The 57,449-nt window shown below is 62.2% G+C and carries 51 protein-coding genes (1 of these 51 running past the window's edge); 26 read left to right on the top strand and 25 right to left on the bottom strand.

Going from position 1 to position 57,449, the window contains the following annotated elements; genetic code table 11:
* The 5 genes in view from lpxD to lpxB are tightly spaced (at most 13 nt apart) and all read left to right on the top strand, a layout consistent with a single transcriptional unit that may run on beyond the window.
* Positions 1–33 carry the end of a UDP-3-O-(3-hydroxymyristoyl)glucosamine N-acyltransferase gene (gene lpxD / locus LB519_RS06915; RefSeq protein WP_224619208.1) on the top strand. Its footprint begins 1,026 nt before the window's first position, so 33 of the gene's 1,059 nt are visible here — the last part of the coding sequence; the start codon falls outside the window, past its left edge; the stop codon is at positions 31–33.
* Positions 26–493, top strand: coding sequence for a 3-hydroxyacyl-ACP dehydratase FabZ (gene fabZ / locus LB519_RS06910; RefSeq protein WP_013531753.1), 468 nt, complete (start codon positions 26–28; stop codon positions 491–493). The genes lpxD and fabZ overlap by 8 nt, the downstream gene beginning before the upstream one ends.
* 13 nt (positions 494–506) lie before the next feature.
* Entirely contained in the window at positions 507–1,340 is an 834-nt protein-coding gene (gene lpxA / locus LB519_RS06905) for an acyl-ACP--UDP-N-acetylglucosamine O-acyltransferase (RefSeq protein WP_224619206.1), read from the top strand.
* A complete protein-coding gene (locus tag LB519_RS06900; RefSeq protein ID WP_224619205.1) occupies positions 1,312–2,229 on the top strand; it encodes an LpxI family protein in 918 nt (305 codons plus the stop codon). Before lpxA ends, LB519_RS06900 begins: the two co-directional genes overlap by 29 nt.
* Positions 2,222–3,400, top strand: a complete 1,179-nt coding sequence (gene lpxB, locus LB519_RS06895) for a lipid-A-disaccharide synthase (RefSeq protein WP_224619202.1) — start codon at positions 2,222–2,224, stop codon at positions 3,398–3,400. Before LB519_RS06900 ends, lpxB begins: the two co-directional genes overlap by 8 nt.
* Before the next feature lie 62 nt (positions 3,401–3,462).
* Here lpxB and gltA read toward each other — a convergent pair whose 3' ends face one another.
* Together gltA and gltX are read right to left on the bottom strand one after the other, a co-directional pair.
* Positions 3,463–4,788: a citrate synthase gene (gltA, locus tag LB519_RS06890; RefSeq protein WP_013531749.1), complete on the bottom strand. Its 1,326-nt coding sequence runs from the start codon at positions 4,786–4,788 to the stop codon at positions 3,463–3,465.
* Positions 4,789–4,972: 184 nt separating this feature from the next.
* Positions 4,973–6,397 (bottom strand): glutamate--tRNA ligase, encoded by a 1,425-nt coding sequence (gltX, locus tag LB519_RS06885; protein WP_224619200.1) that lies wholly within the window; start codon positions 6,395–6,397, stop codon positions 4,973–4,975.
* Between the two features lie 102 nt (positions 6,398–6,499).
* Here gltX and LB519_RS06880 point away from each other — a divergent pair, with 102 nt between their 5' ends.
* Positions 6,500–8,962 (top strand): ComEC/Rec2 family competence protein, encoded by a 2,463-nt coding sequence (locus LB519_RS06880; protein WP_224619198.1) that lies wholly within the window; start codon positions 6,500–6,502, stop codon positions 8,960–8,962.
* On the opposite strand, the gene lexA is transcribed toward LB519_RS06880, so the two are convergent.
* The 4 genes from lexA to LB519_RS06860 all read right to left on the bottom strand — a co-directional run bounded on the left by lexA (position 8,956) and on the right by LB519_RS06860 (position 13,890).
* The gene (gene lexA / locus LB519_RS06875; RefSeq protein WP_013531746.1) at positions 8,956–9,696 is read right to left on the bottom strand and encodes a transcriptional repressor LexA; all 741 of its coding nucleotides are present in this window, start codon (positions 9,694–9,696) and stop codon (positions 8,956–8,958) included. The two genes, LB519_RS06880 and lexA, sit on opposite strands and share 7 nt — an antisense overlap.
* A 410-nt stretch (positions 9,697–10,106) precedes the next feature.
* Positions 10,107–11,354, bottom strand: a complete 1,248-nt coding sequence (gene kynU / locus LB519_RS06870) for a kynureninase (protein ID WP_127385142.1) — start codon at positions 11,352–11,354, stop codon at positions 10,107–10,109.
* Between the two features lie 77 nt (positions 11,355–11,431).
* Positions 11,432–12,268, bottom strand: coding sequence for a tryptophan 2,3-dioxygenase (gene kynA / locus LB519_RS06865; RefSeq protein WP_013531744.1), 837 nt, complete (start codon positions 12,266–12,268; stop codon positions 11,432–11,434).
* Positions 12,265–13,890 carry an AMP-binding protein gene (locus tag LB519_RS06860; RefSeq protein ID WP_224619197.1) on the bottom strand — a complete coding sequence of 542 codons (1,626 nt, stop codon included), beginning with the start codon at positions 13,888–13,890 and terminating at the stop codon, positions 12,265–12,267. The genes kynA and LB519_RS06860 overlap by 4 nt, the downstream gene beginning before the upstream one ends.
* A 314-nt stretch (positions 13,891–14,204) precedes the next feature.
* Between LB519_RS06860 and LB519_RS06855 the strand changes: the two genes are divergently transcribed.
* Complete coding sequence (locus LB519_RS06855) at positions 14,205–15,035, top strand: alpha/beta hydrolase (protein ID WP_224619195.1); 831 nt, start codon at positions 14,205–14,207, stop codon at positions 15,033–15,035.
* Between the two features lie 48 nt (positions 15,036–15,083).
* Here LB519_RS06855 and glp read toward each other — a convergent pair whose 3' ends face one another.
* The 5 genes from glp to LB519_RS06830 are packed head-to-tail and all read right to left on the bottom strand — an operon-like array spanning position 15,084 to position 20,489.
* A complete protein-coding gene (glp, locus tag LB519_RS06850) occupies positions 15,084–16,289 on the bottom strand; it encodes a gephyrin-like molybdotransferase Glp (protein WP_224619193.1) in 1,206 nt (401 codons plus the stop codon).
* Positions 16,289–16,771, bottom strand: a complete 483-nt coding sequence (gene moaC / locus LB519_RS06845; protein ID WP_024503337.1) for a cyclic pyranopterin monophosphate synthase MoaC — start codon at positions 16,769–16,771, stop codon at positions 16,289–16,291. The genes glp and moaC overlap by 1 nt, the downstream gene beginning before the upstream one ends.
* Before the next feature lie 2 nt (positions 16,772–16,773).
* A complete protein-coding gene (gene trpC, locus LB519_RS06840) occupies positions 16,774–17,586 on the bottom strand; it encodes an indole-3-glycerol phosphate synthase TrpC (RefSeq protein WP_027161566.1) in 813 nt (270 codons plus the stop codon).
* A gap of 3 nt (positions 17,587–17,589) precedes the next feature.
* Positions 17,590–18,600 carry an anthranilate phosphoribosyltransferase gene (trpD, locus tag LB519_RS06835; protein ID WP_024503335.1) on the bottom strand — a complete coding sequence of 337 codons (1,011 nt, stop codon included), beginning with the start codon at positions 18,598–18,600 and terminating at the stop codon, positions 17,590–17,592.
* On the bottom strand, positions 18,597–20,489 hold the full coding sequence (locus LB519_RS06830; RefSeq protein WP_063167979.1) for a SurA N-terminal domain-containing protein: 1,893 nt from the start codon (positions 20,487–20,489) through the stop codon (positions 18,597–18,599). Before LB519_RS06830 ends, trpD begins: the two co-directional genes overlap by 4 nt.
* 145 nt (positions 20,490–20,634) lie before the next feature.
* Between LB519_RS06830 and tpiA the strand changes: the two genes are divergently transcribed.
* The 5 genes from tpiA (at position 20,635) to LB519_RS06805 (ending at position 25,703) form a co-directional block, all read left to right on the top strand.
* Complete coding sequence (gene tpiA / locus LB519_RS06825; protein WP_224619191.1) at positions 20,635–21,402, top strand: triose-phosphate isomerase; 768 nt, start codon at positions 20,635–20,637, stop codon at positions 21,400–21,402.
* A gap of 170 nt (positions 21,403–21,572) precedes the next feature.
* On the top strand, positions 21,573–22,043 hold the full coding sequence (secG, locus tag LB519_RS06820; protein WP_013531735.1) for a preprotein translocase subunit SecG: 471 nt from the start codon (positions 21,573–21,575) through the stop codon (positions 22,041–22,043).
* A gap of 209 nt (positions 22,044–22,252) precedes the next feature.
* A complete protein-coding gene (locus LB519_RS06815; RefSeq protein ID WP_063172119.1) occupies positions 22,253–23,380 on the top strand; it encodes a L,D-transpeptidase in 1,128 nt (375 codons plus the stop codon).
* Between the two features lie 137 nt (positions 23,381–23,517).
* Entirely contained in the window at positions 23,518–25,155 is a 1,638-nt protein-coding gene (locus LB519_RS06810; RefSeq protein ID WP_013531733.1) for a CTP synthase, read from the top strand.
* A gap of 11 nt (positions 25,156–25,166) precedes the next feature.
* Positions 25,167–25,703 carry a DUF1697 domain-containing protein gene (locus tag LB519_RS06805; RefSeq protein WP_013531732.1) on the top strand — a complete coding sequence of 179 codons (537 nt, stop codon included), beginning with the start codon at positions 25,167–25,169 and terminating at the stop codon, positions 25,701–25,703.
* A gap of 38 nt (positions 25,704–25,741) precedes the next feature.
* Here the strand turns inward: LB519_RS06805 and LB519_RS06800 are convergent, their stop codons facing one another.
* Positions 25,742–27,199: an NCS1 family nucleobase:cation symporter-1 gene (locus LB519_RS06800; protein ID WP_024503329.1), complete on the bottom strand. Its 1,458-nt coding sequence runs from the start codon at positions 27,197–27,199 to the stop codon at positions 25,742–25,744.
* Between the two features lie 240 nt (positions 27,200–27,439).
* Positions 27,440–28,342: a LysR substrate-binding domain-containing protein gene (locus tag LB519_RS06795; RefSeq protein WP_024503328.1), complete on the bottom strand. Its 903-nt coding sequence runs from the start codon at positions 28,340–28,342 to the stop codon at positions 27,440–27,442.
* Between the two features lie 247 nt (positions 28,343–28,589).
* Here LB519_RS06795 and LB519_RS06790 point away from each other — a divergent pair, with 247 nt between their 5' ends.
* Genes LB519_RS06790 through LB519_RS06755 form a run of 8 tightly spaced genes read left to right on the top strand, consistent with a single transcriptional unit; the run spans position 28,590 to position 37,163 of the window.
* On the top strand, positions 28,590–30,104 hold the full coding sequence (locus LB519_RS06790) for a leucyl aminopeptidase (RefSeq protein WP_063167980.1): 1,515 nt from the start codon (positions 28,590–28,592) through the stop codon (positions 30,102–30,104).
* A 52-nt stretch (positions 30,105–30,156) separates the two neighbouring features.
* Positions 30,157–31,062 carry a proline iminopeptidase-family hydrolase gene (locus LB519_RS06785; RefSeq protein ID WP_027161573.1) on the top strand — a complete coding sequence of 302 codons (906 nt, stop codon included), beginning with the start codon at positions 30,157–30,159 and terminating at the stop codon, positions 31,060–31,062.
* Positions 31,063–31,080: 18 nt separating this feature from the next.
* A complete protein-coding gene (locus LB519_RS06780; protein WP_024503325.1) occupies positions 31,081–32,742 on the top strand; it encodes an ABC transporter substrate-binding protein in 1,662 nt (553 codons plus the stop codon).
* Between the two features lie 39 nt (positions 32,743–32,781).
* Entirely contained in the window at positions 32,782–33,798 is a 1,017-nt protein-coding gene (locus LB519_RS06775) for an ABC transporter permease (protein ID WP_013531726.1), read from the top strand.
* Positions 33,798–34,769: an ABC transporter permease gene (locus LB519_RS06770; protein WP_013531725.1), complete on the top strand. Its 972-nt coding sequence runs from the start codon at positions 33,798–33,800 to the stop codon at positions 34,767–34,769. The genes LB519_RS06775 and LB519_RS06770 overlap by 1 nt, the downstream gene beginning before the upstream one ends.
* The gene (locus tag LB519_RS06765) at positions 34,766–35,725 is read left to right on the top strand and encodes an ABC transporter ATP-binding protein (protein WP_224619189.1); all 960 of its coding nucleotides are present in this window, start codon (positions 34,766–34,768) and stop codon (positions 35,723–35,725) included. Before LB519_RS06770 ends, LB519_RS06765 begins: the two co-directional genes overlap by 4 nt.
* Before the next feature lie 8 nt (positions 35,726–35,733).
* A complete protein-coding gene (locus tag LB519_RS06760) occupies positions 35,734–36,720 on the top strand; it encodes an ABC transporter ATP-binding protein (RefSeq protein WP_224619187.1) in 987 nt (328 codons plus the stop codon).
* A complete protein-coding gene (locus LB519_RS06755) occupies positions 36,624–37,163 on the top strand; it encodes a DUF982 domain-containing protein (RefSeq protein WP_224619186.1) in 540 nt (179 codons plus the stop codon). Before LB519_RS06760 ends, LB519_RS06755 begins: the two co-directional genes overlap by 97 nt.
* Positions 37,164–37,275: 112 nt before the next feature.
* Here the strand turns inward: LB519_RS06755 and LB519_RS06750 are convergent, their stop codons facing one another.
* Genes LB519_RS06750 through LB519_RS06740 form a run of 3 tightly spaced genes read right to left on the bottom strand, consistent with a single transcriptional unit; the run spans position 37,276 to position 39,873 of the window.
* Complete coding sequence (locus LB519_RS06750) at positions 37,276–38,082, bottom strand: DUF1194 domain-containing protein (RefSeq protein WP_224619184.1); 807 nt, start codon at positions 38,080–38,082, stop codon at positions 37,276–37,278.
* A gap of 42 nt (positions 38,083–38,124) precedes the next feature.
* A complete protein-coding gene (locus LB519_RS06745) occupies positions 38,125–38,826 on the bottom strand; it encodes a hypothetical protein (protein ID WP_224619183.1) in 702 nt (233 codons plus the stop codon).
* A 48-nt stretch (positions 38,827–38,874) separates the two neighbouring features.
* Positions 38,875–39,873: a DMT family transporter gene (locus LB519_RS06740; protein ID WP_224619182.1), complete on the bottom strand. Its 999-nt coding sequence runs from the start codon at positions 39,871–39,873 to the stop codon at positions 38,875–38,877.
* A gap of 151 nt (positions 39,874–40,024) precedes the next feature.
* Between LB519_RS06740 and LB519_RS06735 the strand changes: the two genes are divergently transcribed.
* The gene (locus LB519_RS06735) at positions 40,025–42,007 is read left to right on the top strand and encodes a BTAD domain-containing putative transcriptional regulator (protein ID WP_224619181.1); all 1,983 of its coding nucleotides are present in this window, start codon (positions 40,025–40,027) and stop codon (positions 42,005–42,007) included.
* A 736-nt stretch (positions 42,008–42,743) separates the two neighbouring features.
* On the opposite strand, the gene LB519_RS06730 is transcribed toward LB519_RS06735, so the two are convergent.
* Entirely contained in the window at positions 42,744–43,679 is a 936-nt protein-coding gene (locus tag LB519_RS06730) for a LysR family transcriptional regulator (protein ID WP_224619180.1), read from the bottom strand.
* A gap of 177 nt (positions 43,680–43,856) precedes the next feature.
* On the opposite strand from LB519_RS06730, the gene LB519_RS06725 reads away from it, so the two are divergent.
* Complete coding sequence (locus tag LB519_RS06725; protein ID WP_224619179.1) at positions 43,857–45,053, top strand: MFS transporter; 1,197 nt, start codon at positions 43,857–43,859, stop codon at positions 45,051–45,053.
* 203 nt (positions 45,054–45,256) lie between these two features.
* Here the strand turns inward: LB519_RS06725 and LB519_RS06720 are convergent, their stop codons facing one another.
* The 3 genes from LB519_RS06720 to LB519_RS06710 form a co-directional block, all read right to left on the bottom strand.
* On the bottom strand, positions 45,257–45,466 hold the full coding sequence (locus tag LB519_RS06720) for a hypothetical protein (RefSeq protein ID WP_224619178.1): 210 nt from the start codon (positions 45,464–45,466) through the stop codon (positions 45,257–45,259).
* Between the two features lie 1,049 nt (positions 45,467–46,515).
* Positions 46,516–47,688 (bottom strand): MFS transporter, encoded by a 1,173-nt coding sequence (locus LB519_RS06715; protein WP_224619177.1) that lies wholly within the window; start codon positions 47,686–47,688, stop codon positions 46,516–46,518.
* A gap of 262 nt (positions 47,689–47,950) precedes the next feature.
* Entirely contained in the window at positions 47,951–48,682 is a 732-nt protein-coding gene (locus LB519_RS06710; RefSeq protein WP_411909234.1) for a Crp/Fnr family transcriptional regulator, read from the bottom strand.
* Here LB519_RS06710 and LB519_RS06705 point away from each other — a divergent pair.
* The gene (locus LB519_RS06705) at positions 48,617–49,033 is read left to right on the top strand and encodes a hypothetical protein (RefSeq protein WP_224619171.1); all 417 of its coding nucleotides are present in this window, start codon (positions 48,617–48,619) and stop codon (positions 49,031–49,033) included. The genes LB519_RS06710 and LB519_RS06705 overlap by 66 nt on opposite strands.
* A 78-nt stretch (positions 49,034–49,111) precedes the next feature.
* Here LB519_RS06705 and cyoD read toward each other — a convergent pair whose 3' ends face one another.
* The 5 genes from cyoD to LB519_RS06680 form a co-directional block, all read right to left on the bottom strand.
* Positions 49,112–49,522 (bottom strand): cytochrome o ubiquinol oxidase subunit IV, encoded by a 411-nt coding sequence (gene cyoD, locus LB519_RS06700; RefSeq protein ID WP_013895480.1) that lies wholly within the window; start codon positions 49,520–49,522, stop codon positions 49,112–49,114.
* The gene (locus LB519_RS06695; RefSeq protein WP_224619169.1) at positions 49,519–50,205 is read right to left on the bottom strand and encodes a cytochrome (ubi)quinol oxidase subunit III; all 687 of its coding nucleotides are present in this window, start codon (positions 50,203–50,205) and stop codon (positions 49,519–49,521) included. Before LB519_RS06695 ends, cyoD begins: the two co-directional genes overlap by 4 nt.
* Complete coding sequence (gene cyoB, locus LB519_RS06690; protein ID WP_224619649.1) at positions 50,202–52,205, bottom strand: cytochrome o ubiquinol oxidase subunit I; 2,004 nt, start codon at positions 52,203–52,205, stop codon at positions 50,202–50,204. The genes LB519_RS06695 and cyoB overlap by 4 nt, the downstream gene beginning before the upstream one ends.
* A gap of 2 nt (positions 52,206–52,207) precedes the next feature.
* Positions 52,208–53,227, bottom strand: a complete 1,020-nt coding sequence (gene cyoA, locus LB519_RS06685) for a ubiquinol oxidase subunit II (protein ID WP_224619167.1) — start codon at positions 53,225–53,227, stop codon at positions 52,208–52,210.
* Between the two features lie 206 nt (positions 53,228–53,433).
* Entirely contained in the window at positions 53,434–54,177 is a 744-nt protein-coding gene (locus LB519_RS06680) for a Crp/Fnr family transcriptional regulator (RefSeq protein ID WP_224619165.1), read from the bottom strand.
* 165 nt (positions 54,178–54,342) lie between these two features.
* Between LB519_RS06680 and LB519_RS06675 the strand changes: the two genes are divergently transcribed.
* The 3 genes from LB519_RS06675 to LB519_RS06665 are packed head-to-tail and all read left to right on the top strand — an operon-like array spanning position 54,343 to position 57,408.
* A complete protein-coding gene (locus LB519_RS06675) occupies positions 54,343–54,753 on the top strand; it encodes a circadian clock KaiB family protein (protein ID WP_224619163.1) in 411 nt (136 codons plus the stop codon).
* Positions 54,740–56,227: a circadian clock protein KaiC gene (gene kaiC / locus LB519_RS06670; protein ID WP_224619161.1), complete on the top strand. Its 1,488-nt coding sequence runs from the start codon at positions 54,740–54,742 to the stop codon at positions 56,225–56,227. The genes LB519_RS06675 and kaiC overlap by 14 nt, the downstream gene beginning before the upstream one ends.
* Before the next feature lie 11 nt (positions 56,228–56,238).
* The gene (locus LB519_RS06665) at positions 56,239–57,408 is read left to right on the top strand and encodes a two-component system sensor histidine kinase NtrB (protein WP_224619159.1); all 1,170 of its coding nucleotides are present in this window, start codon (positions 56,239–56,241) and stop codon (positions 57,406–57,408) included.
* Positions 57,409–57,449: the final 41 nt, after the last annotated feature.

The following is a 57,449-nucleotide window of genomic DNA, read 5'->3' as shown; positions in this document are numbered from 1 at the left end:
ACCCGCAAACAGGGCGAGGGAGGCAATGGCTGACATGATCGCGTCGACGACGCTGGAAGCGGTCGACATCATGGGGCTGATGAAGCTCCTGCCGCACCGCTATCCGTTCCTGATGATCGATCGTATCGTCGACATCGATGGTGACGAATCCGCCATCGGCATCAAGAACGTGACCATAAACGAGCCGCATTTTCAGGGCCATTTCCCTGAGCAGCCGGTCATGCCGGGTGTGCTTATCGTTGAGGCGATGGCGCAGACGGCCGGCGCCATCTGTATCCGCAGCCTGGGTACCGAAAAGCCGTCGCTGGTCTATTTCCTGACCATCGACAACGCCAAATTCCGCAAACCGGTCGTTCCCGGCGACCAGTTGAAGATCTATGTCAAGAAAATCAAGAAACGCGGCAACCTGCTCAAATTCGCTTGTGAAGCCATGGTCGACGGCGCCAAGGCGGCCGAGGCCGAGATTTCAGCCATGATGGTCACCAGCGACTGACGATCGAGTGCTTATGAAAATCAAGACATCCATCCATGCTTCCTCCATTGTCGAGGAAGGCGCCAAAATCGGCCAAGGTGTGCGCATCGGGCCGTTCTGCCATGTCGGCGCCGATGTGGTGATCGGCGACGACGTCGAACTGGTCAGTCATGTCTCGGTGATGGGCGCGACGTCGATCGGCGCCTCGACCAAGGTCTACCCGATGGCGACATTGGGCGCGCCGCCGCAGAACACAAAGCACAAGGGCGGCCGAACCACCCTGGTCATCGGCAGGAACTGCACGATCCGCGAAGGCGTGACCATGCATCTCGGTACCGATTCCAGCCGCGGTGAGACGACGGTTGGCGACAATGGCAATTTCCTTGCCTACGCCCATATCGCCCATGATTGCGTCGTCGGCAACAATGCGACGTTCGCCAATGGCGCAACGCTGGGCGGCCACTGCGAGGTCGGCAACAATGTCTATATCGGCGGCCTGACCGCAGTGCATCAGTTTGTCCGCATCGGCGACAACGCCTTTCTGGGCGGCTGCTCCGCGGTCGTCGGCGATGTCATCCCCTTCGCCATAGCGGTCGGCAACCGCGCCAGTTTGCGCGGTCTCAACATCATCGGGCTCAAGCGCTCCGGCCTGCCGAGGTCCGAAATCCTTGTGCTGCGCAAGGCTTACAGGATGATCTTCGATCGTTCCCGCACCGTTGGCGAGAACATCGAGTTCGCCAAGGCGGAGTTCGCGTCGTCGCCGACCGCCATGAAGATCATCGATTTCATCACCAGTCGCGGCAAGCGGCACTATGCTGTGCCGTCGCTCAAGGGCGGCGATGGCGACGATGTCGATGACGAAGACTGAGACAGCGGCAGCGCGTCTTGATCTTCCGCCGGGCTCCAGGGTCGGCATCATTGCCGGCGGCGGCAGTCTGCCGGTCGAAGTCGCGGCCGGTTCGGCTGAACAAGGCTATCCGCCCTTCGTCATCCTGATGGAAGGCGAGGTCGACCGCATCGCGGAGCTCTCCCGATACGATCATGAAAGCCTCGCTCTGGAAGGTATAGGTTCGCTGGTCCCATTGCTACGGCGGCACCGGATCACCCATCTGGTGCTTGCAGGCGAGATCAAGCGCCGACCGCGATTGCTTGCGCTGCGCCCCAGTCTCAGCCTGCTCGCGGTAATTCCGCTGGTCGTCATGGCGCTCGCGCGTGGCGACGATGGCCTGCTGAAGGTCTTGGCGAGGGGCCTCGAAGCCCGTGGAATAAAGGTTGTGGGAGCGCATGAAATCGTGCCGAGCCTTGTCGCCGCCGAAGGCGTCCTGACCAACGCCGCGCCACAAAAGTCGGACTGGCGTGACATCGAGGCAGGCCTTGACGCAGCAAAGGCCATCGGGGCGCTGGACATCGGCCAGGCCGCGATCGCCATCGGTGGCCGGACCATTGCGCTGGAAGGCATCGAAGGAACAGCCGGATTGCTTGAGCGGGCAAAGCTTTTACGCGGCCACGGCCGTATTGCGGGCAAGACCCGCGGCGTCCTGGTCAAGTGCGCCAAGCCTGGCCAGGAACTGCGAGCGGATCTTCCGTCCATCGGCCTGCAGACGGTCGAAGCAGCGCATGCAGCCGAGCTTGCCGGGATTGCCGTCGAGGCGGGACGTTCGCTGGTTCTCGAAGGTCCTGAAACCATCGCGCGCGCCAACGCACTCGGCCTGTTCGTCATTGGCCTGCCTGCCACGACGGAGCGGCACAATGGCTGACAGGGCATTGAAGATCGCGATTGTTGCCGGCGAGGAGTCCGGCGACCTGCTTGGCGCCGATATAGTGCGCTCGCTCAGGCAGGCTGCGGGACGCGAGGTGCAACTCGTCGGCCTCGGAGGCCGTCATCTGCAGACGCTGGGACTGGTCTCGCCATTCGATGCCGGCGAGATCGCCCTTATGGGATTCAGTGCCGTCCTGCGCGACCTTCCGCGCCTGATGCGGCGGATCAGCCAACTGGCCAAGACCGTTGCCGACGAAAAGCCGGATTGCCTCGTCACCATTGACAGTCCGGACTTTTCGTTGCGCGTCGCCAAAAAGGTGCGTGCGGCCAACCCGTCGATTCCGATCATCCACTATGTCTGCCCGAGCGTGTGGGCGTGGCGGCCGGGCAGGGCGGTCGCGATGAAGCCCTATGTCGACCACATCCTCTGCATCCTGCCTTTCGAGGTTAAGGAGTTGGAGCGGCTCGGCGGGCCATCGGGCACCTATGTCGGGCATCGCCTGACGCACGATGCGGGCTTGCTCGCTGCAGCCAAGGCGCAGGAGTTGCCGCGCGACCTTTCTCCTGATCGGGTCAAAACCTTGCTCGTCCTGCCCGGTTCGCGGCGTAGCGAGGTACGGCGGCTGCTCGACCCGTTCGGCGAGACGGTGTCGATCCTGCGCGCGCGCGGCCACCGCTTGCGGCTGCTGCTGCCGACCGTCCCGCATGTCGCCGACCTCGTCAAATCTTCCGTCAACCGCTGGGATGAAAAGCCTGAGATCATCGTCGATCCCCAGCGCAAATGGCAGGCTTTCGGCAGGGCCGATGCGGCGCTGATCGCGTCCGGGACGGTATCGCTGGAACTGGCGCTGGCCGGCGTGCCGATGATTTCCTGCTACAGGCTCGACCCGGTCGCGCGCATCTTGGCGCCGTACCTCGTTTCCGTCTGGTCGGCGCTGCTGCCCAATCTGATATCGGATCGAGCGCTTATTCCCGAATTCTACGACGGCTATATCAAGCCGAATAACCTTGCCCGGCAATTGGAAGCACTGTTCGCCGACAGCGGCATGCGTGCCTGGCAGAAGGATGGATTTGCAGAGATCAGGCGGCGCATGGCTACCGGTAGACCGTCCGGCGAGATCGCCGCGCAGGTGGTGATGCGGTACGTCAAGAGAGTGAGTAGTCAGTAGTCAGTAGAAATGGTCGACTTCACTACTCACTACTCACTACTCACTACTCACTATTTCCTAATTCACCGCTTGGCGATCGGCACGTAATCCCGCTCCGGTGCACCGGTATAGAGCTGGCGCGGGCGGCCGATCTTCTGGCGCGGATCCTCGATCATCTCTTTCCACTGGGCGATCCAGCCGACGGTGCGAGCGACCGCGAACAGCACGGTGAACATGGTGGTGGGGAAGCCCAGCGCCTTCAGCGTGATGCCGGAATAGAAGTCGACATTCGGGTAGAGCTTCTTCTCGATGAAATAGGAATCGGTCAGCGCGATCTTTTCCAGCTCCATGGCGATGTCGAGCAGCGGATCGTCCTTGATGCCGAGCTCGCCCAGAACCTCATGTGCCGTCTTCTGCATGATCTTGGCGCGCGGATCGTAGTTCTTGTAGACGCGGTGGCCGAAGCCCATCAAGCGGAACGGGTCGTCCTTGTCCTTGGCGCGGGCGATGAATTCGGGGATGTGATCGACATGGCCGATCTCGCCAAGCATGTTGAGCGCCGCTTCATTGGCGCCGCCATGCGCGGGTCCCCACAGGCAGGCTATGCCGGCGGCGATGCACGCAAACGGGTTGGCGCCCGACGAGCCGGCGAGGCGAACGGTCGAGGTCGAGGCATTTTGCTCGTGGTCGGCGTGCAGGATGAAGATGCGTTCCATGGCGCGCGCCAGCACCGGATTGATCTTGTATTCCTCGCAAGGCACGGCAAAGCACATATGCAGGAAGTTGGCGGCAAAGTTCAGCTCGTTCTTCGGGTAAATGAAGGGCTGGCCGATGTGGTATTTGTAGGCCATCGCCGCGATCGTCGGCATCTTGGCGATCAGCCGCATGGAGGCAACCATGCGCTGGTAGGGGTCGGAAATGTCGGTGGAGTCGTGATAGAAGGCCGACAGCGCGCCGACCACGCCGCACATCACCGCCATCGGATGCGCGTCGCGGCGGAAGCCGGTGAAAAAGCGCGACATCTGCTCATGCACCATGGTGTGGCGCGTCACGCGGTAATCGAAATCGTCCTTCTGCGCCTTGGTCGGCAATTCACCGTAGAGCAGGAGATAGCAGACCTCGAGGAAGTCGCCATGTTCGGCCAACTGGTCGATCGGATAGCCGCGGTGCAACAGGATGCCGGCGTCGCCGTCGATGAAGGTGATTTCGGACTCGCAGCTTGCCGTCGAGGTGAAGCCGGGATCGTAGGTGAAAGCGCCGGTGGTTGAGTAGAGCGAGGCGATGTCGATCACATCAGGCCCGACCGAACCGCTTCGCACCTTGAATTCATGGGTCTTGCCGGCGAATTCAAGCGTTGCGGTGGCCTCTTGGGTCTTGCCCAAATCCAGTTTTTTCGCAGCTTCGGTCATTGCAAACTCCTTCTTGTTTCCTCATGCCGGCAAAGGCAAATTTCGCAGAGCGACACGTCGAAAATCACCGCAATGCGCGTATTCGCCACCGCATTTCAGGAGGTGCGTGCCAGATTGGGCCAAGGCCTAATGTTGCACTGCGAAACCCGCCTTTCAATGCCAATCTTCTTGGGCCAGTTTGCTCCTAATCGATTTGATCTGAGATGCGCGCCAGGCTTTCCTCGCGGCCGAGCACGGCGAGCACATCGAACACGCCCGGCGAGGTGCTTTTGCCGGTCAAAGCGGCGCGCAAAGGCTGGGCCACCGCGCCGAGCTTGTGGCTGCCGGCCGCCGCCACCTCGCGGATCGCCGCCTCCGCCGAGGCGGCTGTCCAGTCATCCGCAAGCCCGTTCAAAGCTTCGTGAGCACTGCGCAGGATCTTGCGGGCGTCATCGGTGAGCAGAAGCGCCGCCTTGTCGTCGATCGGCAGCGGTCGCGTGGCAAACAGGAAGGCCGCGCCGTCGACGAGCTCCACCAGCGTCTTGGCGCGCTCCTTCAGGCCCGGAAGCGCTGCCAGCAACTGCGCCTTGGTGCTGTCGTTCAGGCGTGCGGCGATCGCCGGGCCACCTTCGAGGTAGGGCAGGGTGGCGATGAAGATGTCGAACAGTTCGGCATCGCTCATGCGGCGCATATGCGCGCCGTTGATTGCCTCCAGCTTGGCGAAGTCGAAGCGCGCCGCGCCCTTGTTGACGTCGCCGATGTCGAACCAGGAAATCATGTCCTTTATCGACATGATCTCGTCGTCGCCATGGCTCCAGCCGAGACGCGCCAGGTAGTTGAGCAGCGCCTCCGGCAGGTAGCCCATGGCGCGATAAGCCTCGACGCCAAGCGCGCCGTGCCGCTTCGATAGCTTGGCGCCATCGGCGCCGTGGATCAGCGGGATATGCGACATGGACGGCACGTTCCAGCCCATGGCGTTGTAGATCACGGACTGGCGAGCGGCGTTGGTCAGATGATCATCGCCGCGAATGATATGGGTGACGCCCATATCATGATCATCGACGACGACGGCATGCATGTAAGTGGGATTGCCGTCAGAACGCAGGATGATGAAATCGTCGAGATCCTTGTTGGGAAAGCGCACGTCGCCCTGGACCCGGTCATGGACGACGGTCTCGCCTTCGGTCGGCGCCTTGATGCGGATGGCGCCCTTGGCGCCTGCGGGTGCCTCTGAGGGGTCGCGGTCGCGCCAGCGGCCATCGTAGCGGGGTGGCAGCCCTTTGGCTCTGGCGGCCTCGCGCATGGCCTCCAGTTCGGCTGGCGTGGCGTAGCAATAATAGGCCTTGCCGATGCGCACGAGCTCCTCGGCCACCTCGCGGTGGCGCGGCGCACGCTCGAACTGCGACACCGGCTCGCCGTCCCAGCTCAGGCCAAGCCAGGAAAGCCCGTCGAGGATGGCAGCCGTCGCGGCTTCATTGGAGCGTTCGCGATCGGTGTCCTCGATGCGCAGCAGCATCGTGCCGCCGGTATGCTTTGCATACAGCCAGTTGAACAGCGCCGTGCGCGCGCCGCCTATGTGCAAATAGCCGGTGGGCGAGGGGGCAAAACGGGTGACGACCTTGTCGGACATGGAACTCTCGGAAACCATCTGAAGCGGGGTGCGGTCGCGCGGACTTTCGCGCTTTGCGCGTTCATGTAGCATAGGGTGTCGAGGGCGCAAGGGGCAGACCCGATGGCTGGACGAGGCTGGGGCTCGGATCAGGGCGAGGACGCTGCCATTGGCGTCAGCGAACGGTCCCTGTTTGCGCCTCTGCCAGCCTCATTGCCGCCGCCGTCGCCCCTCGTGCCGGATTCCGGCAAGCTGCCCTTGCAAACGGGTGTCGCCGCCTCTGTTCCGGTTGCCGGAACCGGCAGGATCGTGCGCGTGCGCCGGCAGATCGGCCTGATATCACTGCCTCGCCTGCGCCACAGCGTGAACACGGCGGCGAGCCTGGAACTCGACCGGGGCGTGGCCTTCCTGCTGGTGCCGGTCTGCCTTGCGATCGGAGCGATCGGCTATTTTTCGCTGACGGCTGAACCCGACTTTGCGAGACCTGTCGCGGTTGTCATCCTGACGGGGATCTGTGCGCTGGTCTCGCGCTCATGGCCAAAGACCCATCTGTGTTTCATGGCGGCACTTTTGTGCGCCCTAGGACTGCTTGCTGCCAAGGTCGAGACGTGGCGTGCGGGCACACAAATGTTGGGCTCGGAAATCTCGACGCAGGTGACCGGCCGCGTCGTCTCGCTCGACCGGATGGAAACTGGCCGTATCCGGCTGACCATCGACGTGACATCGACCGCAAGACCGAAACTGCGCTATGCGCCGGAACGGGTACGGCTTTCGGCACGCAAGATCCCGGCTGACGTGACCGCAGGCTCGCTCATCACTGGATATGCCAAGCTTTTGCCGCCGACCGGGCCGGTGCGACCGGACAGCTATGATTTCTCCTTCGACAGCTATTTTGCCGGCATTGGTGGCAGCGGATTCTTTCTCGGCAATCCAAAGCTTGTCGTCAGCGATGATGGCGACATGCCGCTGTCGGCCCGAATTTCCTCCAGCGTGGAAAATGCCCGTGAAGGCATCGCCGACCATATCAGGGCGAGCGTCGGCGGCGCCGAAGGCGAGATCGCCGCGGCGCTGATCGTCGGCGTGCGCGCCGGCATTCCCGACGACATCAATGAGGCGATGCGACGTACCGGCATCTACCACATCATCTCCATTTCGGGGCTGCATATGGCTCTGGTCGCCGGCACCATCATGGGGTTGCTGCGCGGCGCCTTCGCCTTGTTTCCCGATCTTTCCGCGCGTCGCCCGGTCAAGAAGTATGCCGCTGCCGCCGCACTGTTCTCGATCGCAGCCTACCTCGTCATCTCAGGTATCGTCGTCGCCGCCGAGCGCAGCTTCATCATGCTGGCAGTGATGCTGATTGCAGTTCTGTTCGATCGAGCAGCACTCACCATGCGCAATCTGGCGATCTCGGCGATCGCCGTCATCGTGGTGTCGCCGCATGAGGTGGTCGGCCCGAGTTTTCAGATGTCGTTCGCCGCGACTGCGGCTCTGGTCGGCGCTTATGCCGGCTGGGCGGATCACCGCGCGGGAAAAGCAAGACCGCCGCCGCCGAAGCGATCCTTGCCCGGGTTCCTGACACGAAAATTCCTGCTGGCGGCAATTGGTCTGGCCATGACCTCGATCATCGCCGGCAGCGCCACGACGCTGTTTGCCATCTGGCATTTTCAGCGTGTGTCGCCGCTCAGCCTGTTCGCCAATCTCGCGGTTATGCCGATCGTCACCGTCGTCATGTTCCTGGCCGTCGCCAGCGCGCTGCTGATGCCTTTCGGATTGGATTGGCCAGCTCTCTACCTGATGGGCAAGGGCCTGACGATGATGATCGCCATATCGGGCTGGATCTCCGAGCGTTCGCCTGTCGATGGGGTCGGGTTGATTTCGCAGCAGTCGGTCCTGCTGGTGGCCATTGCCCTGGTCATCGCGACGATGGCGACGACATGGCTGCGGCTCGCGGCTCTGCCATTCGCGTTGGCAGGCTTGCTGACCGTCTCGGATACGCGCACGCCCGATGTGCTGATCTCGGAAGACGCCCGGCTGGTGGCGTTGCCGATCGGTGGCGGTGAGCTTGCCGTCAGCCGGCAACGGCCGAACGAATTCACCGTCGACAACTGGAAACGCGCGCTGACATCGGAAACCATCGTCGTTCCGGAAGTGTTCGACAACAGCGATGGGCAATTCGACGTCGCGGATGCCGTTGAGCTACCGCCGGGATCGCCGTTCTATTGCTCCTCAGGCGTTTGCGTGGCCAGGCACATGTCCGGTGCGATCATTGCCTATGTCGAGGACCGCAAGGACACCTGGAAAGCCTGCGGCTTCGCCGAGCTGATCGTCGTCAACGACGCCACCGCCTATGACGCCTGTCACAACCCGCTGGTTCTCGTCATCACCAAGCGGCAACTGGCTCGCAAAGGCAGTGCCGCGGTCTTCTTCGATCGCCAATCGGCGACCACGCCGGCGACGATCAGCTTCGCGGTGGACAGCCCATATCGGCCCTGGCACACGCAACGCAGATACTCTCGCGAGGCGAGGGGGCTGGCACCCTTCAAGAAACCCGAGAAGCCAGTGGTCAACCCACAGCCGTCTCAGTAGCGACGGATCAGGCCGACGAGCTTGCCTTGCACCTTGACCCTGTCCGGCCCGAAAATCCGTGTCTCATAGGCTGGATTGGCGGCTTCGAGGGCAATCGAGGCGCCCTTGCGGCGGAACCGCTTCAGCGTCGCTTCCTCTTCATCGACCAGCGCCACGATGATCTCGCCGGGGCTGGCCGTGTCGGCGTTACGGATGATAACGGTGTCGCCGTCGAAGATGCCGGCCTCGATCATCGAATCGCCCTTGACCTCCAGTGCATAGTGCGCGCCGCCCATGATCATGTCCGGCGGCACCGAAATCGAATGCGTCTGATGTTGGATGGCATCGATCGGCACGCCGGCGGCGATGCGACCCATGACCGGGATCGAAACGGCAGAGACCGCATCGTCGTCATTGCCGGGCGAAGGCATCCGCGAAGGCGCCGGCTTGATCTGCCGGCCAAGAGCACCACCCTGACCAAGACTGCCCTGGATGACGCTTGGCGAAAACTTCTTTGCCGCATTGAGGCCTGGCGCGATGGAGTCCGGCAGCCGCAGCACTTCCAGCGCGCGGGCCCGATTGGGCAGCCGGCGGATAAAGCCGCGCTCCTCAAGGGCCGTGATCAGCCGATGAATCCCGGATTTGGAGGCAAGGTCGAGCGCCTCCTTCATCTCGTCGAAGGATGGCGGAATGCCGCTCTCCTTCAGGCGTTCATGGATGAACATCAGCAGTTCATGTTGCTTGCGTGTCAGCATGGCGGCCCCCAGGTTCCCTGAAACCAGAATCGAAAAACAAACCCAGAACAAACACTATCTGTTCCAGTTGTGTTCTGCAACCGTTTAAAGTTTAATGAATTTGTTAAGGCTGCTGAAATTATTTGGCGCTTGCCAGCGGGTTACGATCGACGGGCGCCACCTTCGGCAATGCGCCTGCTCACATTGAAATTGTTATGGTTAATGACCTGTGGCTTATCCCCTACCAAAGCTTGGCATTATCTGTCGATCGACCTCGACAAGGAGCGATTGCAACCTTCGGGACGTTCGTTGGCCGTGAACGAAACGGAGCCAAAACGCCAACGTCAGTTGGGCATTTTGGCTGGAAATTCAGCTCTCCGTCATTTGCCAGGCAGTGAGGGCAGCGACGGCGGATCGCCGGGATCGGTGCGTCAGGTAACGGCTTCCTTGACGGCGAAACGCTGGTCCTTCCATGCACCCGTGCGCAGAATGTCTTCCAGAACCTCAACCGCCAGCCACACATCCTTGTAGCTGACATAGAGCGGCGTGAAGCCGAAACGGATGGTCGACGGTGCGCGGAAGTCACCGATCACCCCGCGCTCGATCAGCGCCCGCATGATTTGATAGCCATGGTCGTGAAGGAACGACACCTGGCTGCCGCGCCTGGTCGCGTCGCGGGTAGTCTCCAGCGCGAGACCGTAGGCGCCGCACTTGGCTTCGACGAGCTGGATGAACAGTTCTGTCTGCGCGACGCTCTTCTTTCGCAATGCCGCCATGTCGACGTCGCTCCAGATGGCAAGCGCGCCTTTGAGCGCCCGCATCGACAGGACCGGTTGCGTACCGCACAGAAAACGGCGGATGCCGGCGCCGGCAACATAACCCCGTTCGAAGGCAAAGGGCCGCGCATGGCCCCACCAGCCGCTGAGCGGCTGGCTGATATCGCCGTGGTGGCGCTGTGCGGCATAGATGAAGGCCGGCGCGCCCGGACCGCCGTTGAGGTACTTGTACGTGCAGCCGACAGCGAAATCGGCATTTGCCTGATCGAGCTCGACGGGCAGGGCGCCGGCGGTGTGGCAGAGATCCCAGACGATCAGCGCTCCGGCCGCATGAGCCCTGCGCGTCAGCGCCGCCATGTCGCGCAGTTCACCCGATTTGTAATTGACGTGGTTGACCAGCACCACCGCGACGTTTTCGTCGATTAGCTCTTCGATGGTCGGCGCGTCGACGCCCGCGAGGCGCAGCAGGACGCCATCCCGGGTCGAGGCCACGCCTTCGGCGATGTACAGGTCGGTGGGAAAACTGTCACCTTCGGCGACGATGGCTGACCGGCCGGGCCGCATCTCCATCGCTGCGTGCAGCACCTTGTAGATGTTGGTCGATGTCGTGTCGCAGACGACGGTCTGGCCGGCCGCGGCTCCTATCAGGCGTCCGAGCTGGTCACCGAGTTCGATCGGCATCTCGAACCATCCGGCCGTGTTCCAGGCTCGGATAAGATCTCGGGCCCATTCCTGCGTCGCCGCCTGCTGCAGCTCGCCGAAAACGGCATGAGATGCTGCCCCCAGTGAATTGCCGTCGAGATAGATCACCCCCTCCGGCAGAATGAAACGGTCGCGCATGGCCCGCAGCGGATCCGTGGCATCCATCGCTTCGACTGCGGCGAGATCAGGAATTCCACTCATGGTCAGTCCCCGGTTGTTCGCGAAGGGTTCCCGCCACAGAGCGTCCCTTCAGTGAGCCTGTTCTCATTTCGATGATGTCAGAGCCGGGTGCGGACCGTCCACAGCTCCGGAAACAGCACGACCTCGAGCATTTTCTTCAGATACGAAGCACCCGACGTGCCGCCGGTGCCGCGCTTCAGACCGATGATGCGCTCCACCGTGGTGACGTGGTTGAAGCGCCAGCGGCGGAAATAATCCTCGAAGTCGACCAGCTTCTCGGCCAGTTCGTAGAACATCCAGTAGCGCTGCGGATCGCGGTAGATAGTCTGCCAGGCGACCAGGACCTCTTCATTCTCGGTTCGCGTCTCACGCCAGTCCGTGCGCCTGGCATCGGCACCGATGTCGAATCCGTTGCGCGCCAAAAGCAGCAGCGCTTCGTCGTAGAGCGATGGCTCGGCCAGAATGGCTTCCAGCTTTCCGCTGAGGTCAGGCCGATGCTTGTGAGGGCCGAGCATGGCCAGGTTGCGGTTGCCGGCCATGAACTCGATGGCGCGATACTGCCAGGACTGAAAACCCGAGGACTGGCCGAGCGCGTCGCGAAACTCGGTATATTCGCTGGGCGTCATCGTCCGCAGCACATCCCAGGCATTGTTCAGCTGCTCGAAGATGCGCGCGACTCGCGACAGCATCTTGAAGCTCGGCTCGAGCCGGTCGGCGCGGATCGAGCGGATCGCGGCGCCAATCTCGTGCAAAGCGAGCTTCATCCACAGTTCCGAGGTCTGGTGCTGGATGATGAACAGCATCTCGTCATGCGCCGACGACAGCGGCGTCTGCGCCTCCAGCACTTTCTCCAGGTGCAGATAGTCGCTGTACGACATGCGCTCGTTGAACGACATCTGTGCGCCTTCGGACGCCGGATCGTAGGGCTCGCTCAATTGACTTTCTCCGTGCGCAGCCGGAAGCGCTGGATCTTGCCGGTCTGGGTCTTGGGCAAAGCAGCAATGAATTTCACCGATCGCGGGTATTTGTAGGGCGCGATCGTCGCCTTGACATGGTCCTGCAGGCGCTTGGTCGTCAATGCGTCAGGCGCCACGCCCTGCACCAGCACGACATGCGCCTCGACGATCTGGCCGCGCTCGGCGTCCTCGGCGCCGATCACCGCGCATTCGGCGACGTCGGGATGTGACAGAAGTGCGGCCTCGACCTCGGGGCCGGCAATGTTGTAGCCGGCGCTGACGATCATATCGTCGGAGCGCGCGGCGAAATGGAAGAAGCCGTCCTCGTCCTGCGTGAAGGTGTCGCCGGTGATGTTCCAGCCGTCGCGCACGTAGTCCTTCTGCCTGATATCGGCCATGTAGCGGCAGCCGGTCGGGCCGCGCACCGCCAGCCTGCCGGTCGCGCCGCGCGGTACTTCGCGCATCTCGTCGTCGACGATGCGCGCCTCGTAGCCGCCGACCGGCTTGCCGGTCGACGCGGGCTTCATGTCGCCAAAGCGGTTGGAGATGAAGATGTGCAGCATTTCGGTGGCGCCGATGCCGTCGAGGATCGGCTTGCCGGTCTTTTGCGTCCACTCTTCGAAAACCGGAGCGGGCAAGGTTTCGCCGGCTGAAACGGCAACCCGCAGCGAAGACAAATCGGCACCTTCATCCATGGCCTTCAGCATGGCGCGGTAGGCAGTCGGTGCGGTGAAGGAGATCGTGGCTTTGTAGGTCTCGATGATGTGGATCATGTTGGGTGGCGTCGCCTGCTCCAGCAGCGTCGCCGCCGCACCGACGCGCAGGGGAAAGATAGCGAGCCCGCCAAGGCCGAAGGTGAAGGCCAGCGGCGGCGAGCCGACGAAGATGTCGTCCGGCGTCACCTCCAGGATTTCGCGGGCATAGGCGTCGGCGATGATCAGGAGGTCGCGGTGGAAATGCATCGTCGCCTTCGGCACGCCTGTCGTGCCCGAGGTGAAGCCGAGCAGCGCGACATCGTCGCAGCCGGTGTTGACGGCGGTGAATGTCACCGGCTTGTCGAGAGCGGCACGATCGAGCTCGGCATCATGGTTGGCGGTGCCGTCGAAGCCTATGACCTGTTTGAGGAAGGTGCTGTCCTTGGCGCAGGCGGTCATCTCGTCCATCAGCCTGGTGTCGCAGAGCGCGACGGTGATTTCCGCCTTGTCGACGATCTTGGCCAGTTCGCCGGCGCGCAGCATAGGCATGGTGTTGACGACCACGGCGCCGACCTTGGTGGCAGCCAGCCAGCAGGCGACCATGGCGGGGTTGTTGGCCGAGCGGATCAGCACCCGGTTGCCGGGCTCGACGCCATAATTCTCGACCAGCGCGTGGGCGAGCCTGTTCGTCCAGTCGGACAGTTCCTTGTAGGTGCGGCGGCGGCCATTGCCGATCAGGGCTGTGCGGTCGCCGAGGCCCTTCTCGACCAGCCGGTCGGTCAGTTCGACACCGGCGTTGAGGCGTTCGGGATAGTCGAAGCCGTCGAGCAGTATATCGGGCCATTGCTCCGGCGGCGGCAGGTGATCGCGCGTGAACGTGTCGATATGCGCTGAAGGCCCAAGCATGTCGCCGCTCTCCCGTCTGCTGCCTGGCCAGTGCGCAATGCGCCTTGGCTGGATGTGGTGGATCCTAAGGTCCTGCTCTGAGGAGGCTTCATGCTGCCCATCACGCCTGCTCGGAGATGCGCGCCCGAAAGGGTGAACATCTGCAGGTGAGGGCAGCACAGCAGACCTCCCATTGTCGGCTGTTCGTGCGGGCAGGATCGCACCAGTCGAAATTTGTTTCAAGCCTAAAATGTTTTTGCCCTGGAGCATTGACGCATGGCGTGGCGCTGGCCATTGCTAGCGCAACAGCGATGCCGTTTTGGGGGAGGGCGCAGATGTTCGAACGTCACATCGTCGATTGGGATGATGCCTATGCCAACGGCGCGAACATTGCCGGCAGCGACCGTTGGCCAGCCGCCTGGGCCGAGCCAGCGGCAGCATTCCGCGATGCGCTCTCGGCAGAGAGCCGGGCACGGCTCGACATCGCCTACGGCGACGGGTCGCGCAATCGGCTCGATCTTTTCCTTCCCAAGGCCGCGCCCAAAGGACTGGTGGTGATTATCCATGGCGGTTACTGGCTGGAGACCGACAAGAGCTTGTGGTCGCATCTCGCCAAGGGCGCGGTCGACAGCGGCTTCGCCGTTGCGATGCCCTCCTACACGCTGTGCCCGGACATACGCATCGCAGGCATCGTCCGGGAAGTCGGGGCGGCGATTGGCAAGGCAGCGGCAATGGTTGACGGACCGCTGATGCTGACCGGACATTCGGCCGGCGGCCATCTCGCCACCCGGATGGTGACGACAACCACGCCTCTGGCGCCGGATGTGGCGCGGCGCATACGCCATGTCGTTTCGATTTCAGGTCTACACGATTTGCGTCCGCTCATGCGCACCGGCATGAACAAGGACCTGGCAATCGACGAAGAGGAGGCGCTGGCTGAAAGCCCAGCCCTGCTGCGCCCGATGGATGGCGCCCGCGTCACCTGCTGGGCCGGCGGCGGTGAGCGCGCCGAGTTCCTGCGCCAGAATGCGTTGCTTGCCAACATCTGGACCGGCCTTGGCGCCACCACCAGCACCGTGGTCGAGCCCGACCGGCATCACTACGACATTGTCGACGGCCTTACCGATCCGGCGCATCCGCTGACACAGAGCTTGATCTCGAGCTAGAGCCGAGATCACTTTCTCGTCTGTTATGAACGGCTTGCCTGGAATTCCTCAGCGCAGCATCAAAACGCTGCAAGCCTCGCCCGCGGCTGCTGCAGGGGCAAACGGCGCCCGCACGATCAGCCCGTTGGCGTCGGCCAGCATTCTCAGCATCGAGGAATCCTGAATGCCGAACGGCGTCGCCACCAGCGCGCCGTCATCTTCCCTGACCACGGCTCGGACATAGTCCTGGCGCAAATCATTGGCCGGCATTGCGGCACCCAGTCGCGCTGGGCGAATGTCCTGGCGATGGTTGCGGCCGCCGAGCCGCGCCAGCAGCGGCTTCAGGAACAGTTGCGAGCAGACCAGGCTTGCCACCGGGTTGCCGGGCAGGCCGATGCACCTGATATCGCCGAGGCGGCCGAACATCAGCGGCTTGCCGGGGCGCATGGCGATCTTCCAGAAGCCGAGCGTCATGCCTTCGCCGGTCAGCACATCGTGGATCAGGTCGTGATCGCCGACCGAGGCGCCACCAAGCGTCACGATGACATCCGCACCGGCCGCGACCGCTTTTTGCACCAGTTCCGCGATGGCCTCCTTGCGATCGGCGGCAATGCCGAGATCGAGCGCGCGGGCGCCGACCGAGTGTGCGGTGGCAGCGACGCCATAGGCATTGGACGAGATGATCTGGTCCGGGCCGAGATTACTGCCCGGCGGCAGCAATTCGTCGCCGGTGGCGATGATGGCGACCAGCGGTCGTCTTACCACCTTGACCTGGGGATGGTTGGCCGATGCTGCCAGCGACAGTGCCGCCGGGTCGAGCAAACGGCCTCTTTCGAGCAGCATGTCGCCTGTTGAAAAATCGAGCCCGATGCGACGGATATTGCGCCATTGCGCCGTCGGCTCGGTCACTTCGATTTCGCCGCCGCCGAGGTCGCGGACATTCTCCTGGATGACGATGGTGTCGGCGCCTTCGGGCAGCGGCGCGCCGGTGAAGATGCGCACCGCTTGTGCCTTGCCGATCCTACCGGCAAAACCACGTCCGGCCGGCGCCATGCCGATCACCGACAGCCTGGATGGGACCGACGTGACGTCGGCGGCGCGCGCCGCATAGCCGTCCATGGCGGAAGCATCGAAAGGTGGCTGGGTACGGAGTGCCACGACCGGTTCCGCCAGAACACGATCCACCGCCTCGAACAGAGGAACGCTTTCGCCGGCTAGAGGTGCCGCACCATCGAGCAGGCGTTCAAGCGCCTCCGCGATAGGAACCAGCGCCATCAGGAACTCGCCTTGTAGTCACCCGACTTGCCACCGGTCTTTTCGACCAGGCGGATGCCGGTGATGACCATGGCGCGGTCTACTGCTTTGGCCATGTCGTAGATGGTCAGGCAGGCTACCGAAGCGGCCGTCAGCGCTTCCATCTCGACGCCCGTCTTGCCGGTGACGCGGGCCAGTGCGGTGACCTTCAGGCCAGGTAAAGCGTGGTCCGGCTCGATGTCGACGGAAACCTTGGTCAGCAGCAGCGGATGGCAGAGCGGGATCAGCTCATGCGTCTTCTTCGCCGCCATGATGCCGGCAATGCGCGCGGTGCCGAGCACGTCACCCTTCTTGGCGTTGCCGGCGAGGATCATCTTCAGCGTCTCGGGCTGCATCGCGACAAAGCCTTCGGCGATCGCCGTGCGCGTTGTTTCTTCCTTGTCGCCGACATCGACCATGTTGGCCTCGCCCTGCGCGCCGAGATGGGTCAGGCCTGATACCATCGTCAGATAGCCTCGGCCAAAGCCTTGCCTGTCAGAAGCAGGCGCGTCGCGGTGGTGACGTCCTGTTGCCGCATCAGGCTCTCGCCGACAAGAAAAGTGCCGATGTCGCTCTTTTGCAGCCTGAGGCAGTCGTCATGGGTGAAAATACCGCTCTCGCTGACCAGCAGGCGGCCGCCCGGCACCATGGGTGCCAGCCGCTCCGACGTTTTAAGGCTGGTTTCAAATGTTCTCAGATTGCGGTTGTTGATGCCGATCAGCCGCGACGACAGTTTTAGCGCGCGCAGCGTCTCGGCCTCATCATGCACCTCGATCAGCGCATCCATGCCGAGTTCGAATGCCGTTGCCTCAAGCTCGCTCGCCAGGGCGTCGTCGACGCTGGCCATGATGATCAGGATGGCATCCGCGCCCCAGGCGCGGGCTTCGTAGACCTGATAGGGATCGAACAGGAAATCCTTGCGCAGCGCCGGCAGCGCGACGGCGGCTCGCGCCCGGGTGAGAAATTCAGGCGCACCCTGGAAGGACGGTGCGTCGGTCAGCACCGAAAGACAGGCAGCGCCACCCTTGGCATAGGCCTGCGCCAGCGCCGGCGGATCGAAATCGGCGCGGATCAGCCCCTTGGACGGGCTTGCCTTCTTGATCTCGGCGATCAGCGCAAAGGCGCCGGATTTGCGCTTCGCTTCGAGTGCGGCAAGAAAGCCGCGCGGTGCGTCCGCGTCCTTGGCTCGCGCCTTGATTTCGGCCAGCGGCACACGTGCCTTTGCCGCCGCGATCTCGTCGCGCTTGTAGGCCTCGATCTTGCGAAGGATGTCAGACACGTTTTACCCGTTCGAAATCTCGACCAGCCTGTCGAGCACTTGCAGGGCCCGGCCGCTGTCGATGGCTTGCGCGGCGAGCGCGATGCCGTCGGCAAGCGTCGTCGCCTTGCCCGCCACCACCAGGCCGGCGCCGGCATTCATCAGCACGGTGTCGCGATAGGCGCCGGCAGCGCCGCCCAGCATATCGCGCAAGGCTTTGGCATTGTAGTCCGCATCGCCGCCACGCAGTTCGTCCCTGCTGTGGCGCGGCAACCCGACCGCTTCAGGCGTCAGGGTGAAGCTGCGGATCTCGCCGCCGATCAGTTCGGCGACCTGCGTCTCGCCGGTGGTGGTGATCTCGTCATAGCCGTCGCCATGAGCAACCCAGGCATGCTCCGCACCCAGTGCCTTCAGCGTCTCGGCAACCGGCAGGATCCATTCCGGCAGGAACACACCGACCAGCTGCCGCTTGACGCCAGCTGGATTGGAGAGCGGCCCGAGCAGGTTGAAGATGGTGCGGGTGCCGAGTTCGACGCGGGTCGGACCGACATGTTTCATCGCTGGATGGTGCGCGGGCGCGAACATGAAACCAATGCCAGCCTCGTGGATGCAGCGGCCGATGAATTCGGGCGAGATGTCGATCTTGACGCCGAGCGCAACCAGCACGTCGGCGGCTCCTGTCAGCGAGGACAGGCCACGATTGCCGTGCTTGGCAACCGGCACACCACTGCCGGCGATGACAAAGGCCGATCCCGTGGAAATATTGACGCTGTGGGAATTGTCCCCGCCGGTGCCGACGATATCGATGGCGCCGTCCGGCGCGTCGACTTGCAGCATCTTGGCCCGCATGGTGGCGACGGCGCCGGAAATCTCGCTCACCGTCTCGCCTCGCACGCGCAGCGCCATCAGGAAACCGCCGATCTGGCCGGGGGTCGCATCACCCGACATGATGATGTCGAAGGCCTCGCGCGCTTCCTCGAAGGAAAGCGCGCTACCGGTCGCGATCTTGGCGATATGGGTTTTCAGCGCGCTCATCTTGTCGAGGCTTGGGCGACGGCGGCCTGGTCGACGCGAACGTCGTACTGCGTCTGCAACTGCGCCACCAATTGGTCGAGCAGGTCGTCCGACATGCCGGAGGTGAAGGATTTCTGTGCGTCATCCGGCACCGAGCTGGCATCGGCCCCGGCGGGCTCGAACACTTCGGCGACCTTGTACAGGATCTCTCCGTCGCCGGTAGGCGAGGGGATCAGGCCGGTACCGCCTTCGCCGACTCCGAACATCGCTGCGGCACCTTCCTTGCCGAAATCGACGTCGTCAGCCTCGCGCTTCACACCGCGCTTGGTCTGCTTTTCCAGCTTCAGTTCGCTGGCAATGACATCGAGCGTTGCGCCGGCCTTGAGCCGCTTTTCCAGCTCGTCAGCCTTGGCGGCGAGCCGCTTGCTTGTTTCCGCCGCCGTCCAGTCGGCCACGACTTTCTGACGAACCTCATCCAGCGTGCGGTCGCGAGCCGGCGTGATGGACGCCACCTCATAGAAGACGAAGCCGTTGTCGGCTGTGGTCAAGGCATCGTTTTCCGTGTTGGGTTCGGCGTCGAAGACCGCTTTGATCAGCTCCGGCGATTGCGGCAGGTCCTTGACGATGCTTGCATCTGGCCGCAGTCCACTGCGATCGATGGCGTCGATGGTGACGACCTTCAGCTTCAGCTTGGCCGCAGCGTCGGCCAGCGAACTGCCGGCGGCGCGGGTGTCATCGTAATTGTCGCGCACGTCCAGAAGGATGCGGCTTGCCTCGCCCAGCGCCAGATCCTTGCGGATCTGGTCGGACACCTCGGCCAGCGGCTTCACCACCTCGGGCTTGATCTCGGTGACACGCAGCAGCACCGGACCGAAGGCGCCCTGCACGACCTGGCTGACTTCATTGGCGTTAAGCGCGAAGGCGGCGTCGGCGACCGCCTTGTCGGCGATCTTGTCCTTGGCAAGCGTGCCGAGCAACGTGTCGGCTGGGGTCTTGCCTTCCGCCGTGACCAGCTTGTCGAAAGTGGCGCCTGCCTTGAGCGAATCGAACGCGGCCTTGGCCGCATCCGGCGTCTTGAACACGAGCTGCTCGATGGTACGCAATTCCGGCGTGGTGTAACGCGCCTTGTTCTTGTTGTAATCGTCGCTGACCTGTTGGTCGGTGACGGCGGTCGGATCCATGATGTCGACCGGCTCGAGGCGGACATAGGAGAATTTGCGGTATTCGGGTGCCGCATATGTCTTCTTGTTGGCTTCGAAATAGGCCGAAAGCACGCTATCGGATGGCGCCACGATCGGCTCGACGAGTGCCTTGGGCAGCGTCAAATAGTCGATGGTGCGGTCTTCGCCGCGATAGAGCGCAACTGCCTTGAAGAAAGTGTCCGGAGCCTTGAGGCCGTCCGAGACCGCCTCGACAATCTGCTGGCGCACCGCCACCTGAGCACGGTTCTTCAAATAGTCCTCGGGTCGCATGCCAATCTGCTGCAGCATATATTCGAACGTTCTGCGATCGAACTGGCCGCCCGGGCCTTTGAAGGCCGGGTCTTCGCGTGTCAGCTCGGCCAGCCGGTCTTTGGAAAGTCCGAGGCCCAGCTTGCGGGCCTGTTCATCGAGAACGGCACCCGAGACGAGCTGCGCCAGCACCTGGTTATCGACACCGAGCGCCTTTGCCTGTTCGTGGCTGAGACGTTGGCCGAACTGCTGCGACATGACGGCGAGCTGGCGATCATAGGCGAGACGGTATTCGTTGATCGACACTTTGGTGCCGCCAGCGGTTATCACCGAATCATGGCCGGCCAAACCGCCCATCAGCCGTCCGGAAACGCCCCAGACCAAAAAGCTGAGCACCAGCAGCACCAACAGCCCCTTCGCGACCCAGGTGCCTGCCGCGCTTCTCAATATACCAAGCATTTTTACTTCCGATTTATGCGCATTTTCGCATGCGCCGAGTCTGAAACAAGCGCAATAGCGCCCTTCCGGCCCACTGTCGATTGCTTTGTGGCCTGATTTTGGTAGTGAGGGCCAGAGCCCCGATATCATCCGGAGAAGCAAACCCATGACGCCAGGAATTCGCCCGCTCGTCGCCGGCAACTGGAAAATGAACGGCACCAGCGCCTCCCTCAACGAGCTCAGGATGATCGGCAACGGCTTCATGAGTGGGCTTGACGCGGAGACCGAAGCGCTGGTTTGCGTTCCCGCAACCCTGCTTGCCCACGCCGCCGAGATCCTGTCGCGCACGCCGGTGCATGCCGGCGGCGAAGATTGCCACACCAAGGAGAGCGGCGCCTACACCGGCTGCATCTCGGCGGAAATGCTCAGGGATGCCGGTGCGAGCCATGTCATCGTCGGCCATTCCGAATGCCGCGAGCAACGCGGCGAGGATGACGCCACTGTCCAGGCCAAGGCATCCGCCGCATGGCGTGCCGGGCTTGTTGCCATCATTTGCGTCGGCGAAACGCATGAGCAGCGTGAAGCGGGCGCCACGCTGGACGTGCTGTCGCGGCAGGTCGAGGGCTCGGTCCCGCCAAGCGCCACCCCGTCCAACACCATCATTGCCTATGAGCCGGTATGGGCGATCGGCACCGGCCTGACGCCGACGGCGGTCGACGTCGCTGCGGCACACGCACATATCCGCGAAAAGCTGTCGGAAAAGCTCGGCGGCGTCGCGGCGAAGGTGCGCATTCTCTATGGCGGCTCGGTCAAGCCCTCCAACGCGGTCGAACTGCTCGGCGTCAGGAATGTCGACGGCGCGCTGGTTGGCGGCGCCAGCCTGAAAGCGGCGGACTTTCTCGGCATCGCCGAGGCCTATCGCAATATTGCTTGAAGACATTTTCCCCGCCGGACAGGGCTTCCGGTGCACGAAATCGTTGCAAAGGACGGGTTGCTTCCCATATTCCGGCCACGGGCTTGGAAATGCCGTCAAAGCATTGTATTGAGCCGCCTCCAATTCACCGGTCGTGTCCGCGGCCGGGCAAGGCCTTGCCAGGATAAACTATGGAAACCGTACTGATCGTCATCCATCTCATGGTCGTGCTCGCCCTTGTCGGCGTGGTGCTGCTGCAGCGTTCCGAAGGCGGTGGCCTCGGCATCGGTGGCGGGTCCGGCTTCATGACCGCGCGTGGTGCGGCCAATGCGCTGACGCGTGCGACGGCGATCCTGGCGGCTGCCTTCTTCGCCACCTCCTTGACCCTGTCGATCGTCGCCCGCTACGGCGAAAAGCCGATCGATATCCTGGACCGCGTGCCGGCGACCTCGGACGGCGCCGGCAAAGGCGTGCTCAACCAGTTGCCTGGAACCACAACTCCGGCGCCCGCGGGCACCACCACGCCGACGCCGCCTTCCGGCAACGATGCTTCGGCTCCTGCGACTGCCCCGGCCACTGCGCCTGCCGCCGGCTCGACGCCGCCGGCGACCAACGGCACGGCTCCCGCCGCACCGGCGACCCCGCAGGTTCCAAACCAGTAGTCCTCGGTGCCTGAACCGCGATCTGTGGTCGTTTGAACACAGTCGCGGCAAATGCAGCGAGATCACGAAGATTCGACGGGGTGAGGCATGGCCCCACGCTTGAGGCGGCCGCGCTTATTCGACTATAGATTGCACGCGGCATTTCCGGCGCCCTTGGGGGGCGCTGGGCGACGCCGTGGCAACAAGCATAGAACGATCGGATCTTCGCCATGCAGCTTCGCAGCTTCATTTTCCTGGGACTTTGCGCCGCACTCGGCCTGAGTTCCCCCGCTTTCGCAGGCGTTCCGGCCAATATGGCCGCACAGCCTTCGGCTGAAACAACTTCTGCCATCAACATCGCCGTCAAGAGTGATGCGTCGCAACTGAAGCTTCTCAAGAAGAAGAAAAACCCGACGCCCGACGACCTCGCCCAGATCAAGAAGATCGAGGCCAAGATCGTTGCCGACAAGGAAGCCGCCAAAGCCAAGGCGCTCGAAGCCAGGAAGCTGGCAATGCGCGAGGCGGCAAAGGCCAAGGCCGACGCGGAACGGCAGGCGTTCCTTGCCAAGAAGGGCAAGAGCGCGCCGGCAACCGAGGTGGCCGATGCCAAGCCGGCCAGGAAGCAGGCTGCCAAGATCATCGAGCCTATCGAACCGATAGCGCCGATCCAGTCGGCCGAGCCGCTTCCGGCGGAGGCCATGAACGTCGCCCTGACCGGCAACAATGGCGAACTGCGCAGCGAAGTCATCGGCCAGAAGAAGCCGAGCGGCGGCGGCCTGTTCGCCGGCCTTTTCGGCGGGACGTCGTCCGGCTCCTCGATAAGCTATCTTCCCGAGACGCGGGCTCTCGATCAGGCTCTCGCCAAGAGGGAGGCCAAGAAGCAGTTCAAGGTGAAGCCGGAATTCGTGCCGCAGGACGTGGAATTCACTGGTTACGATGCCGGCACCATCGTCATCGACACCAGCGCGCGGCGCCTTTACCTCGTCGAATCATCTTCCACCGCGCGGCGCTACGCCATTGCGGTCGGTCGCGAAGGCCTGCAGTTCAAGGGCACGGTCGCGGTCGGTGACAAGCAGGAATGGCCGCGCTGGATCCCGACGCTGGACATGCAGAAGCGCGAGCCGAAGCATTACGGCCAGTATAAGGACGGCATGCCTGGCGGTGGCCAGAATCCGCTCGGCGCCCGCGCCATCTATCTCTATGACGGCAAGAAGGACACGCATCTGCGCATCCACGGCACCATCGCGCCGCAGTCGATCGGAACCAGCGCCTCTAATGGCTGCTTCCGCATGATCAACGAGCACGTCATGGACCTCTACAGCCGCGTCAGGGTTGGCACCAAGGTCGTCATCATCTGACGTTTTCGTCATCCTGCCGAAAGGGCCGGCTCAGCCGGCCCTTTTGTTTTGCCCTGTTCACGATCCGAGCGCCTTCTTGGGAAAAAACCTTCGCGGTGGTTTTTTCTCTGGCGGAATCAATCCGGCCGCGTTAAGCGATGACTCCCATGGCGCGATATGTATTCATCACAGGCGGCGTGGTTTCCTCACTTGGAAAAGGCATTGCCGCAGCGGCCCTTGGGGCTCTCCTGCAGGCGCGAGGCTATCGCGCACGCATCAAAAAACTCGATCCCTATCTCAATGTCGATCCGGGGACGATGTCGCCGTACCAGCATGGCGAGGTTTTCGTCACCGACGATGGTGCGGAAACCGATCTTGATCTTGGCCATTACGAGCGCTTCACAGGCCGCTCCGCCAACCAGCAGGACAACATCACCACCGGCCGCATCTACAAGAACATCATCGAGCGCGAGCGGCGCGGCGACTATCTCGGCGCCACCGTGCAGGTCATCCCCCACGTCACCGACGAGATCAAGAATTTCGTCCTCAACGGCAATGACGACTATGATTTCGTGCTGTGCGAGATCGGCGGCACGGTCGGCGATATCGAGGCGATGCCGTTCCTGGAGGCTATACGCCAGCTCGGCAACGACTTGCCGCGCAACAATGCCGTCTACGTGCATCTGACGCTGATGCCCTATATCCCGACGGCCGGTGAGCTGAAGACCAAGCCGACTCAGCATTCGGTCAAGGAACTGCGCGGCATCGGCATCGCGCCCGACATCCTGCTGGTCCGCGCCGACCGCGCTATCCCCAAGGAAGAGCGCAGAAAACTGTCGCTGTTCTGCAATGTGCGCGAAAGCGCCGTGATCCAGGCGCTCGACGTGCCGCATATCTACGACGTGCCGATGGCCTATCACAAGGAAGGGCTCGATTCGGAAGTCCTGGCCGCCTTCGGCATCGATCCGGCGCCGAAGCCGCGTATGGAGCCGTGGCAGGCGGTGTCCAACCGCATCCACAATCCGGAAGGCGAGGTGACCATCGCCGTTGTCGGCAAATATACCGGCCTCAAGGACGCCTACAAATCGCTGATCGAGGCGCTGTCGCATGGCGGCCTGGCCAATCACGTCAAGGTCAAGCTCGACTGGATCGAATCGGAGATCTTCGAAAAGGAGGATCCGACGCCGTGGCTGGAAAAGGTGCATGGCATCCTGGTTCCCGGCGGCTTTGGGGAGCGCGGCTCGGAAGGCAAAATCCTGGCGGCGAAGTTCGCGCGTGAGCGAAAAGTGCCGTATTTCGGCATCTGCTTCGGCATGCAGATGGCCTGCATCGAGGCGGCGCGGTCGCTGGCCGGCGTCGAGCATGCGTCTTCGACCGAGTTTGGTCCGACCGAGGAACCGGTCGTCGGCCTGATGACCGAATGGCTGAAAGGCAACATGCTGGAGAAGCGCCGCGAAACCGGCGATCTCGGCGGCACGATGCGGCTCGGCGCCTATCAGGCCGAGCTCGCCAAGGGCTCCAAGATCGCCGAGATCTACGGCGACACGCAGATTTCCGAGCGCCATCGCCACCGCTACGAGGTCAATGTCGACTACAAGGAGCGGCTTGAGGATTGCGGCCTGGTGTTCGCCGGCATGTCGCCCGACGGCGTGCTGCCGGAAACGGTCGAATACCCGGACCATCCCTGGTTCATCGGCGTGCAGTATCATCCGGAACTGAAAAGCCGGCCGCTCGACCCGCATCCGCTGTTCGCCAGTTTCATCGAGGCAGCGGTGGAGCAGAGCCGGCTGGTGTAGGCCGGTCGGCCATGCAGACCTATGTCGCGCTGCTTTACAGCATCATTCTGGGCGAGGGCCGCCGGGTCGTCATGGCCGATCTCAAGGCCATGGCGGAAGATCTCGGGCTGAAGAACCCGCGCACCCTGGTGGCGACCGGAAATCTGGTCTTCGAGGCGCCGGCAACTGATATTGCCGACCTTGAACAGCGGCTGGAGGCAGCCTTCGAAAAAACCTTCGGCCGCCATGTCGACATCATCGTGCGTGGTGCCAAGGACTGGCTGAAGCTTGCCGCCGGCAATCCGTTCCCGGCCGATTCGGCCAAAGCAGGCGATCAGGTGGCCGTACGGGTGATGCGCAAGCCTGCGCCCGTGGAGGCCGTGACGGGGCTCCAGGCCTATGCCGGCGAGGATGAAAAAGTGACTTCGGTCGGCGGCGACATCTGGGTCGTCTTTTCGCGCGAGAGGCCAAGCTCGCGGCTGCTTGCGGCGATGAATCACAAGCGCATGGGCACGGGCACGTCGCGCAACTGGAACACGGTGCGCAGATTGGCCGAGATGCTCGGGTAGGTTTTGGGGCGGCTCTCGCCGCCCCAAAATTCACCTTGTCAGGCCTTCGCGGTCCTGGCGCCGGCGCCCAAAGCGGCGGTGCGCAGCACGTAGTAGATGATGCCGGCGATCGCCACGCCGAAGAACCAGCCATAGACACCCCACCAGGACGGCAGCCAGTTGGTGAAGTTGGGCAGGATCGACGAGAAGATGGCGCCGATGCCGGCGGCGATGAAGGCGTTGACGTGCCAGCCGCCCTGGAAGCGGAATTCGCCATCTTCGCGATAAAGCGCCTCGACGTCGACCTCACCCTTCCGGATCAGGTAGTAGTCGACCATCATCACCCCGAAGATCGGCCCCATCGTCGCGCCGATGATGTTGACGAAGGAAGCCGCACTGCCTTCCCATGGCGCGAAGGGATAGAGCAGCAGGGCGATCACGGCCGCGATATAGCCGCCCTTCTTGAAGTCGATCTGCCTGGGAAAGACATTGGAGAAGTCGAAGGCCGGCGAGACGAAGTTCGCCACGACGTTGATGCCAAGCGTCGCAACTGCAAAGGTCAGGGCAGCAAGGGCTGCCAGGAACCAGCTGTCGAATTTCGCCGATATCTGGTCGGGATGCAGCAGCACCTCGCCATAGACGTCAAAGGCGGCAATGGTGGTGACGCCGGCCACCAGAGAAAACAGGATCAGGTTGATCGGCAGGCCCCAGATGTTGCCCTTGCGCAGCGATGCCTTGTCAGGCGCGTAACGGGCGAAATCGCAGAAATTGAGATAGAGCGCCGAGAAATAGGTGACCCAGATCGCGGCCACCGCAAACAGCGAGGTCCAGGAGCCAGGCGTGCCGGGCACGCCCGCATCCTTCGTCTTGTCCAGCAGCACGTCCATCGGGATGTCGCTGGTGAAGGCAAATCTCCCGGATTTGACACAGAGATAGATCGCCAGGATCAGCATCATCACCCACACCGCGGGGCCGGCCCAGTCCTGGAAGCGGCGGACCGTTTCCATGCCGTTCTGGATGATCAGCAATTGCAGCCCCCAGATGACCACGAAGCAGATCACCTCCAGGCCGGTATGACCGAGGAAGTGCGTGCTGGCGTTGAAATCGGCGAACCATTGCGTGCGGATCAGCAGCGCCACGATCGCGCCCGAGGCGGCGGCAGTCTGCGCGCCGTACCAGAAGCAGGCGACGACGGCGCGCACCAGCGCCGGTATGTTGGCGCCCCAGATGCCGAAAGAGGCGCGGGCAAGCACGGGGTAGGGCACGCCCGTCTTCACGCCGGCATAGCCGACCATGTTCATCAGCGCGTAGATGATCAGCGAGCCGATGCCTATGGCGATGATGAAATTGACGAAGCCGCCGCAGAACAGGAACAGACTGGCGGCAAGATAGTAGCCCCAAAGGCTGTGGACGTCCGACGTCCAGACGTTGAAGATCGAGAATGGTCCCCAGTTTCGAACTTTGGCCGGAGCCAAATCCTCGTTGTACAGATCAGGTGAAGCACCCTGTATCGTCATGGCAATGTTCCCCTTTTGCAGCACGCGCCCTCACGCGTTGGCCGCGTGCAGGTTAAGCCTGCCGCAGGGGAACCGACAAGCAACCTATTTGCCGGCTTTGGCCTTAAAGATATTCAATGAGAACTGCGATTATCGATGCAAGGCGATGGTGGGTCATCGCTGGACCACGGATGAGTCGAGGTTCGACGCGGGGATTCCAATCTGAAGCGGTGGCTCCCGACATTTTCGGTTGGGGGGCATCTAAGCGATTGCCATCACCTGCTTGTGGTCCGCGACTTCGGCGAGCAGCCAATCCTGAAACAGACCGGTGCCTGGCTTGTTGCCGATGCTGCGACGCTGATGCAGGTAAATGCCGGCCGGATAGGTGTGGCGGGCACGGAACGGCGCGACCAGCTTGCCTTGCTGCAGAAAATCTTGCGCCATCATCGTGTCCGCAAGCGCTATTCCGGCGCCATTGATCGCTTCGCGCATGATCAAGGTGCAATCATCCAGTGTTGTGCTGGATTTTGGCGTCGTTTCCAGAACGCCTTCCTGCTCCAGCCAACGCTTCCATCTCATGGTTTCGCATTCATGGATCAGATGATGATTGACCAGATCGGCCGGCGATCGCAGCGGCACAGGCCCCTCCAGAAGCGAAGGCGCACAGACCGGCGTCAAAAGCAGCGGGATCAGCAGCGTCAGAGCCGGGCCGGCCTTGTAGACGAACTCGTCGACAATGGCCAAATCGAAGTTGGCGCGCTTGCCTGAAGTGGAGATCTCCAGATCCACCGACGGATGCAACCGGCGAAAGTTCGGCAACCGGTCCGCCAGCCAAAGGTTCAGAACGGTGGGCACGCACAAGACCCGAACACGTTGGATCTTGCCGTGGCGCGACCCCTCGGAGAGGCTGACGTCATCGGTGGCGCGCCAGATCGCTTCGAACGCCTCCGAGAGGCTGCGCGCATAGTAGGAGCCCCTTATGGTTGGCGTTATCTGGCGAAAACCGCGTTCGAACAGGTCCTGGCCAAGATTTCGTTCAAGCGCGCGGATGTGCCGGCTGACAGCCGAGGGTGTCAGATGCAGTTCTTCCGCCGCGTCCTTGACGCTGCCAAGGCGAGCGGCGGCCTCGAAAGCGCGCATGCCATTGAGTGAGGGAAGGGCCATTGGCCGATCATGAATTGTGAGTTGAGTTTTTGTCAATCGACATGGGCAGAATTCGCGTTTGATCGCCTGCCCTGTTAGGGGATACCCAGATGACAAGAGCAATTAAGTCGTCTCAAGAAAGCGACTATTTGGGGACCGGCATTATACCACGAACGGCGGAGACCGGCTTGACCAGTCTCCACCGGGGTGAGCGAAGCGTTGCTCGCTACCCGGCTGGTATTGCCGCAATCGGAGAGAGCGCCAGCCTATGCCTCAATCGCCAGCGCCGGTTTTCGAGACCGCGGACGAGATTTCCTCGGAAGCCTCCGTCGTCGTGATCTTGCAAACTGCCCAAACAGGCTTCGGCCCGCGGGCAGCCGCCTTGGATGCCGAGATGGGCGGGATTCTCTCGCGCGCCTGCTCCGACCCGGCCGCCTTGATCGAATCCGGCACCTGCATCGATCTTATTGCCCCGCAGTCCGTATCGACCAAGCGCGTGGTCGTCCTGGCCCTGGGCAAAGCTGAAGCCGTAACCACCCTATCACTGGCGCGCGCCGGCGGTCTGCTTGCCGCGCATCTCGAGGGCAAGGGGGAATGCGCGCCCACCCTGGTCCTGGACCCGATCGCCGGCGTTGACCTGCCCGGCGCCGAAATCCTGGCGCGTGTCGCGCTTGGCATGCGGCTGCGCCGCTATCGTTTCGATATGCGCAACCGGCGGCAAGGGGCGGGAGCGGATAGAACCTTGCGGGTGAAACTGGTAGGGGCTCGCGGCCCGGATCTGACAGCGGCGCTGGCGCGGATCAATGCCATCGCCGACGGCGTCGAATATGCACGCACCTTGGTCAACCTGCCGCCGAACCATCTCCATCCAGACAATTTCCACGATCATCTTGAGCCCCTGCGTGAAGCCGGCATCGACATCGAAATGCTTGATGCCGCGCAACTGAAGGAGCTCGGCATGAACGCGCTTCTTGCTGTCGGATCGGGCTCGGCGCGCCCGCCGCGGGTCGCTGTCCTGCGCTACCGGGGCAAGGGTGCTCCCGCCCAACCACTCGCTTTCGTCGGCAAGGGCGTCTGCTTCGATTCGGGCGGCCTCTGCATCAAGGGCGGAGCGCAGATGTTCGACATGAAAGCCGACATGGGCGGAGCGGCCGCTGTGGTCGGCCTGCTGATCGCACTCGCCCGGCAAGGCAGCCCGGTACACGTTGTCGGTGTTCTCGGCATTGCGGAGAACATGCCATCCGGCACGGCGCTCAAACCGCGCGACATCATCACGACGGCGTCCGGACAGACAGTGGAAGTGTTCGACACGGATGCGGAGGGACGCCTGCTTCTGGCCGACTGCCTCCACTATGCAGCCACGCGCTTCAACCCTTTAGTGATCGTCGATCTGGCAACGCTGACCTATTCGGTGACGCGTGGGTTGGGGTCGATATTCGCCGGCCTGTTCAGCACCGACGATGCCATCGCGTCACAGATGATCGCGGCCGGAGAAACGGTCGGCGAGCGGTTCTGGCGGCTGCCGCTCGATCGGGCCTACGACGAGGGCCTGCAATCGCCGTTCGCGGACCTGCGGCATCATGCCAAGGATATGGAAGATGGCGATGCTCCCTATGCCGCAGCCTTCCTGCGCCATTTCACGGAAGATCGCCCCTGGGTGCATCTCGACATCGCCAGCAAGGAACTGACCGACACCGATCGGCCGCTCGGCAGGCAAGGTGCCACGGCATTTGGCGTGCAGATGCTGGAAGAGTGGGTGCAGGTCACCCGTAACATGAGTTAGGCGCCTGCCGCCGCGGACGATAAAAGTACCTTCAATCGCACTGGGAATTGGGATGTCATCTGAGATCATCGGCATGGAAGGACGGGCCGCTTTTGGCGCCTACGAGACCTGGTATCGGGTCAGTGGCGAACTCGGCGGCGAAAAGGCGCCTGTGGTGATCCTGCATGGCGGCCCGGGCGTCGCTCACAACTATGTCGATGCCTACAAGCTTCTTGCGCGAAGGGATCGCGCCGTCATCCACTACGACCAGTTGGGCTGCGGCAATTCCACCTTGCTGCCTGAGAAAGGCGCCGATTTCTGGACACCTGGGCTGTTCATCGACGAGCTTGAAAACCTCGTCGACCACCTCGGCATTCGGACAGGCTTCCACGTGCTCGGCCAGAGCTGGGGCGGTATGCTGGGCGCCGAATATGCCGTGACGCGGCCGCAAGGCCTGAAATCGCTGACCATAGCCAACTCACCGGCGTCCATGAAACTGTGGGTCGAAGAGGCCAACCGGTTGCGTGCGGATCTGCCCGCGGATGTGCAGGAGACCCTGACCCGACACGAACAGGCCGGCACGACGGACGATGCGGCTTACCAGGCTGCGACGATGGTGTTCTACGAGCGGCATGTCTGCCGGGTCGTGCCTTTCCCGCCCGAAGTCACGGAAAGTTTCGCCCAGGTCGTGCGCAATCCGACCGTCTATAATCTGATGAATGGGCCAAACGAGTTCCATGTCATCGGAACGCTGAGGAACTGGAGCATCGTCGAGCGCCTGCCGGCCATCGATGTTCCCACACTGATCATCTCCGGACGTCACGACGAGGCCACGCCCGCGACCGTGCAGCCCTACAAGGACGGCATCAAGGGGTCTCGCTGGGAGATATTCGAGCATTCCAGCCACATGCCGCATGTCGAAGAGCAAGATGCGTGCATGCGGGTGGTGGGAGACTTCCTGGACCACAACGATAACTGAAAAAAGGGGAATCAAGACATGAAGAAACTGCTTCTGGCGGCAACAGCCGCGGCATTGCTGGCCGGTACATGGCTGGCCCCGGCACAGGCCGAATATCTCAAGGAGCACCGAGGCGGCACCATCCGCCTGCTGGCCCGCTCCGCGGCCGGAACGCTCGATCCGCACATCAATTACACGGACCAGGGCTGGCAGATGTACCAGCCGATCTATGACGGCCTGGTGGCCTTCCGCAAGGCCGAGGGCATGGACGGTTTCACCATCGTCCCCGATCTGGCCGAGGCCCTGCCGCAGGTCAGCAATGACGGCAAGACCTTCACCTTCAAGCTGCGCAAGGGCATCAAGTTCTCCAGCGGCCAGGATCTTGGCGTGAAGGACGTCGTCGCTTCTTTCCAGCGCATCTTCAAGGTTTCCGGACCCACCTCCGGCACGTTCTATGCCGGCATCGTCGGGGCGGACAAATGCCTGGCCGACACCAAGAGCTGCACGCTGGAAGGCGGCGTTGTCGGCGACGAAGCGGCCGGCACCATCACCATCAACATCACCAAGCCGGATGCCGAGCTGCTCTACAAGCTTGCCTTGCCGCATGCCGTGGTCCTGCCGGCGGACACGCCCGCTGAAGACATGGGTTCCAAGCCCATTCCCAGCACCGGCGCGTACATGATCTCCGCCTTCGACCCGAACAAGGGCATGACGGTTTCCCGCAACCCCAATTTCAAGCAGTGGAGCGAAGAAGCCCAGCCGGACGGCTATCCGGATGTCGTCCAATATGATTTCGGCCTGTCCGAAGAGGCAGCCGTCACCGCGATCCAGAACGGCGAAGCGGACTGGATGTTCGACGCTCTGCCGAGCGACCGCCTGGGCGAACTGGGCAGCAAGTCCATGGACCAGCTGCACATCTCGCCGCTTTCGGCTTGGTGGTACGCGCCGCTGAACAACCGTCTCGCACCCTTCGACAACGAAAAAGCCCGCCAGGCCGTTGCCTATGCGATCGATCGCAACACGCTGGTCAAGCTGTTCGGCGGCAAGGTGCTGGCTTCGCCGGTCTGCCAGGTCCTGCCTCCGGACTTCCCCGGCCATGAAGACTATTGCCCCTTCACCAAGAATCCGGGCGCCAAATGGTCGGCTCCTGATCTCGACAAGGCAAAGCAGCTCGTTGAGGACTCCGGCACCAAGGGCCAGAAGGTGACGATCATCGTCGAGGACACCGCCATTTCGCGCTCCATCGGCGTCTATCTGCAGAGCGTGCTGACCAGCATCGGCTATGTCGCCGACGTCAAGCCGATCTCGTCGAACATCCAGTTCACCTACATCCAGAACACCAACAACAAGGTGCAGATGTCCGTCACCCAGTGGTACAAGGACTATCCGGCGGCTTCGGACTTCCTGAACATCCTGTTCAGCTGCGCCTCCTTCCGCGAAGGTTCGGACGCCTCGATCAACATCGCCGGCTTCTGCGACAAGGAAATCGACGCCAAGATGCAAAAGGCATTGGACCTCGGCGTCACCGATCAGAAAGCCGCCGATAAAATGTGGGCTGAAATCGACAGGCAAGTCACCGACAAGGCACCTGCGGTCGGCCTCTTTACGCCGAAGCGGCTAGACTTCGTCAGCAAACGTCTTGGCAATTTCAAGTTCAACAGGCAGTTCAACTGGATGATCACCCAATCCTGGGTACAGTAATGGCCTGGGTGCAGTAACGAACCGCGGAGGGGCACGTCCGTGTCGAACGTAGCTGTCGCCGCGCCGCGCAAAACGCGAGGGCCCTGGGCCGTCGCGTTTGCGAAGCTGGCAAGGGACAGGGCTGCCATGGCGTCGCTGGCCGTGTTCCTCCTCATCGTCCTTGCCTGCCTCAGTGCGCCTCTTTATGCGAAATGGGCCGGCGTGGACCCATTCGCCTCGACGCTCGACGCCGTCATCCAGATCGACGGCGTCGACGTTCCGGTGATGGAACAGTCGACTGAGGGGCTCGGGCTTGGCTACACACCGCTCGGCCCGACCTGGCGGCTGGGCAATTACTTCCTCGGCGCCGACAGCCAGGGGCGCGATGTCATGGCCAGGATGCTCTATGGCGGGCTGAGCTCGTTGCTGATCTCCGGAGCAGCAACCATCTTCACCCTGATCCTGGGCACGGCGGCGGGATTGATCGCCGGCTATTTCGGCGGCGTCACCGACACGGTGCTGTCGCGCTTCCTCGACATACTGTGGGCGTTCCCCATTTATCTGCTGGCGATTTCGCTCTCCATCGTCACCATCGCGCATGGCATCACGATAGGACCGATCCAGATCGAGTCCGGCAGTCTGTGGCTGCCTGTCATCATCATCGGTATCGTCTACGTGCCCTATGTGGCTCGTCCGATACGCGGGCAGGTTCTGGCACTACGCAAAAGCGAATTCGTGCTCGCCGCGATCAATCTGGGCGTACCGGGATGGCGCATCCTGTGGCGCGACATCCTGCCCAACGTCACCACCACGCTCATCGTCTTCGTGCCGCTGATGATGGCGCTGAACATGCTGACGGAATCGGCCCTTTCCTTCCTTTCGATCGGCGTGCAGCCGCCGGCCGCGAGCTGGGGCACCATTATCCAGGACGGACAGGCGCTGCTCTACACCAGGCCACTGGTGGCGCTGGTGCCGGGCCTGGCGATCGCGGTTTCCGTCATGGCGCTCAATGTCTTCGGCGACGGTCTGCGCGACGCGCTCGACCCGCGCTCCAAGGTTCGGCTGGGGCGCGACTGATGATCTACGCAATCCTGCGCCGGTTCGGCCAGATGCTGTTCGTGATGTTCGGCATCTCGGTCATCGTCTTCCTGATTTTCTTCGCAACGCCGGGCTCCGATCCGGCGGCGCGCATCGCCGGCCGCAATGCATCGCCCGAAGTGCTGGAGGCGGTACGCCACAGCTTCGGCTTCGACCGGCCGCTCTACGTGCAATATGTGACGATGATGGAGAAGATCTTCGTCACCGGCGATCTGACCTCCTTCGTCAATCGTGGCTGGAAGGTGGTGCCGGCGGTCATGGATTCGATCCCGGTCACGCTCTCGCTGGTGTTCGGAGCGGCGATCCTGTGGGTGGTCGTCTCCATCATCATCGGCATCGCCGCCGCCGCCACGCGCGGCAGCTGGCTGGATAAGCTGCTGATGGCGCTAGGGCTGCTCGGTATTTCGATGCCGGTGTACTGGCTGGGCGAGGTGATGAACCTGATCACCCAGAGCCGCTACCACGACAGCTGGGCGTTCTCCTGGGTGCCGCCGCTCGGCTACAAGAACTTCTCCGACGATCCAAAGGGCTGGTTCCTGACCCTGGTCATTCCGTGGATCACGCTGTCCATTCTCTACATCGGCATTTATGGGCGCGTGCTGCGCGCGGCGATCATCGAATCCCTGCAGGAGGACTATATCCGTACGGCCCGGGCCAAGGGCCTGTCGGAGACCCGCATCCTGCTGCGCCATGCCTTGCGCACGTCGCTCATCGCCTTCGTCACCTTGTTCGGCCTGGATTTCGGTGCGCTGGTCGGAGGCTCGGCCCTGCTGACGGAGGTGGTGTTCGGGCTGCACGGCATCGGCAAGCTCACTTATGACGCGCTGCAGAATCTCGATCTGCCGATGATCATGGCAACGGTGATGTACGCTTCGATGTTCGTGGTTGTTGCCAATGCGGTCGTCGATTTCGTCTACATCCTTCTCGATCCGCGCCTGAGGACATCATGATACTGTCGGTGCGCGACCTCAAAGTATCCTTCCGCACAAATGATGGCCTGGTGCGGGCCATCGATGGCGTTTCCTTCGACCTCGAGGAGAGCGAGATCCTCGGCGTCGTCGGTGAGTCCGGTTCCGGCAAGACCGTGTCGCTGCTGGCCGTCATGGGTCTGATCACCGATCCCAACGCCACCATCGAAGGCTCGATCCGTTACAAGGGCCGCGAACTGGTGGGACTGCCCGCGCGCGAACTGAGGCGGCTGCGCGGCAACGAGATCGCGATGATCTTCCAGGATCCGATGACCGCGTTGACACCTGTCTACACGATCGGCTGGCAGATCGCCGAACAGATCCGCGCGCATCGCAACATCAGCAAGTCCAAGGCGATGGAGCGCGTGGAGGAATTGCTGGCCGAGGTGAATTTTCCGAACCCGCACGAGGCGATGTCGCGCTACCCGCACCAACTGTCCGGCGGCATGCGTCAACGGGCGGTGATCGCAATGGCTTTGTCCTGCAATCCGGCGTTGCTGGTGGCTGACGAACCGACCACGGCGCTCGACGTCACCGTACAGGCCGGCATTCTCGATCTGGTGCGCAAGCTACGCGCGACGCACAAGTCGGCGGTGGTCTTCATCACGCATGACATGGGCGTGGTCTCCGAACTCGCCGACCGGGTCATGGTCATGTATGCCGGCCGCGTGGTGGAGCGCGGCAGTCGCGCGGAGCTGTTTTCCGATCCGCGACACCCCTATACGCGCGCGCTGCTCGGTTCGATCCCGCCGCTGACCGGCGAAAAACCACGCCGCCTGCCGGCTATTCCCGGTTCGCCGCCGTCATTGCTGCGATTGCCGCAGGGCTGTGCGTTCGGTCCGCGGTGCCCAGTTCACTATGAGCCCTGCGAGGCCGGCAAACCCGACCTCGGGAGCGGCACTCATGCCGCGGCGTGCTTCAGGGTGGCACACGCATGAGCGGATCGATGACCGACAAGAACCGCCCCATTATCGAGACGCGTTCGCTGGGCAAGCGCTTTTCCATCGGCAGCCGTTTTTCCGCCGAAGGCAAGCGAACCGTTCATGCGGTCGACAATGTTTCCCTGACCGTGTGGCGCGGCGAGACGGTCGGCCTGGTCGGCGAATCCGGATGCGGCAAGTCCACGCTGGCGCGCTGCCTGGTGAGGCTCTACGACATATCGGACGGCGAGCTTCTGTTCGAAGGCAACGATATCACCTCGAAGTCGCTGTCCGAACTCAGGCCGCTCCGGCGCCGCTTGCAAATGGTTTTCCAGGATCCGTCGGCATCGCTCAATCCGCGCCGGCGCGTCGGCGACCTGGTGGCCGAGCCGCTGCGCATCCATGGCAGGCTCTCGTCGAGCGAGATCACCAGACGCGTGGCGGAACTGTTCGACCTTGTCGGCCTGCTGCCGGATCACGTCATGCGGTTTCCGCACGAATTTTCCGGCGGGCAACGCCAGCGCGTCGGCATCGCGCGGGCTATTGCATTGAACCCGGACCTCGTGGTCCTCGACGAACCCGTCTCCGCGCTCGACGTGTCGGTGCAGGCGCAAATCGTCAACCTGCTTGCCGATCTGCAGGAGAAGCTCAATCTCACTTACATCTTCATCGCCCACGACCTGTCGGTGGTACGTCAGGTTTCAACCCGCATAGCGGTCATGTATCTCGGCTCGATCGTCGAAGAAGGGCCGGCGGAAGAAGTGTTTGCAGCACCGGCCCATCCCTATAGCCAGGCGCTGATCTCGGCGGTTCCTATCGTGGAGACGACGCCCAGCGGGACGCGCAAGCGCATCATCCTCACCGGCGACGTACCGAGCCCTCTGAACCCTCCAACCGGCTGCCGTTTCCATCCCCGATGCCCGATCGCGGCGGAGCGCTGCCGTTCGGAGCGGCCGCAGTTGCGGGAATACCAACCCGGTCGCAAAGTCGCCTGCCACTTTCCGACGATGTAGGCGACACTCACCACCGCACAGGTGATCGCCTTCGCCTGACAGATTTCTCAAAAAATTCCATTTTTTGGCTGGAACCAACCGGCTGTTGGTGCGTTTGGTGGGGTTCGATCGAGCGCATTGCGGTCGACCGGGAGGAAACGATGGATCAATTGCATTTCTTTTCGCCCGTGCGGATTTCGCGCGGGCAAGGACACCCTGCGGAAGAAATCGATAGTGTTGCCGAAGCCATGATGTTCTTGCGGAAATGGCCAACGGGACGGCGTGGTCCGGTTTATCAGTGCGCGCTGAACTGTTGCTCGGCCGCTTTGTCGGGCCAGATGTCGGCCGAGGAAGCAAGGAAAGCGTTCACCGGCTTTGCCCGCATCACGCGCCTTCTCGACGATGACATGGCTTTGCCGGTAGGCGGCGAAGGCAAGGCAAGCGTGCACGCATTGCGGCGATAGGCTGTTGTCCTGACGGTCCTACAAGGTCTCTCGCGCTGCAGCGGCGCGGGGATCTCGTTGTGCAATGCGCTCCGGGATGGGGCCTCGAAAGTTCGTCCTACATGGCGCACTTTCACAGCGGACGGTCGTCGTTCATGCTTACTTCAGTCACGAGCTTGCGGCGAAGCGCCATGGTGTAGTCGTCTGGCCCCTTCGGCGTCATGACGAAGGCCTGGGAACCGCCAATGACCGATTTGGCAAAATAGGATGCCAGAGGTTGGTCGGGATTCTCATCCTCCGTCGGGATGGCGATGGCATTGATCGTATATCCCTTGGCTATGGCGTTCGACCTGCTCGGCTGGACGGGAAGCCCGTCGTTGTTCTCGCCATTGGAGGAGATATCGATGACTTTCTTTGCGGCCTTTCCTGGGAACTGGTCGAGCAGGAGACTGCCGATGTCGATAGCCGAGGAGACGGATGTTCCGCCACGCCCTCTGCGGATGAAGCCGGTATCGCCTTTCCTGCTGATCACCGCAGCCGCCGCTTCGGCATCTTCCAGTCCGCAGATGCTTGTCCACGGCAGCACGACGCGCGCGTGTCCGGGGCTCGACCACTCAAAATAGGCAACGCCGATGCAACCAACATAATTCCGGCTGATGGCGGCGATGATCTCTGGCGAGGTGAGTGCCGCGGCATGTCCCTCGCGTTGCATATCGGCGATCTTCGGATCAATGGATGACGAAAAGTCGACCGCGAACACGATGGCGACGTCAACGTTCGCGGCATGGGCAGAGACCCCCCAAAACAGCGAAGCTGCAAGTATGCCTGTCATTCTCGAGATTGAACCGGCCGGCGTCAGGAGACTGCCCCAGCCTGTCATCCGCAGCCGTTTGCGAAAGGATGGGGGGCCGGCGTCCTGACGATACACACTGCCAAACATGTCATTCTCCATCTCGACATCCGGTCGTTTCAAAAAGCGGGTTCAACATGTGGAAATCTGGCGGGTGGCCTTGGTGCCCACGCCGAAGAGCAGCAGATCGGCCTTGGTCCACAAGAGATAACAGCCGAGCAAGGTCAGTGGCATGGCGAGGGCCGCGAAAGAGCCGCTCCACCAGACCTCAGGCAAAGCGCGGGCGAGGGCCACTGTCGTCGCCAGCATTGCCGGCAACCGGCTGGCGAGCACCGCACTGCGGAACGGATCGGGCCAAGCGGCCGGCCACATCGGAATTGGCGTGCCGGGCCTGTGAAAGGTGCTGCCGAATTTGCCCAGCGCATGCAGCAGGCCGGAGGTCGCCGCAAGCAGTGGATCGCCGAGCAGCAACAGGGCAATGCCGAGCCCAATCGCACCCAGGCCCGACAGGAAGTCGCCCAGACGGTTGAGGGCGGGATCGGGAGCATCCGGCCTTGCCCAGGCCCGGTGATAGGCCTCGCCGCCCCAGAAGAAGACCAGGGTGGTCAAGGTCAGCGCAACAGTGCCATGGCTGCCAGCGAAATATTCGATCACCGCCATGGTGACGCTGCTTCCTTCATGCAGGCCGACCGGCGCGGTGGCAATCTGGATCGCCAGACCGACAATGAGGCCGAGCGCATTGCCGCTGTTGTAGTAGCCGCCCGGTCCCTTCATGCGGGCGCGAAGCGCCGATACCAAATGTGCGACCGGAAGAAGGATTGTCCGCGCATCCATCACTGCGCCCCCGCGACAAGTCCGGCCGGGTCTGGAATACGTTTCGCATCACCGGCAAGGGCCATCACATTCCTCCACTGGACCTGAATTGTTGGGATGACGATCGCCCGCCCAATTTGCGGCGGCAGCTGCAAAGGCAGGGGCCGCGTCGAAGGGTTGAACCGAAGCGGTTCGCAAGGACGTGCGTGCCTGCGGCGCTCGGTTCGACATTGCAACGGACAGGATCGCACCCAGGATGATGCCGGCACCCAAGACGCTCGCGGACGAGCTCCGCTCGCCGAGAAAGATTGCCGCGCCCAGCGCCCCGAAAACGCTTTCTGCGCTGACGATCACGGCGGCGTGGCTGGCCGGCGTAAAGCGGAGGGCAACCGTCTGTATGCCGAAGGCAATCGCAGTGGAGAACACGCCGAGGATCGCCAGTTCCGGGCCGGCTGCGAATGCGGCGGCCAGCGACAGATTGCCTTGCATTGCACCGAGCGGCAGGGCGAAGGCTGCGGCGCCGAAGAACTGTGTCGCGGCAGCGGTGAACGGCCGCGCATGCACCTGCATGTGCCGGCCCAGCTCGACTGCCCAGAGCGCATAGCAGGCAGCCGAGAGGACAGCGGTAAGATCGCCACTGCTGAACCCGGCTATCCCACCCGACAACAGCAGGGCTCCAACAAGGGTCAATCCGGCGGCGATTGTGAGACTCGCTGTCGGACGTTCGCCTACGAGAAACCAGGCGGCCAGCGGTGTCATTACCGTTGCCGTGCTTACCAGGAAGCTCGCATTGGTGACGGAGGCCCCGAGATAGCAAAGCTGCTGGAGCGTGATGGAGATGGCAAACAGTGCGCCCACCTTGGCCAAGCTGGAAAAATAGTCCGGCCCGAGCGGAAGCCGCTTCTCCATGAAGACAAAGGGCAGCACAAGCAGCCCGCCGATCAGGCATCGCAGACCCACAGCACTCAGCGCGTCGAGATGCACAAGCACCATCTTTTGCGAGACATTGCCGAAGCCCCACAAAGCGGCTGCAAACAGCAGCAGCAAATTGGCTCTTGTCCTGGACACGCGCCCCCCTCGAACCAAGCCTTTCGTTGACTTGGTCGCCTTAATTTAGCAAAGCCTAAACAGCCTGCCGTTACGGCAGCGCTTGAGCGCGAAGGCCGACTGTTGCGAAGCGTTAGTTTTGAGTTAGGATTTCGTCAGGCTGGGATAGCAAATGCAAAGTGAGGACAGCGGCGCTGCAAATAGAATCTCACTCTTCGGCGGTTTCCGGATTGAAAATGAAACGGCCGGCCCGCTTCGGCTGACCGGGAAACGAGGGCCGGCAATCATCGCCTATCTGGCCCGGTGTCCGGGCATGGCGGCGACGCGGGAGAGGCTGGCTGACCTCCTATGGGGCGACAGCGACGCTGAACATTCGCGCAACAGCCTTCGGCAGGCCCTCAGTGTCCTGCGCCAGGATCTGGCGCGAGAGGGGGTGGATCTCATCCATTCCAGCGGTGAGTTGATCGCCCTGAGGCCAGAGCTGGTTCAAGTTGACGCGGAGAAGTTCGAAACGGGTCTCTCGGCCCGTTCCGCCCAGGAGCTGGCGAAGGCCTTGGCGAACTACACCGGGCCCTTCCTCGACGGGCTTTATCTGGGAAGCAATGCGTTCGATGACTGGATCACATCGGAACGCGACAGGCTGCTCGGCCGCGCGCTTGAGTCCTTCGAAAAACTGGCCCGTCTCGTCGACCCCGATGCCGGGCTGATCCTGGCCGATCGTATTCTGACCATGGAACCGACACGGGAAGAATCCTATCGGCTCAAGATGGAATTGCTGCTCGCATGTGGCCAACGCGACAGGGCAATCAGGACATACGAAGCTTGCAGAAGCATGCTGAAGAAGGAGTTCGGCGTCGAAGCCGGCCCTGAAACGCGGGCGCTTTGGCAATCTCTGTTGCTTGCCGCCGACGACGCTTCAAATGTGCAGTCGACAAATGGTGTTCCGTCCAGCCAGCGCCTTGGGCGTCCGTCCATCAGCGTTGCCGACTTCGTTAATCTGACCGGAAAGCAAGGCGACGACTTTTTCGCCAAGGGACTTGTCCAGGACATCACGACAGCCCTCTCCGGAGTGGCCGACTATGTCGTGCTCGCCGCGCTTCCGTCCGAGAAGAGCGGCCCAGGCGAAGAAGCCAAGACACCAGGGATACTCCGGGCGCGATATATGCTCAGCGGCAGCGTCCAGAGATCCGGCAATGGGTTGAGGGTGAATGTCCAGCTCGTCGATGCCGCCGGCGGCCACCACGTCTGGGCCCAGAAGTTCGACGGCCACTCCGAGAACGCGCTCGAATTCCAGGACAGGATCGCACAATCTGTTGTTCTTGCCGTGATCCTCGAACTTCAACTGACCAACTGGAAGGTTAGAGACAAAAGCCCGCCAGGGATCCCTGAAGTGCGCAGGCTGGTGAACGAAGCCCTCATGAAATATTTTGAGATGACTCGGGACTCACTTTTGGTCGGGATAGAGCTTGCCGAGAGGGCCTTCTCGATAGGTCCCGACAATGCCCGTGCAAAGCGGACGCTCTCGATCGTAATATCCATGGGCGTGGCGTTTGGTGCGCTGCCTCGGGAGCGTGGGGTGATCGAGCGTGCGGTCGAGCTTGCGGAAGCCGCAGTGCGGGCGGTACCGGACGATGAAATTGCCCGATGTATTCTGTCGTTCGCTCTCGAAAGTTGCGGTCGCATCGACGAGGCGATCGCCGAATGCCGCCACGCGATCAGCCTCAACCCAAGCTACCCGACTGGCCACGGCGATATTTCGATGCTCTTTGCGTTGCGCGGACAGGTCGACGAAGCGGTGCGTGAGGCCAACGAAGCAATCCGGCTCGGAACGCACGATGTCATCGACTTCTGGCGCCACCACGGCCTGGTTGTGGCGCTCTTCGCTGGCGGAGACAACCAGCGGGCGCTCGAAGCCGCCCGCAAAGTGGTCAGGACAAAGCCTGGCTTCGTTCGCGGCGCCCTTTATTGGGCCGCGACCGCATCGGCCACCGGAAACAACGAAGAAGCGTCCCGGGCCATCCACCATTGCCTGTCACAACTTCCGCATCTCAATCTGAGCAATGTCTGCCCTGGCTTTGTGCCGCGCTATGTAAAGGATCATCATCATTCCCGGTTCCTTGAGATGCTGTCGAGGGCTGGCCTTCCCAGTTCCTAGCCACATCGTTGGCGCAGACACCGTCATACGAAGCTGGAGGGTTCCGTCCTCCGCCCAGGCATCGAAAGCAGACGACGCGTTGGCATTTCCGGCCAGGTCGACCTATACGCCACCCTGCGATTGAGGTATTCGGCGCCGCACGCCGTCGCGCCGGCCAGTCATCCGCCGAATTTGCGGCTTGGGCCTATCATGGCGCGTGATAGAGTCCGTACGACGCGATCCAACCTGTCGAAGTTATGAAGCATGAAAGATTATCAAAGGTTTAGGATAGCCATAGCGCCCATGATGGATCGGGCGGATACATAAATAAAATCAGCTAGTTACGAGCTTCTGTGTGCAAAAATAGCACACGGAAGTTCTGCTTCTCTTCTTTTTTCGTTCCCGCGACGGAGCCGCCGACAGCCCTATTTTGACGCTCTTTTGCCGACAACATTGACCGTCCCATTGCGGACCTTCGCTGCGATATCCGTGCCTCTTTTTGTCCGATACGGCGCGTCCGGCCGAACTGTGCTCTCTTGCGCACGCCGCAGAAGTGGCGCGCCTTTGAAGGTAAGTGATTATTTTGTTATCGACCCCACCGATGGACCGGTGGCTCGCTTGCTCGCCATATACTTGCCGGCTTGGCACCGGGTAGCGGCCTGGCGTGAGTCAACGTGGTTGGCGCTAGGGCACATCCGGGTGCCTCTAGTCACGATGGCGTGGAGGTGAAGGCTGGGTGAAGGGATGTCCCGCTCACTCAGTCCGGGTTGTCAACGCCACTCGCCACGTTCCAATTGTCCCAAGGTGGGTTCTCGCCGAAACGGTCGGCTAGAAGCGTCACGAAGCTCTGTACTTTGGCGGAAAGATGCCTTCGTGATGGGTACACCGCGTATATCGACCGCCCTACCGGCTTGAACAGTGGCATCACTATCTCCAACCAGCCCGAACGGACGGCTTCGCCAAGAAGGAAAGTAGGACCAAGTACTATGCCTGCTCCACTCAGCGCCGCATCGCGCAGGAGCTGCCCGTTCGTCGCCGTCATCCGTGCGCTGACCTTCACCGCTACTTCACCCTCCGGCCCGTCGAACCGCCATTTTCCGCGGCCAGCGCGCAACGCGTAGTCCAGGCAGTCATGGTCCTGGAGATCTGACGGTTTGGTGGGACGTCCGCGTCTGTCTATATATTCGGGCGAAGCGCAGATGACCTCCCAGGAGGGGGCGATCCGGCGAGCGATAAGGTTGGAATCCGTGAGTGGAGCGATGCGTACCGCGACGTCCAGTCCCTCTTCCACGATATCAACGACGCGGTCGTCCAACACCAGCTCAACCGACACCTCCGGATAGGCCGCAAGGTATTCCGCAACGACTTTACCCAGGTGCAGCGCTCCGAAGGAGATCGGCGCGCTGACGCGCAGTGAGCCGGTCGGACGTGCATGGCTCTCAGCTGCGCTCGTACGAACATCCTCGACATCTTCCAGGATGCGCAGACTGCGTTCGTAGACCGACGCGCCGACCTCGGTCAGGCTGATACGCCGGGTCGTCCGATTGAGAAGGCGTGCGCCAAGCCACTCCTCCAGCAAATGGACATGCTTGCTCACGGCCGCTGGAGATAGTCGCATTCGCTTTGCCGCTCCAGCGAAACTGCCTTCGCTGACGACGTTGGCAAACACGGTCATGCTGGTCAGATGGTCCAACTGCGATCACCTCCTTCATTCACGGTTCGTGAATTCACCATCCATGTTTGCCTCAATTATCAATTCGCAATGCACAGATTATTTCGCAGGAAACGCGGATCAATTCGCCGATCCGTCTCCCTAACGTTGCCCGGGAAACGCTGGCGTCGAGTGCTTTCGCGCGGGCTGGAGGTGATCATGTCTGTGACCAAAGCAGTCCTTCAGGAGGAACGGGGAGCCACTGTGCGCATGTGGCTCAGCGTGCTCACTGTTTCGATGGGTATTTTTTCGATGATCACCGCGGAGCAACTGCCTGTAGGGCTGATCCCGGCAATTTCTTCTGAGTTGAATGTCTCTGTTGGGAGTGGCGGTCTCACGGTAACGATACCGGGTGTAATCGCCGCTTTCGCTTCTATCGGTTTGCCATTGGCGGTGGGCAGGCTTGACCGGCGTATTCTGATGGCCGGCCTGCTCGCGGTGATGGCCGCGGCGAGCGTGATTTCGGCACTCGCGCCAAGCTTTCCCGTGCTGCTCGCGTCCAGGCTGCTCGTCGGGATCACCATCGGTGGCTTTTGGGCGATCGCTGGAAGTATCGCGGTCCGCCTCGTCCCTGGACCGTCCGTGCCGCGTGCCCTGACGATCGTCTTCGGCGGTGTCAGTGCCGCTGCGGTGCTGGGTGTGCCTGCCGGTGCGATCATTGGCCATCTAGTCGGCTGGCGCGGCGCGTTCTGGTCTCTCGCCGCCCTGAGCTTTGCCATTCTGCTCGCCGCACTGCTCGTGCTTCCGAAGCTCGAGGCGGCGGACCCTGTGGAGATGAAAGCCCTGCGTGCACAGTTGCGCAATCCTGCCCTCACGGCGGGTGTGGTTGCGACCGCACTGGTGGTGGCTGCCCACTACGGTGCCTACACCTTCGTGAGCCCGGTTTTGCTGGACGTCGTGGGCGTCAGCGCAAGCAGCGTTGGTTGGCTCCTGTTGGGTTATGGTGTTCTGGGAATGATTGGCAACGCCGTCGCAGGCTTCTGGGCCGCAAAATCCGTGGGTCGCACATTGGGCTGTATCGTCATTGGGCTCGGGGCCACGCTGGCTCTCTTCCCGGTGCTCGGCGTCACGCCGCTCACAGGATCCATCCTGCTGCTGGTGTGGGGTTTCGCGTATGGTGCGGCTCCCGTCACGCTGCAGACGTGGATGCTGGGTGCAGCATCAAAAAGCCCGGAAGCTGCGACGGCCATCTACTGCTTCGTTTTCAATCTTGCGATCTCCGTGGGTACCCTCGCGAGCAGTCAGATCGTCGATACGATGGGCGTGAACAGGGTCCTCTGGATCGATGCGGCCATCATCCTGCTGGTGCTGTTCCCCGTTTGCCGCGCACCCATCCGGAACATCGGAAACTCGTAACAGCAGGACATCCTGAGTACCCGTCTGTGTTCGCTTGAAGTGGACCTTCGTTTCCTCAGCCTCTGAAGTCAGGGGCGCAACATCAGACGCTCGTTTCGCAGTGGCGCGCAAATTGGCGGTGATTATACAGGCGCTCTGGAGCACCGCCACGTTAGCGCGATTGTGTCGCCTTCAATTAGGATGCAGCCATGGTGGATAGCTGGTTACTGGCCACAGGCTAGTATGACGGCGAGGCCCTCAAGCGCCTCCACGTCTGACCCATAGGAATGCGCGTGAGCGGGGTATCGCTCCTGCTGCTGGCGGTAGAAGTGCAGCCATTTCGGCAAGTCGGCAATCGAGAAGGTCCCTCGCCATTTGTCTTTCTCGATCGTGAAAGTGCCTGCCTCCGAATCGTAAGTCGCTGTGGTCTTCATGCCGCCTTATAGGCAGACATACCGCTGACGACGCCAGCCGTAGATTGCGCCTCCCTCGACAGCTAACGGCTTAGCGGCCATAGACCATGGGCGAGACAAATAGCCTCGATATGGAACGCAGCCGAAAGCCGGAAAGCGCGGCATCAGCGACAATTACGGCGCGGCAAAAAGGCCAGGTCACATATGCTTGTCAGCTCTTGCACGCGGCCGATGCCCTCAGAGCTTTGTCTGCACTGGAATAGCTCGAGTAGGTCTTCTTGCCGACAGCCGTCATCTTAACTCCGTCGGGCTTCATAGAGACCACCGTGCATGTCTTGGTGCTCGTGTCCTTGGCGACCCAATAGTGCGTCGCAGCAATTGCGGGAGCACCCAACAAGCCTACCAGTGCGGCGGCGACTATAACAGTGCGTATCATAGTTTCCTCCATTTTCATCGTCCAACGACAGTCCGCCTTGCCAAGATCGAGCGGCGGACGAGCGACCGAATGGGTCAGCCATAAATGCGTCCGGGGTCGAATGAACGACAATAAGGAACCAATGTTCCCCCGAAATTTGTCTCCGACCCACAAATTTGCAAATCGCTTGTTGCCTGCGGGCGAGCGATAGATCGCCATACAGTCGCGACACATGCGCCCGACCAAGAACCGCTTTTCAAAAGTTTCCCGGACCCGTGCGCGATCGAGACGAGCTATCCGCCGTAGAGCCTCCACAGCTTCGTCGACGCTGGCTACGATCGGTCCGAACACATCATCGATACTTCCGGAACGGCACCGGGTCTGAAGGCTTCACCGACGCCGCTGCTGTTCCCATCAGCTGGCCGGAACCGTTCGGCCTCTAACCGAGGTCGCACTGCCCAAGAACTCCGCCTTCTGCCGCTCATTGATCTCGCCCATCAACTCGACAATTGAATGGTGAGGCACCTGCGGTCACCCCAAAGCAATTTAAATTCGTCCATCTTGGCCGTGATCTTCAGGGGCGTTCCGGTGCATGCGGAAGTGCCGGTCCGCCTGGTTTTGCTGAAGCGGCGGGGAAGAGGCAGGTGCGCCTGTGTCAATCCGGCGACGGGGGCCTTTCGCGCAGTCCAATCACTAGCGGAAGGGACAGCGCACACAGTCCTGCCATCACGAGGAACGCGGGGGGACCGTAAGCTCCATATAGCTGACCTGATACCCAGACAAGGCCGACGGTGGCGAGCCCTGGGCCTATCGCGTAGAGGGCCTGCGCGGTTGCGGCAAGATGTGCGGGGACACTGCTGGCGATAACACGCATACAGGCAAGATGCAGCAGTGCGAAAGTTATGCCGTGAAGCGGTTGCACGAACGCAAGCATCCAGCCCGCCGCCGTTCCCGCTTCCACGACCCAGCGCAGGATTCCGGCCACGGCGGCCAGAGCAGCGGCACCGGCCACGCCAAGCCGGCGCAGCAGGATCGGCCCGACCAAAACGAACACCACCACCTCCGCTGCAACGGCTTCCGACCAAAGTATGCTGCTCGCTGCCGTGCCAACCCCGGCCGCTGTCCAGCGGATGACCGAAAAGATGTCATGCATCGCATGGCTGCCATAAATCAGCGCCGCAATCACCACCATGCGCCGGAAAGTCGGAACATCGAGCAGCTCGCGCAGCCCGCCCATTACGCTTTGCCCGACCGGATCGGCAGCCCGCTCGGCGTTGGTGTCTGATTCAGGCACCAGTGCTGCGGCTGCCAGCGCTGCGGCAAGCAGCGCGGCGTACATCCAAATAATCGCATCCAGCTCGAAGATTCCGACCACCTGGCCAGCAGCGAGGGTGCCAACAACGAAGGCGGCCGATGCCGCACCTCGCACCCAGCCATACTCAAAACCCGGCTCGCGCACCGACGCGCCCGCCGCAAGTGCATCGGCGAGGGTCGTGATCGGTGCCAGCCCGGCTGACTGCGTGAGATAAACGAGCAGCAGAAGAAACAGACCTTGCACGGCAGCCAGCCCAATCGTCCCCGCCACCGCGATCCCGATGCAAACCGCCAGGGTGACACGGAGAGCGCCGAAAATGTCTGCAAGTCGATTCGCGAGCGGTCCGGCGATCAGCCGGGCGGCGTTGCCTAACCCGAACAGAACACCCAGCTCTTCAGGTGTCAGGCCACGCGCCTCAAAGTACCGTGGCCAGAACGGGGACGCTGTCCCGAATGCCGCGTAAATTGCAGCATAGAGCGCTAAAAACGCCAGCAGCGGGCCGAGACGTGCCATGCCAAAATTCTGCCACGGAAGCGCCTCGCGTCATAGGGAGATCTGGCGGACCATGCTCCTTCCACTTAGAAACCAGCCTCGCGGAAGCGGCTTCGACACGCTACCGTGTTCCTGTGTATCATCGCACTGACGGCAAGGTTAAGCCGGAGGGGCGCCCAGCACGAGCGGCATCGGCACAGGCGCAAAAGTGGAGGTCAAGACCGGGTGCCGAAGACCGCTGGGGCCTTATTGTCGTTTCCTCGGCGAGACGCCCGCCGCACCGCTAACCTGTTTTCCCCGCCGGATAGACACCCTCCAAAACATCATTGAAATGGCGGCTGACGGCCTTGTTGCACTCGCACGCGAGCGAGCGCAGTCCTTCTGGATTGCGCACCGCAAGCCGAGATCGCCTGGTTTCGATGACGCCACGCCGCCTTAGCTCGTGAATGACACGGCTCAGATAGGAGCGGCCGACCCCGAGCATCGTTGCAAGCTGTTCCTGTGTCACCGTCAGGTTTTCGGCTCCCGTGCGTTCTGTCGCGGCCAACAGCCATCTTGCCGTTCGCTGCTCGATCGAATGCGCCGCGCTGCAGGCGACGGACTGGAATACCTGCGCCATCAGGCAATCAGCATAGCGGGCAAACAGGTGGCGCAACGTCAAGGAACGCTCCTTGGCCTCTTCGAGATGGTTCAGGTCGATTCTGAAGAATGATCCGCCCAGTTGAACTTCGGCCCGTGCATACGCCGGGAGCCTGCCCTGGCCGACGATGCCGCCGATCGCTCCTTCACGACCGATGAGCGCACTCTCGATCGCTCGCCCGTCGCGCAGCACGACACGATAGGAGACCGGGGCCGATCCGCGAGGGAAGTAGGCATAACGGACTGCATCGCCTGGCTCGTGCAGCAAAGTCCCGGCGGGCGCGGCGAACTCGACGACGCGGCCGCCGCGATGCTGGCGCAGATCCTGCTGATCCAAGGCGCGGCGACGTCGAAGGCCAGTTTCGTAGATCTGCATCCGGCGGGCATTCGCCGGCTGGAGCTGGGAGGGCTCAACGCTGTCGTGATCGGGTTCCTAAACCGCAACTCCGTCAAACATGCACGTTTTATGGTGCGCTGCATAAAACGTATCAATCCAGCGATACGGGTGGGCGTGGTGTTCTGGGGAGGAAACGGCGAAGATCACGGCGAGACAGCCGGTAAAACGGGCAATGACATCAATGCCGATTTCATCGCGCTCGACATGGTCGCCGCGGTGACCGGAGCGCTATCGAGGGATCCTGCGGTGGCGCTGAAGGCCATTGCCAAGCGGCGTGCTCGTCGCAGGCCGCCGGCACGCAAGAAAGACGCCCTAGTGCCGGCCAGATGAACTGGAGGAGGGCGCTCCGGACTGTCGGATTCAGGAAAATGGGCTTCGGTGACCGTGCCTTGGGAGGGTGCAGGTCGTTCAAGGCATTGTTCCGGCTTGATGGGCCGTCATGGCGGCCATGTTCTCGTTCAGGTGGGCCATGATCCAAACCGATCCCAGGACCACCAGCGCAACGATCAGCACGCCGAAGGCCAGGGCGAGAATGTTGTTGGTGTTGTCCGGCCCGGTGGTCAGGTGCAGAAAGAAGACGAGATGCACACCCATTTGAGCGACCGCGAGCACCACCAGGGCCGAGATCACCGCCGGCTGGTAAATCAGGTCGGTTTGAGCCGCCAGGAATGACGCGATCGTGAGCAGGATGGCCAGGCCGTAGCCGATCACATAGCCCAACAGCCCTCCAGCCACTTCGTGCTCGGTTATGCGTTCCTCGCCCGGTGCGGAATCGCGGCGATCCTGCATCTCGCCGGGCCCGCTCTCGATGTCGGTCATGGCGATGCTCCCAACAGATAGACCAGGGTGAAGATGGCGACCCAGATGATGTCGAGTGCGTGCCAGAAAAGCCCGAAGCAGTGGAGCCGCCGCAAAATATCCGACCGAAAACCCTTGACCCACAGCTGCGCCATCATCGTGCCCAGCCAGAGCAGGCCGAGCCCGACATGGGTGCCGTGGCAGCCAACGAGGGCAAAGAAGGCTGATAGAAATGCGCTGCGCGAAGGCCCCGCCTGCTCGCCGATCATCGCCGCGAATTCCTGCACCTCCAGAAACAGGAAGGCTGCCCCGAGCAATCCGGTGACGAGCAGCCAAGCCTGCGTGGCAGCCATCGATCTGCGATCGGTCGCGAGCGTTGCCAGGCCACCGGTGAAGCTCGACGTGAGCAGAAGGCCCGTCTGCACCGCAACGCGGGTGGGCTCGAACAATTCCTTGCCGGTCGGTCCGCCGGCGGTCGCCTTGGCAAGCACGGCATACGCCGCGAAGAAGGCCGAGAATATGATGATGTCAGACAGCAGAAAGATCCAGAAGCCATATGCCACGGTGACGAATTTCGACGCCGGGCCGCCTTCTCCGTGGCCGGTCGCGGAGCGCACGCCGGGCCGGCCGCCGTGACCAAGCCGATAGGGGTCTCGTGTCTGGGTGCCCGCGCCGAAGTCGCCGGGTAAAGCGTGATCGCTCATGCCGGGCGCTCCCTTCTGCGCAACCAGGCAAACTGCGCGACCTTGCGGCCCTCGTCGATGCGCGCGACCTCTTCGGCGGGAATCTCATAATCCCCATGATCGCGCCAGGCGAAGACGACGAAGGTTGCGTAGGCGCCGATGAAGCCGACGATTGCCAGCCACCATATGTGCCAGATCAGCGCGAAGCCGATCAGCGTGCTGAAGAAGGCGGTGACGAAGCCTGTCGGGCTGTTGCGCGGCATCTCGATAGGCTCGTATGCTTCCTCCGCATCGGGCCTCTTCTCCTCCCTTGCTTGTTGCTTGATGCGCCAGTAGGGCTCTTCATCCTCGACGTAAGGCAGCCGCGCGTAGTTGAAGACGGGGGGAGGGGAGGATGTCGACCATTCCAGTGAACGCCCGTCCCATGGATCGCCTGTCTCGTCGCGAAGTTTATCGCGATGTCGGATCGAAACGGCCAGTTGCATGATCTGCAGTGCGGCGCCGGCGATCATCACCAGCACGCCGAACGCGGCCACCACCAGCCATGGCGCCCACAGATCCATATCGATATGTTGCAGGCGCCGCGTCATGCCGAGCAGACCGACGATATAGAGCGGCACGAAGACCAGCATGTAGCCGGCCAAGGAGACCCAGAATGCGGCCTTGCCCCAGCCTTCGTGCAAGCGGAAGCCGAACGCCTTGGGAAACCAGTAGGTGAAGCCGGCGAACGCGCCGAACAGCACGCCCGAAATGATGACATTGTGGAAATGCGCCACGAGGAAAAGGGAATTGTGCAGCACGAAATCGGCCGGTGGGACGGCAAGCAGAACGCCAGTCATGCCGCCGACGGTGAAGGTGGTCACGAAGGCCAGCGCCCAAAGCATCGGCGTGTCGAAGCGGATACGCCCGCCATACATGGTGAAGAGCCAGTTGTAGATCTTCACCCCGGTGCCGACGGCGATGACCGACGTGGCAATGCCGAAGGCGGCGTTGACGTCTGCTCCGGCGCCCATGGTGAAGAAGTGATGCAGCCAGACCATGAACGAGACGATGCAGATGAACATCGTGGCCGCGACCATCGAACGGTATCCGAACAGCGGCTTTGACGAGAATGTCGAGAAGACCTCGGAGAAGATGCCGAAGGCGGGAAGCACCAGAATGTAGACCTCGGGATGGCCCCAGGCCCAGATCAGGTTGACGAACATCATCTGATTTCCGCCGCCTTCGTTGGTGAAGAAATGGAAGCCGAGATAGCGGTCCAGCGTCAGCATCGCCAGCGTGGCGGTGAGGATCGGGAAGGCGGCGACGATGAGCAGGTTGGACGCGAGCGAGGTCCAGCAGAACATCGGCATTCGCAGGTAGCCCATACCAGGCGCACGCATCTTGAGGATGGTCGTCACCAGGTTCACGCCGGTAAGCAGCGTGCCGACGCCGGAGATCTGGATCGACCAAAGATAGTAATCGACACCGACGCCCGGCGAGTAGGTTGTCTCCGACAAGGGGGCATAGGGCAGCCAGCCGGTGCGCGCGAACTCACCGACGACAAGCGAGATGTTGACCAGCAGGGCTCCGGAAGCCGTCAGCCAGAAGCTGACGGAGTTGAGCGTCGGAAAGGCTACATCGCGTATGCCAAGCTGCAGCGGTACGGCGAAATTCATCAGGCCGATCATGAAAGGCATCGCCGCGAAGAAGATCATGATCGTGCCGTGCGCGGAGAAGATCTGGTCGTAATGCTCCGGCGGCAGGTAGCCCGGCCCGTGGATCGCCAGCACCTGTTGCGTGCGCATCATGATGGCATCGATGAAGCCACGCAGAAGCATGAGCATCGCCAGCACAATGTACATCACGCCGATGCGCTTGTGGTCGACCGAGCTTATCCACTCGTTCCACAGATAGGGCCAGTAGCCCTTCACCGTTATCCAGCCAAGCACGGCGGCCGCTGCCAGAAAGACGCCGAGAGCCGCGACGAGCGGGATGGGTTGATCGAAGGGAATGGCCGACCAGTCGAGCTTGCCCAGCATCGTCATTGCGCCCCTTCTGCCTGTGGATGATGCCCGGTCGCCGCCGCCGCGGGCAATGCCTTTGGGCTCACCTGTGGCTCGCCGCCGGCTGCACTTTCAGCGGGCCCCGGACCCGGGGTCAATGTCTGCTGAGCGACGGCATCGAACAGCCCGGGCTGAACATGGCCGAACGTGGACGGCGGCACGTTGGTGCTTTGCCGGGCGAGCTCGCGATAGGCATTGGCGTTGAGCACGCCGCCGCCGCCGCGCAGCGACGACGCCCAGCGGGCGAAGGCATCGGCTGGCACCGCGCTCACGCTGAAATTCATGTCCGAGAAGCCGTCGCCGCTGAAGTGCGCCGACTGGCCGTAAAAGCTGCCCTCGCGGTCGGCCTGCAGATGCAACTCGGTCTGCATGCCGTTCATGACGTAAACCATGCTGCCAAGCTGGGGCACGAAGAACGTGTTCATCACACTGGCCGAGGTCAGCTTGAAATGCACTGGAACGCCGGCGGGGATGACCAATTGATTGACCGCGCCCACGCCCTGCTCGGGATAGAGGAATAGCCATTTCCAGTCGAGCGCCACCACCTGGATGTCAAGCGGCGGCTGCGCGGAAGGGATCGGCTTGCGCGGATCGAGCTGGTACGATCCGTAATAGATCAGCCCGCCAAGGAAAAGGATAGTGAGCGTCGGGATCGACCAGACGATCAACTCGATGCGCCCCGAATAGGTGAACTCCGGGTCATAGCGCGCGTTGCTGTTCGAGGCGCGGAATTTCCATGCGAAGGCCAGGAGCGCAACAAGCGTCGGGACAACGATCACCAGCATCACCGCCAGTGAGTTCAAGAGGATCGTGCGGTTGCCCGAGCCAATGGGTCCTTGCGGGTCGAGCACACCTCCCGCGCAGCCGGGCAAGAATGCGATTGCCGGGACCCAGAGCAGTTGCCGCCCCGGCTTGGGGCTGGATGGCAACAACACTGGCTCGGCCAGCAATCCTGGAGAGGACGCGTCCTTGGGGCGCGCGTTCTTCGCGCTTTCCATCTGACCTCTTCCCATGACGCAACTTCAATGCACGGCCGGGTGCCGCCCTCCGCCGGACGCCCTAACCGGCGCCTCCCGAGTTTGTTCCGCCGGTCCATGCCATTGGTGATCTGCCCGGCTTCGGCGCAAAAGTGGAGGTCAAGACCGGGTGGCGAAGACCGCTGGGGCCTTATTGTCGTTTCCTCGGCGAGACGCCCGCCGCACCGCTAACCCGTTTTCCCCGCCGGATAGACACCCTCCAAAACATCATTGAAATGGCGGCTGACGGCCTTATTGCACTCGCAGGCGAGCGAGCGCAGTCCTTCTGCATTGCGCACCGCAAGCCGGGAACGCCGAGTTTCGATGACGCCACGCTGCCTCAGGTCGCGAATGACCCGGCTCATATATGAGCGGCCGACCCCCAGCATCGTTGCAAGCTGTTCCTGCGTCACCGCCAGGTCTTCGGCTCCCGTGCGTTCTGTCGCGGCCAGCAGCCATCTTGCCGTTCGCTGTTCGATCGAATGTGCTGCGCTGCAGGCGACGGACTGGAATACCTGCGCCATCAGGCAATCGGCATAGCGGGCAAACAGGTGGCGCAACGTCAAGGAACGCTCTTTGGCTCCTTCAAGATGTTGCAGGTCGATCCTGAAGAACGAGCCACCGAGTTGAACTTCGGCCCGTGCATACGCCGGAAGTCTGCCTTGGCTGACGATGCCGCCGACCGCTCCTTCACGACCGATGAGTGCAGTCTCGATCGCTCGCCCGTCGCTCAACACAACACGGTAGGAGACCAGGGCCGATCCGCGAGGGAAATAGGCGTAGCGGACCGCATCGCCTGGCTCGTGCAGCAAAGTCCCGGCGGGCGCCGACCATTGCTCGAGCCTCGGCTGCAGGATTTGCCAGTCGTCGGCTCTGAGAGCCCGAAGCAGGTTGTTCCCGATCGGAGCTGATCGTTCTCGCGGGTTTGCCATCGCACTCCTCTTTCCAAATGGCGGCATTTACAACGACCGGCGCGCGGAAATGTTCACAAGTGCGCAGACGGAGCGGGCGCGGCTATCTACAAATTACATAGGGGCGCTGATCCAGGCCTCACCGAGCGCGAGCCGCGGTGCATCGGCTTCCAGGCAGACCGACGTTTGCTGAGGAAGAAAAATGCCGGCGACTGCATTACGCGGCGTGGCGCCTCGTGCACGCTGAAACTGCGACCCCTGCAGCAAGGCGTGAAAATGAGCGTCAGTCACCGGTCCAATCCAGGGGCCAACGGCCTGCTTCGACTCTATGTCGCCGGCGATGCGCCGGGTGCCCGTCGGGCGCTGGAAAACCGTCTGAGGATAATGGAGGAATTGGCCGGCGGTATTGAAATCCATGTCGTAGACGTCCTTGCGCATCCTGAAGAGGCGGAAAGGGCCGGCATTCTGGCGACGCCGACGCTCTCGGATGAGTCAACCACCCCTCCACGCCGGCTGATTGGTGACATCAGCAACATCGCTCAGGTTCTCGACTATTTCGGTTATCGCAAGAAGGACAGCGGCTATGACCACAGCTGAAGAGATCCTCGTCGATCCTGCGCTCGAACGCGTCAGGACAGGTATCGAGGCTTTCGACGATCTTGTGATGGGCGGCCTTCCGCGCGGGCGCACCACCATCGTCGGCGGCACGCCTGGCAGCGGCAAAACAGTATTTGCCACACAGTTCCTCGCCCACGGCATCACAATGCGCGACGAACCCGGCGTCTTCGTCACGTTCGAGGAATCGCCGGCCGAGATCGAGGTCAACATGGCCAGCTTCGGCTGGGACATCCGCGGTTGGCGGGAGAACAACAAGCTGGTTTTCGTCGACGCCAGCCCGCGTGACCACGACCAGATGATCATCGGCAATTTCGATTTGTCGGGCCTGCTGACGCGTGTCCTGCACGCTGCGCGACACGCCGCGGCAAAGCGCATCGTGCTGGATTCCGTGACCCAGCTCTTCGACCATTTCGTCGCCGAGCAGACATCGGTGCGTCGGGAACTCCTGCGCATCGCAACAGCCCTCAAGCGGGAAGGCTTGACGGTGCTGATGACCGCCGAACGCAACAGCGAATATGGCGATATCTCCCGCCACCGGATCGAGGAGTTCGTCGCCGACAACGTCGTGATCTTGCGCAACGCGCTGGACCGCGAGCGGCGCAGGCGCACGATCGAGGTTCTCAAGATGCGGGGCAGCCGCCACGTCGAGGGCGAGGTGCCGATCACGCTCGTCGTGAAGCAAGGCATAGTGGCGGTGCCATTGTCTTCATTGCGGCTCGAGCAGCAATCCAGCACCAAGCGGGTGACGAGCGGCAATCCCGAACTCGACAGGATGTGCGGCGGTGGGTTTTTCCGCGACAGCGTCACTCTCGTCAGCGGAGCGACGGGCACCGGCAAGACGCTGCTGGTGACAAACTTTCTGGCGGGCGGGGCGGCGGCCGGCGAACGTGCCTTGCTGGTCGGCTACGAGGAAAGCCGTGGCCAGCTGTTCCGCAACGCGCGCGGCTGGGGCGTCGATTTCGAGGCAATGGAGGCGGATGGCCGGCTGAAGATCGTGTGCATTTACCCTGAAGCGCAGAACTTGCCGGACCACCTGCTGATGGTCCGCGAACTCGTTGAGGAGTTCAAACCTGACCGGATCGCCATCGACAGCCTGTCGGCATTGGAACGGATCGCGCCAGAGACCGGTTTCCGGGAGTTCCTGATCAGTCTCACTTCCTTCATCAAGAAACACGAGATCGCCGGCCTTTGCACGGCCACCAACAAGTCGCTCGTCGGCGGCCAGAGCGCCAGCGAACAGCATATTTCAACCCTTACGGACTCGATCATCCTCTTGCGGTACATCCAGGAGGGAGATTTCATGCATCGCGGAATCATGGTGCTGAAAATGCGCGGCAGCGAGCATGACAAGCAGATTCGACGCTTCGCGATCGACGGTGCCGGCATGCATCTCGGTCAGCCCTTCGACGGCGCCCCCGACGTGTTCGGCGATTCCGCCGCATCCCCGGCGTGAGGAGCGTCGACATGGCGCGCAGCGCAGCCGAAGTCTCAGACCGACACGGCGATGCAACTCTGACGGGCATTAGTCAACTTGATTTTCGACGGCTGATCGAGAACACGGCCGACGGGGTTCTCGTCGTCAGTCTGTTGGGAACTGTGCTTTATGCAAATCCGGCGGCAGCCGCGATTTTCGGCTGTCCGGTCGCCGATCTCGTCCACATCCCCCTCGGCCGTCCCGTCATCTCCGGCGAAACGATGGAGATTACCGTCCACCGGCCCGATAGAGCACCAGCCGACGTGGAAATGCGGACGGTTGAGCTCAGTTGGGATGGCAAGCCGGCACTGCTTGCCAGTCTTCGCGACGTTTCCGCGCAACGCGCGCGGCAGGAGCATCGACGTCAGTCGCAAAAGCTCGAAGCGATCGGCCGGCTCGCTGCCGGCATCGTTCACGACATGAACAACCTGCTCGCGGTGTTCGAATCGGGGCTGCGACTGCTTCAGAAGCAGCTGCGCGAGGATCCTGCCAATCCGAACGCGTCGATGCTGATCGAAGAGTTGCTTAAGCGAACCCAGAACGGCGGTGCGCTGACGCAGCAATTGCTCGCGTTCTCTCGTGGACAGTCGCTGCGTCCGCAGACAATCGACCTGAATGGACGAATCGAAGCGATGACGATGCTGCTGGAGCGGACGCTGGGGAATGGGATCAGTATCAACCTTGAACTGGATCCAGCACTCGGTCCTGTCGTCGTCGACGCCAATCAGCTGGACGTCGCCATCCTAAACCTGGCTGTGAATGCCAAGGACGCGATGGCCGGCACAGGCACGCTGGCGATCGAGACCAGCGATACCCCCGGCGACATTGAAGAGGTGCCCGCTCTGGCTGCCTCTTTCGTTCGGGTCACGGTCAGCGATACGGGGTGCGGCATGAGCAAGGAGATCATGACCCAGGTGTTCGAGCCGTTCTTTACTACAAAGGCCGATGGACGGGGGACCGGCCTTGGGCTTAGCCAGGTTTACGGTTTCATCAAGCAGTCCGGGGGTCATATTCGGATCGAGAGTGAGGTTGGCGAGGGAACAAGCATTCATCTCTTTCTTCCCCGCGCGCCAAACACGGGAAACGACCCGCTGCGAAGGCAGGACGAGACCGGTCTGAACACTGCGCCTGCAATGGCACACCGCATCCGTCGCGGCTGAAAAAAAGTGGGCCCCGAAATCCGGGCCCACGGGGGGGGACC

It is taken from the genome of Mesorhizobium sp. AD1-1, from assembly GCF_020164655.1.
Taxonomy (GTDB): domain Bacteria; phylum Pseudomonadota; class Alphaproteobacteria; order Rhizobiales; family Rhizobiaceae; genus Mesorhizobium; species Mesorhizobium ciceri.
Note: the sequence above shows the minus strand (reverse complement) of the source record. Positions and strands in the feature narration are given on the sequence as shown.

Excerpts from the sequence above, each read along its gene's own strand:
- fabZ (WP_013531753.1), top strand. The coding sequence starts at position 26 with ATGGCTGACATGATCGCGTCGACGACGCTGGAAGCGGTCGACATCATG.
- lpxA (WP_224619206.1), top strand. The coding sequence starts at position 507 with ATGAAAATCAAGACATCCATCCATGCTTCCTCCATTGTCGAGGAAGGC.
- LB519_RS06900 (WP_224619205.1), top strand. The coding sequence starts at position 1,312 with ATGGCGACGATGTCGATGACGAAGACTGAGACAGCGGCAGCGCGTCTT.
- lpxB (WP_224619202.1), top strand. The coding sequence starts at position 2,222 with ATGGCTGACAGGGCATTGAAGATCGCGATTGTTGCCGGCGAGGAGTCC.
- gltA (WP_013531749.1), bottom strand. The coding sequence starts at position 4,788 with ATGACCGAAGCTGCGAAAAAACTGGATTTGGGCAAGACCCAAGAGGCC.
- gltX (WP_224619200.1), bottom strand. The coding sequence starts at position 6,397 with ATGTCCGACAAGGTCGTCACCCGTTTTGCCCCCTCGCCCACCGGCTAT.
- LB519_RS06880 (WP_224619198.1), top strand. The coding sequence starts at position 6,500 with ATGGCTGGACGAGGCTGGGGCTCGGATCAGGGCGAGGACGCTGCCATT.
- lexA (WP_013531746.1), bottom strand. The coding sequence starts at position 9,696 with ATGCTGACACGCAAGCAACATGAACTGCTGATGTTCATCCATGAACGC.
- kynU (WP_127385142.1), bottom strand. The coding sequence starts at position 11,354 with ATGAGTGGAATTCCTGATCTCGCCGCAGTCGAAGCGATGGATGCCACG.
- LB519_RS06860 (WP_224619197.1), bottom strand. The coding sequence starts at position 13,890 with ATGCTTGGGCCTTCAGCGCATATCGACACGTTCACGCGCGATCACCTG.
- LB519_RS06855 (WP_224619195.1), top strand. The coding sequence starts at position 14,205 with ATGTTCGAACGTCACATCGTCGATTGGGATGATGCCTATGCCAACGGC.
- glp (WP_224619193.1), bottom strand. The coding sequence starts at position 16,289 with ATGGCGCTGGTTCCTATCGCGGAGGCGCTTGAACGCCTGCTCGATGGT.
- moaC (WP_024503337.1), bottom strand. The coding sequence starts at position 16,771 with ATGGTATCAGGCCTGACCCATCTCGGCGCGCAGGGCGAGGCCAACATG.
- trpD (WP_024503335.1), bottom strand. The coding sequence starts at position 18,600 with ATGAGCGCGCTGAAAACCCATATCGCCAAGATCGCGACCGGTAGCGCG.
- LB519_RS06830 (WP_063167979.1), bottom strand. The coding sequence starts at position 20,489 with ATGCTTGGTATATTGAGAAGCGCGGCAGGCACCTGGGTCGCGAAGGGG.
- tpiA (WP_224619191.1), top strand. The coding sequence starts at position 20,635 with ATGACGCCAGGAATTCGCCCGCTCGTCGCCGGCAACTGGAAAATGAAC.
- secG (WP_013531735.1), top strand. The coding sequence starts at position 21,573 with ATGGAAACCGTACTGATCGTCATCCATCTCATGGTCGTGCTCGCCCTT.
- LB519_RS06815 (WP_063172119.1), top strand. The coding sequence starts at position 22,253 with ATGCAGCTTCGCAGCTTCATTTTCCTGGGACTTTGCGCCGCACTCGGC.
- LB519_RS06810 (WP_013531733.1), top strand. The coding sequence starts at position 23,518 with ATGACTCCCATGGCGCGATATGTATTCATCACAGGCGGCGTGGTTTCC.
- LB519_RS06805 (WP_013531732.1), top strand. The coding sequence starts at position 25,167 with ATGCAGACCTATGTCGCGCTGCTTTACAGCATCATTCTGGGCGAGGGC.
- LB519_RS06800 (WP_024503329.1), bottom strand. The coding sequence starts at position 27,199 with ATGACGATACAGGGTGCTTCACCTGATCTGTACAACGAGGATTTGGCT.
- LB519_RS06795 (WP_024503328.1), bottom strand. The coding sequence starts at position 28,342 with ATGGCCCTTCCCTCACTCAATGGCATGCGCGCTTTCGAGGCCGCCGCT.
- LB519_RS06790 (WP_063167980.1), top strand. The coding sequence starts at position 28,590 with ATGCCTCAATCGCCAGCGCCGGTTTTCGAGACCGCGGACGAGATTTCC.
- LB519_RS06785 (WP_027161573.1), top strand. The coding sequence starts at position 30,157 with ATGTCATCTGAGATCATCGGCATGGAAGGACGGGCCGCTTTTGGCGCC.
- LB519_RS06780 (WP_024503325.1), top strand. The coding sequence starts at position 31,081 with ATGAAGAAACTGCTTCTGGCGGCAACAGCCGCGGCATTGCTGGCCGGT.
- LB519_RS06770 (WP_013531725.1), top strand. The coding sequence starts at position 33,798 with ATGATCTACGCAATCCTGCGCCGGTTCGGCCAGATGCTGTTCGTGATG.
- LB519_RS06765 (WP_224619189.1), top strand. The coding sequence starts at position 34,766 with ATGATACTGTCGGTGCGCGACCTCAAAGTATCCTTCCGCACAAATGAT.
- LB519_RS06760 (WP_224619187.1), top strand. The coding sequence starts at position 35,734 with ATGACCGACAAGAACCGCCCCATTATCGAGACGCGTTCGCTGGGCAAG.
- LB519_RS06755 (WP_224619186.1), top strand. The coding sequence starts at position 36,624 with ATGCCCGATCGCGGCGGAGCGCTGCCGTTCGGAGCGGCCGCAGTTGCG.
- LB519_RS06750 (WP_224619184.1), bottom strand. The coding sequence starts at position 38,082 with ATGTTTGGCAGTGTGTATCGTCAGGACGCCGGCCCCCCATCCTTTCGC.
- LB519_RS06745 (WP_224619183.1), bottom strand. The coding sequence starts at position 38,826 with ATGGATGCGCGGACAATCCTTCTTCCGGTCGCACATTTGGTATCGGCG.
- LB519_RS06735 (WP_224619181.1), top strand. The coding sequence starts at position 40,025 with ATGCAAAGTGAGGACAGCGGCGCTGCAAATAGAATCTCACTCTTCGGC.
- LB519_RS06725 (WP_224619179.1), top strand. The coding sequence starts at position 43,857 with ATGTCTGTGACCAAAGCAGTCCTTCAGGAGGAACGGGGAGCCACTGTG.
- LB519_RS06720 (WP_224619178.1), bottom strand. The coding sequence starts at position 45,466 with ATGAAGACCACAGCGACTTACGATTCGGAGGCAGGCACTTTCACGATC.
- LB519_RS06715 (WP_224619177.1), bottom strand. The coding sequence starts at position 47,688 with ATGGCACGTCTCGGCCCGCTGCTGGCGTTTTTAGCGCTCTATGCTGCA.
- LB519_RS06705 (WP_224619171.1), top strand. The coding sequence starts at position 48,617 with ATGCTGGCGCAGATCCTGCTGATCCAAGGCGCGGCGACGTCGAAGGCC.
- LB519_RS06710 (WP_411909234.1), bottom strand. The coding sequence starts at position 48,682 with ATGCAGATCTACGAAACTGGCCTTCGACGTCGCCGCGCCTTGGATCAG.
- cyoD (WP_013895480.1), bottom strand. The coding sequence starts at position 49,522 with ATGACCGACATCGAGAGCGGGCCCGGCGAGATGCAGGATCGCCGCGAT.
- LB519_RS06695 (WP_224619169.1), bottom strand. The coding sequence starts at position 50,205 with ATGAGCGATCACGCTTTACCCGGCGACTTCGGCGCGGGCACCCAGACA.
- cyoB (WP_224619649.1), bottom strand. The coding sequence starts at position 52,205 with ATGCTGGGCAAGCTCGACTGGTCGGCCATTCCCTTCGATCAACCCATC.
- cyoA (WP_224619167.1), bottom strand. The coding sequence starts at position 53,227 with ATGGAAAGCGCGAAGAACGCGCGCCCCAAGGACGCGTCCTCTCCAGGA.
- LB519_RS06680 (WP_224619165.1), bottom strand. The coding sequence starts at position 54,177 with ATGGCAAACCCGCGAGAACGATCAGCTCCGATCGGGAACAACCTGCTT.
- kaiC (WP_224619161.1), top strand. The coding sequence starts at position 54,740 with ATGACCACAGCTGAAGAGATCCTCGTCGATCCTGCGCTCGAACGCGTC.
- LB519_RS06665 (WP_224619159.1), top strand. The coding sequence starts at position 56,239 with ATGGCGCGCAGCGCAGCCGAAGTCTCAGACCGACACGGCGATGCAACT.